At 68.6% G+C, this 55078-nt stretch carries 60 protein-coding genes and 2 tRNA genes (1 of these 62 cut by a window edge); 24 read left to right on the top strand and 38 right to left on the bottom strand.

Features of this window, described 5'->3' with window-relative positions; genetic code table 11:
* The 14 genes from H5411_RS20390 to H5411_RS20325 form a co-directional block, all read right to left on the bottom strand.
* Positions 1–499: hypothetical protein (locus H5411_RS20390; protein WP_183124669.1), on the bottom strand; the 499-nt coding region annotated here is incomplete at its 3' end.
* 281 nt (positions 500–780) lie between these two features.
* Complete coding sequence (locus tag H5411_RS20385) at positions 781–1380, bottom strand: LppA family lipoprotein (protein WP_183124668.1); 600 nt, start codon at positions 1378–1380, stop codon at positions 781–783.
* Between the two features lie 19 nt (positions 1381–1399).
* A complete protein-coding gene (locus H5411_RS20380) occupies positions 1400–2749 on the bottom strand; it encodes an alpha/beta hydrolase (RefSeq protein ID WP_183124667.1) in 1350 nt (449 codons plus the stop codon).
* Positions 2750–2752: 3 nt separating this feature from the next.
* Entirely contained in the window at positions 2753–3181 is a 429-nt protein-coding gene (locus tag H5411_RS20375; RefSeq protein WP_183124666.1) for a hypothetical protein, read from the bottom strand.
* On the bottom strand, positions 3181–3576 hold the full coding sequence (locus tag H5411_RS20370) for a hypothetical protein (RefSeq protein WP_183124665.1): 396 nt from the start codon (positions 3574–3576) through the stop codon (positions 3181–3183). The genes H5411_RS20375 and H5411_RS20370 overlap by 1 nt, the downstream gene beginning before the upstream one ends.
* A 266-nt stretch (positions 3577–3842) precedes the next feature.
* Positions 3843–4622: an ESX secretion-associated protein EspG gene (locus H5411_RS20365; RefSeq protein WP_246369097.1), complete on the bottom strand. Its 780-nt coding sequence runs from the start codon at positions 4620–4622 to the stop codon at positions 3843–3845.
* 33 nt (positions 4623–4655) lie between these two features.
* On the bottom strand, positions 4656–5951 hold the full coding sequence (locus H5411_RS20360) for a hypothetical protein (protein WP_101437564.1): 1296 nt from the start codon (positions 5949–5951) through the stop codon (positions 4656–4658).
* Between the two features lie 2 nt (positions 5952–5953).
* Complete coding sequence (locus tag H5411_RS20355; RefSeq protein WP_101437563.1) at positions 5954–6565, bottom strand: DUF3558 domain-containing protein; 612 nt, start codon at positions 6563–6565, stop codon at positions 5954–5956.
* Positions 6565–6999 (bottom strand): PE domain-containing protein, encoded by a 435-nt coding sequence (locus H5411_RS20350; protein ID WP_183124663.1) that lies wholly within the window; start codon positions 6997–6999, stop codon positions 6565–6567. The genes H5411_RS20355 and H5411_RS20350 overlap by 1 nt, the downstream gene beginning before the upstream one ends.
* A gap of 396 nt (positions 7000–7395) precedes the next feature.
* Positions 7396–7468 (bottom strand) — tRNA-Ala (locus H5411_RS20345).
* A 73-nt stretch (positions 7469–7541) separates the two neighbouring features.
* Positions 7542–8357 carry a divisome protein SepX/GlpR gene (sepX, locus tag H5411_RS20340; RefSeq protein WP_183124662.1) on the bottom strand — a complete coding sequence of 272 codons (816 nt, stop codon included), beginning with the start codon at positions 8355–8357 and terminating at the stop codon, positions 7542–7544.
* Positions 8358–8518: 161 nt separating this feature from the next.
* On the bottom strand, positions 8519–9178 hold the full coding sequence (locus H5411_RS20335; protein WP_101437535.1) for a GNAT family N-acetyltransferase: 660 nt from the start codon (positions 9176–9178) through the stop codon (positions 8519–8521).
* 3 nt (positions 9179–9181) lie between these two features.
* Entirely contained in the window at positions 9182–10441 is a 1260-nt protein-coding gene (gene glp / locus H5411_RS20330; RefSeq protein ID WP_101441032.1) for a molybdotransferase-like divisome protein Glp, read from the bottom strand.
* A gap of 98 nt (positions 10442–10539) precedes the next feature.
* Positions 10540–11445 carry a UTP--glucose-1-phosphate uridylyltransferase gene (locus H5411_RS20325; RefSeq protein ID WP_101437534.1) on the bottom strand — a complete coding sequence of 302 codons (906 nt, stop codon included), beginning with the start codon at positions 11443–11445 and terminating at the stop codon, positions 10540–10542.
* A 24-nt stretch (positions 11446–11469) separates the two neighbouring features.
* Here H5411_RS20325 and H5411_RS20320 point away from each other — a divergent pair, with 24 nt between their 5' ends.
* From H5411_RS20320 to mscL, 4 genes are all read left to right on the top strand, one after another.
* Entirely contained in the window at positions 11470–12069 is a 600-nt protein-coding gene (locus tag H5411_RS20320; RefSeq protein ID WP_183124661.1) for a 5-formyltetrahydrofolate cyclo-ligase, read from the top strand.
* A gap of 737 nt (positions 12070–12806) precedes the next feature.
* Positions 12807–13136: an FmdB family zinc ribbon protein gene (locus tag H5411_RS20315; protein WP_183124660.1), complete on the top strand. Its 330-nt coding sequence runs from the start codon at positions 12807–12809 to the stop codon at positions 13134–13136.
* Positions 13137–13265: 129 nt separating this feature from the next.
* Entirely contained in the window at positions 13266–13925 is a 660-nt protein-coding gene (locus H5411_RS20310; protein ID WP_312878471.1) for an SAF domain-containing protein, read from the top strand.
* A gap of 74 nt (positions 13926–13999) precedes the next feature.
* On the top strand, positions 14000–14425 hold the full coding sequence (mscL, locus tag H5411_RS20305) for a large-conductance mechanosensitive channel protein MscL (protein ID WP_101437531.1): 426 nt from the start codon (positions 14000–14002) through the stop codon (positions 14423–14425).
* Between the two features lie 6 nt (positions 14426–14431).
* Here the strand turns inward: mscL and H5411_RS20300 are convergent, their stop codons facing one another.
* Together H5411_RS20300 and H5411_RS20295 are read right to left on the bottom strand one after the other, a co-directional pair.
* A complete protein-coding gene (locus tag H5411_RS20300) occupies positions 14432–14605 on the bottom strand; it encodes a hypothetical protein (protein ID WP_167441989.1) in 174 nt (57 codons plus the stop codon).
* Positions 14606–14670: 65 nt separating this feature from the next.
* Positions 14671–15171 carry a MogA/MoaB family molybdenum cofactor biosynthesis protein gene (locus H5411_RS20295; RefSeq protein ID WP_037369357.1) on the bottom strand — a complete coding sequence of 167 codons (501 nt, stop codon included), beginning with the start codon at positions 15169–15171 and terminating at the stop codon, positions 14671–14673.
* Positions 15172–15294: 123 nt separating this feature from the next.
* On the opposite strand from H5411_RS20295, the gene H5411_RS20290 reads away from it, so the two are divergent.
* A complete protein-coding gene (locus H5411_RS20290) occupies positions 15295–16353 on the top strand; it encodes an NAD-dependent epimerase/dehydratase family protein (RefSeq protein WP_183124659.1) in 1059 nt (352 codons plus the stop codon).
* Positions 16354–16409: 56 nt separating this feature from the next.
* Positions 16410–17258 carry an MBL fold metallo-hydrolase gene (locus tag H5411_RS20285; RefSeq protein WP_246369085.1) on the top strand — a complete coding sequence of 283 codons (849 nt, stop codon included), beginning with the start codon at positions 16410–16412 and terminating at the stop codon, positions 17256–17258.
* Between the two features lie 18 nt (positions 17259–17276).
* Here the strand turns inward: H5411_RS20285 and H5411_RS20280 are convergent, their stop codons facing one another.
* The 3 genes from H5411_RS20280 to H5411_RS20270 are packed head-to-tail and all read right to left on the bottom strand — an operon-like array spanning position 17277 to position 20436.
* Positions 17277–18326: a sensor histidine kinase gene (locus H5411_RS20280; protein WP_101437528.1), complete on the bottom strand. Its 1050-nt coding sequence runs from the start codon at positions 18324–18326 to the stop codon at positions 17277–17279.
* Positions 18323–19024, bottom strand: coding sequence for a response regulator transcription factor (locus tag H5411_RS20275; RefSeq protein ID WP_101437527.1), 702 nt, complete (start codon positions 19022–19024; stop codon positions 18323–18325). Before H5411_RS20275 ends, H5411_RS20280 begins: the two co-directional genes overlap by 4 nt.
* Positions 19025–19032: 8 nt before the next feature.
* Positions 19033–20436, bottom strand: a complete 1404-nt coding sequence (locus tag H5411_RS20270; RefSeq protein ID WP_183124657.1) for a hypothetical protein — start codon at positions 20434–20436, stop codon at positions 19033–19035.
* 159 nt (positions 20437–20595) lie between these two features.
* Between H5411_RS20270 and H5411_RS20265 the strand changes: the two genes are divergently transcribed.
* Genes H5411_RS20265 through H5411_RS20245 form a run of 5 tightly spaced genes read left to right on the top strand, consistent with a single transcriptional unit; the run spans position 20596 to position 24197 of the window.
* Complete coding sequence (locus H5411_RS20265) at positions 20596–21240, top strand: glycosyltransferase family 2 protein (protein WP_101441030.1); 645 nt, start codon at positions 20596–20598, stop codon at positions 21238–21240.
* On the top strand, positions 21237–21908 hold the full coding sequence (locus H5411_RS20260; RefSeq protein WP_183124656.1) for a TIGR04282 family arsenosugar biosynthesis glycosyltransferase: 672 nt from the start codon (positions 21237–21239) through the stop codon (positions 21906–21908). Before H5411_RS20265 ends, H5411_RS20260 begins: the two co-directional genes overlap by 4 nt.
* On the top strand, positions 21905–22534 hold the full coding sequence (locus tag H5411_RS20255; RefSeq protein ID WP_183124655.1) for a methyltransferase domain-containing protein: 630 nt from the start codon (positions 21905–21907) through the stop codon (positions 22532–22534). The genes H5411_RS20260 and H5411_RS20255 overlap by 4 nt, the downstream gene beginning before the upstream one ends.
* Positions 22531–23748 carry a molybdopterin-dependent oxidoreductase gene (locus H5411_RS20250; protein WP_246369084.1) on the top strand — a complete coding sequence of 406 codons (1218 nt, stop codon included), beginning with the start codon at positions 22531–22533 and terminating at the stop codon, positions 23746–23748. The genes H5411_RS20255 and H5411_RS20250 overlap by 4 nt, the downstream gene beginning before the upstream one ends.
* Entirely contained in the window at positions 23745–24197 is a 453-nt protein-coding gene (locus H5411_RS20245) for a hypothetical protein (RefSeq protein ID WP_183124654.1), read from the top strand. Before H5411_RS20250 ends, H5411_RS20245 begins: the two co-directional genes overlap by 4 nt.
* A gap of 293 nt (positions 24198–24490) precedes the next feature.
* Here the strand turns inward: H5411_RS20245 and H5411_RS20240 are convergent, their stop codons facing one another.
* The 7 genes from H5411_RS20240 to H5411_RS20210 all read right to left on the bottom strand — a co-directional run bounded on the left by H5411_RS20240 (position 24491) and on the right by H5411_RS20210 (position 31716).
* Positions 24491–26107 (bottom strand): trypsin-like peptidase domain-containing protein, encoded by a 1617-nt coding sequence (locus tag H5411_RS20240; protein ID WP_101437522.1) that lies wholly within the window; start codon positions 26105–26107, stop codon positions 24491–24493.
* Between the two features lie 79 nt (positions 26108–26186).
* The gene (galT, locus tag H5411_RS20235) at positions 26187–27257 is read right to left on the bottom strand and encodes a galactose-1-phosphate uridylyltransferase (protein ID WP_183124653.1); all 1071 of its coding nucleotides are present in this window, start codon (positions 27255–27257) and stop codon (positions 26187–26189) included.
* Positions 27254–28054, bottom strand: a complete 801-nt coding sequence (locus H5411_RS20230) for a DeoR/GlpR family DNA-binding transcription regulator (protein ID WP_101441028.1) — start codon at positions 28052–28054, stop codon at positions 27254–27256. The genes galT and H5411_RS20230 overlap by 4 nt, the downstream gene beginning before the upstream one ends.
* 119 nt (positions 28055–28173) lie before the next feature.
* Positions 28174–29613, bottom strand: a complete 1440-nt coding sequence (locus H5411_RS20225; protein ID WP_376772190.1) for a sensor histidine kinase — start codon at positions 29611–29613, stop codon at positions 28174–28176.
* Positions 29610–30302 carry a response regulator transcription factor gene (locus tag H5411_RS20220; protein WP_009083592.1) on the bottom strand — a complete coding sequence of 231 codons (693 nt, stop codon included), beginning with the start codon at positions 30300–30302 and terminating at the stop codon, positions 29610–29612. Before H5411_RS20220 ends, H5411_RS20225 begins: the two co-directional genes overlap by 4 nt.
* Positions 30303–30432: 130 nt before the next feature.
* Positions 30433–31053, bottom strand: coding sequence for a trimeric intracellular cation channel family protein (locus H5411_RS20215; protein ID WP_101437520.1), 621 nt, complete (start codon positions 31051–31053; stop codon positions 30433–30435).
* A 9-nt stretch (positions 31054–31062) separates the two neighbouring features.
* Positions 31063–31716 (bottom strand): response regulator, encoded by a 654-nt coding sequence (locus tag H5411_RS20210; protein WP_101437519.1) that lies wholly within the window; start codon positions 31714–31716, stop codon positions 31063–31065.
* Positions 31717–32351: 635 nt separating this feature from the next.
* Here H5411_RS20210 and H5411_RS20205 point away from each other — a divergent pair.
* The 3 genes from H5411_RS20205 to H5411_RS20195 all read left to right on the top strand — a co-directional run bounded on the left by H5411_RS20205 (position 32352) and on the right by H5411_RS20195 (position 35400).
* Positions 32352–33443: an MFS transporter gene (locus H5411_RS20205; RefSeq protein WP_208637409.1), complete on the top strand. Its 1092-nt coding sequence runs from the start codon at positions 32352–32354 to the stop codon at positions 33441–33443.
* Between the two features lie 421 nt (positions 33444–33864).
* Entirely contained in the window at positions 33865–34461 is a 597-nt protein-coding gene (locus H5411_RS20200) for a hypothetical protein (protein WP_101437516.1), read from the top strand.
* Between the two features lie 48 nt (positions 34462–34509).
* Positions 34510–35400 (top strand): hypothetical protein, encoded by an 891-nt coding sequence (locus tag H5411_RS20195; RefSeq protein ID WP_183124652.1) that lies wholly within the window; start codon positions 34510–34512, stop codon positions 35398–35400.
* Positions 35401–35565: 165 nt separating this feature from the next.
* On the opposite strand, the gene H5411_RS20190 is transcribed toward H5411_RS20195, so the two are convergent.
* Both H5411_RS20190 and H5411_RS20185 read right to left on the bottom strand, forming a co-directional pair.
* Positions 35566–35638, bottom strand: a tRNA-Arg gene (locus H5411_RS20190).
* A 16-nt stretch (positions 35639–35654) separates the two neighbouring features.
* Positions 35655–36269 (bottom strand): TetR/AcrR family transcriptional regulator, encoded by a 615-nt coding sequence (locus H5411_RS20185; RefSeq protein WP_312878468.1) that lies wholly within the window; start codon positions 36267–36269, stop codon positions 35655–35657.
* A 70-nt stretch (positions 36270–36339) separates the two neighbouring features.
* Between H5411_RS20185 and wzt the strand changes: the two genes are divergently transcribed.
* Positions 36340–37101, top strand: coding sequence for a galactan export ABC transporter ATP-binding subunit Wzt/RfbE (wzt, locus tag H5411_RS20180; protein ID WP_183124651.1), 762 nt, complete (start codon positions 36340–36342; stop codon positions 37099–37101).
* 27 nt (positions 37102–37128) lie between these two features.
* On the opposite strand, the gene H5411_RS20175 is transcribed toward wzt, so the two are convergent.
* Both H5411_RS20175 and H5411_RS20170 read right to left on the bottom strand, forming a co-directional pair.
* Entirely contained in the window at positions 37129–37998 is an 870-nt protein-coding gene (locus H5411_RS20175) for an SDR family oxidoreductase (RefSeq protein WP_183124650.1), read from the bottom strand.
* Positions 37999–38078: 80 nt separating this feature from the next.
* Positions 38079–38579: a pyridoxamine 5'-phosphate oxidase family protein gene (locus H5411_RS20170; protein WP_101437468.1), complete on the bottom strand. Its 501-nt coding sequence runs from the start codon at positions 38577–38579 to the stop codon at positions 38079–38081.
* A 373-nt stretch (positions 38580–38952) separates the two neighbouring features.
* Between H5411_RS20170 and H5411_RS20165 the strand changes: the two genes are divergently transcribed.
* The 3 genes from H5411_RS20165 to ftsW all read left to right on the top strand — a co-directional run bounded on the left by H5411_RS20165 (position 38953) and on the right by ftsW (position 43350).
* Positions 38953–40572 (top strand): NRAMP family divalent metal transporter, encoded by a 1620-nt coding sequence (locus H5411_RS20165; RefSeq protein ID WP_183124649.1) that lies wholly within the window; start codon positions 38953–38955, stop codon positions 40570–40572.
* An 86-nt stretch (positions 40573–40658) separates the two neighbouring features.
* Positions 40659–41969, top strand: coding sequence for an LCP family protein (locus H5411_RS20160; protein WP_183124648.1), 1311 nt, complete (start codon positions 40659–40661; stop codon positions 41967–41969).
* 112 nt (positions 41970–42081) lie between these two features.
* Positions 42082–43350 carry a putative lipid II flippase FtsW gene (ftsW, locus tag H5411_RS20155; protein WP_101437465.1) on the top strand — a complete coding sequence of 423 codons (1269 nt, stop codon included), beginning with the start codon at positions 42082–42084 and terminating at the stop codon, positions 43348–43350.
* Between the two features lie 56 nt (positions 43351–43406).
* Here ftsW and H5411_RS20150 read toward each other — a convergent pair whose 3' ends face one another.
* Positions 43407–44561, bottom strand: coding sequence for an AAA family ATPase (locus H5411_RS20150; RefSeq protein ID WP_183124647.1), 1155 nt, complete (start codon positions 44559–44561; stop codon positions 43407–43409).
* Positions 44555–45523, bottom strand: coding sequence for an RNA polymerase subunit sigma-70 (locus H5411_RS20145; RefSeq protein ID WP_220817178.1), 969 nt, complete (start codon positions 45521–45523; stop codon positions 44555–44557). Before H5411_RS20145 ends, H5411_RS20150 begins: the two co-directional genes overlap by 7 nt.
* A gap of 66 nt (positions 45524–45589) precedes the next feature.
* Here H5411_RS20145 and H5411_RS20140 point away from each other — a divergent pair, with 66 nt between their 5' ends.
* Positions 45590–46150, top strand: a complete 561-nt coding sequence (locus H5411_RS20140; protein WP_220817177.1) for a TIGR03086 family metal-binding protein — start codon at positions 45590–45592, stop codon at positions 46148–46150.
* On the opposite strand, the gene H5411_RS20135 is transcribed toward H5411_RS20140, so the two are convergent.
* Entirely contained in the window at positions 46147–47205 is a 1059-nt protein-coding gene (locus tag H5411_RS20135; RefSeq protein ID WP_183124645.1) for a methyltransferase, read from the bottom strand. The two genes, H5411_RS20140 and H5411_RS20135, sit on opposite strands and share 4 nt — an antisense overlap.
* A 64-nt stretch (positions 47206–47269) precedes the next feature.
* Between H5411_RS20135 and H5411_RS20130 the strand changes: the two genes are divergently transcribed.
* Together H5411_RS20130 and H5411_RS20125 are read left to right on the top strand one after the other, a co-directional pair.
* Positions 47270–47902, top strand: a complete 633-nt coding sequence (locus tag H5411_RS20130) for a TetR/AcrR family transcriptional regulator (RefSeq protein ID WP_183124644.1) — start codon at positions 47270–47272, stop codon at positions 47900–47902.
* A 55-nt stretch (positions 47903–47957) separates the two neighbouring features.
* Entirely contained in the window at positions 47958–48626 is a 669-nt protein-coding gene (locus H5411_RS20125) for a TetR/AcrR family transcriptional regulator (protein WP_183124643.1), read from the top strand.
* On the opposite strand, the gene H5411_RS20120 is transcribed toward H5411_RS20125, so the two are convergent.
* Both H5411_RS20120 and H5411_RS20115 read right to left on the bottom strand, forming a co-directional pair.
* Positions 48627–49940 (bottom strand): MFS transporter, encoded by a 1314-nt coding sequence (locus H5411_RS20120; protein WP_183124642.1) that lies wholly within the window; start codon positions 49938–49940, stop codon positions 48627–48629. It lies immediately after the preceding gene.
* 32 nt (positions 49941–49972) lie between these two features.
* Positions 49973–50992, bottom strand: a complete 1020-nt coding sequence (locus H5411_RS20115) for a hypothetical protein (RefSeq protein ID WP_183124641.1) — start codon at positions 50990–50992, stop codon at positions 49973–49975.
* A 98-nt stretch (positions 50993–51090) separates the two neighbouring features.
* Here H5411_RS20115 and H5411_RS20110 point away from each other — a divergent pair, with 98 nt between their 5' ends.
* Positions 51091–51687 carry a TetR/AcrR family transcriptional regulator gene (locus H5411_RS20110; RefSeq protein ID WP_183124640.1) on the top strand — a complete coding sequence of 199 codons (597 nt, stop codon included), beginning with the start codon at positions 51091–51093 and terminating at the stop codon, positions 51685–51687.
* Positions 51688–51691: 4 nt separating this feature from the next.
* Here the strand turns inward: H5411_RS20110 and H5411_RS20105 are convergent, their stop codons facing one another.
* Complete coding sequence (locus tag H5411_RS20105; protein ID WP_183124639.1) at positions 51692–52042, bottom strand: antibiotic biosynthesis monooxygenase family protein; 351 nt, start codon at positions 52040–52042, stop codon at positions 51692–51694.
* A gap of 206 nt (positions 52043–52248) precedes the next feature.
* Here H5411_RS20105 and H5411_RS20100 point away from each other — a divergent pair, with 206 nt between their 5' ends.
* Both H5411_RS20100 and H5411_RS20095 read left to right on the top strand, forming a co-directional pair.
* Positions 52249–53436 carry a cytochrome P450 gene (locus tag H5411_RS20100; protein ID WP_183124638.1) on the top strand — a complete coding sequence of 396 codons (1188 nt, stop codon included), beginning with the start codon at positions 52249–52251 and terminating at the stop codon, positions 53434–53436.
* 93 nt (positions 53437–53529) lie between these two features.
* Entirely contained in the window at positions 53530–53913 is a 384-nt protein-coding gene (locus H5411_RS20095) for a hypothetical protein (protein ID WP_183124672.1), read from the top strand.
* 4 nt (positions 53914–53917) lie between these two features.
* Here the strand turns inward: H5411_RS20095 and H5411_RS20090 are convergent, their stop codons facing one another.
* Positions 53918–54868 (bottom strand): MBL fold metallo-hydrolase, encoded by a 951-nt coding sequence (locus tag H5411_RS20090; protein ID WP_183124637.1) that lies wholly within the window; start codon positions 54866–54868, stop codon positions 53918–53920.
* 9 nt (positions 54869–54877) lie between these two features.
* On the bottom strand, positions 54878–55078 hold the 3' portion of the coding sequence (locus H5411_RS20085; protein ID WP_183124636.1) for a fumarylacetoacetate hydrolase family protein. It continues 792 nt past the right edge of the window; only the last 201 of its 993 coding nucleotides appear in the window; the start codon falls outside the window, past its right edge; it ends in the stop codon at positions 54878–54880.

Here is a 55078-nt window from a genome sequence, read left to right as displayed (position 1 = left end):
ACCCCGTCAAGGACGCCGCCGCAAGGAGTCCGGACACGAGCACAGTCGCGCCCCACATGGGAGGTCGCTCGATGCGACGGCGCGCGAGGACGACCGTCACGAACACCGTGGCCAACACCAGGCCGCCGGCCAGCCCGGTGATCATGGTGGCGGGGATCGTGGAGTACTTGACGTAGGCGAGTGTCGCCGCGATCAGAACGACCCCGATCGCGATGTGGGTGTTCCGCAGTTGCTCTTCGGTGGGCAGTGGTTTCGGCGTTCGGCGGGGTCGATCGGGTTCCGGGGAATCGTTCCCTTGGCCGCAATCTGGTGCGGTCGTTTTGATGATCTGCGTATTCCCGTTACCGATGATGGTCTGCTGGTAGTTCGAGATCGTCTCGCCGTTACGGCGGTCAGGTTTCATCGCGCGTTGCAGCGGCCTGGACAGCAACGGCGCCAACAGTCCGAACACTGCGCTGATCACCACTGCTGCCCACGGGTTGCGCAACCAGTCGGTCACTTGATGCCACACTTAATACCCCCTCGCCCGCCTTGCGGCTGCGACTCCTCCCGTTGTTAGTGAAGCACCGACACGCAGCAGTGCGGCGCAGATCAACCGCAGCCCGAAGCACCTCGAAGCCGAGTGGGAGGCGCAGGCATCCCGGCGAGGAACCCGGCCCGTCAGTCGGCGCGCATGCAAGGCATCCCGTGGGCGCCAGCGGCCCGGCATGAAGCCCGCCGGCCCGAAGAACGAGCTGGCCCGGCACGGCGCGCCGGGAACAGCTCTTGTGTGTTCAGCCGCTAGTACGTCGGCCTCGGCGCCGGTGCGCCGCGTTTCTTGGCTGCGGCGGTGAGATGGCAGCCAGTGCGCAGCAGGACGGTGGTGTTCGCCGCGGTGCCGACGTTGAGTTCGGCCTGGTATTTGTCGTGGAAGACGACTTCGTGATCGCCGGGCCGATCGACCGTGACTTGACTGGTGTCGAAGCCGTACTCGGCGGCGATCGAGCGGACTGCGTCTACTGTGTGCGGCCACTTGTCGTCGGGGATGTTGCCTTCGGCCGTCCAGTTGGGCAGGCCCTTGACCACTGCGTCGTCTGTGCCCAAGTCGGCGTTGACGGCGGCGAAATCGTTGCCGCATGACGACCCGCCCGCCTGATTCGTGATCTGCCACGGCTTCAGGCCCGGGGCTGCCGTGGCGATGACGTCGCGGACACGGCGGTACATCTGTTCGTAGCGCGTGGTGGCCTGGTCGATGTCGGGGCGCTGGAGGAGCTGGTTGAACTGTTGGGTCGTCTGGTCCACGGTCGTGTTCTCCGGTGGCGTGTCCGGTCCGGTGCACCCGGCCAGCACCAGCAAGGCCAGTGCCAGTCCGGTGGCTGTCGGGCCGTGTTTGCGTGTCATGGGATGTCGCGGTTCCTTGTCATCGCGGGGGCGGCTGGGGGTCCCTGCCGGGCGGTGCGGGAATCGGGTCGCCCGGCACTGGCGGCGGGACCGGCATCTCCCACGGTTGCACGTGCCGGACGGCGAGGTCGGGACGTCCCGCGACGACACTGGCCATGTTGTACTGGCTGGTGGAGTTCTCGTCGAGATATTGGCCGTGTTCGTGGGTGATGTGATGGGGTCCGTCCGCGCCGGTGGCGTCTCCTGTGGACAGTTGTTGAATGTCGTTGAGTACTCCGCCTGAGATGCCTTGGTAGGGGGAGGTGCCGAAGTTGTGGGCGATGTCCAGGCGGGGAACCGGGTCCTGGTCCGACCATTCGGAGAACATGTGCCCTTCCGGCACCTTGAGGTCGTTGCGGTTGCTGATGTCAAGCCCGGGCGACCCGAACACCACTGCGTCTTTGACGGGCGTGTCGTGCTGCAAGGCGATGCCGGTGGTCAGGCTTCCGTACGAATGCCCGAGGGCGGTGAGGTGGAGCGGCTGCCCGGATGCGTTGTGCGCGGCCCCGACTCCGTTGAGGAAGCCGTCCAGCTTTTGCGCGCCGATCTTCGCCAGTCCGTCGGAGGCCACCGACTTGTCGGGGTTGAGCACGTCAGCGGTCTGCGGGGTCTCGTAGCCGATCCACGTCACCGTGGCGACCTGGCCGTGGTCGCCGTATCGGGAAGCGAGGTTCTGGCTGTGCTGCTGCAGGTTGTTCATGTCCTGGTCGTAGCCGTGGAGGCTGCGGTCCACCGTCGAGGTGAAGCCCGGGGTGAATACCGCGACGTGTTCGGCGGTATCGATGTTGCCCACGCCGACGGCGGCTTTCACTCGCTCCCCAGATGTGTCGAGGGTCAGCAGCTGCCGTCCGCCGTGAGCCACGGCAGCGTCGATCGCGTCCAGCGAGCGCAGCTTCCGGTCGATCTGATCGAGATTGCGCAGAGCGTTGGCCACGAGATTGCCGCTGGGGTCGTAGACGGACTTCGTCTGGTCGACAACGGCTTGCGCGGCGGTGTGCAGCCGTTCCAGCGCGGCCCGTTCGGCGGGCAAGCGCGCGACATTGGCCTGGGACCGGACTGCTCCCGGGAGGCCGTCGCGGTTTCCCAGCCAGTCGGGGTGGTCGCGCAACAGAATCGATTGCCCGGCAGAAGAAAGGCTCGCCCACCAGGCGGCGTTCTGCGACGGGGACGCGTTCGGCGGAGGTTCGGGCAGAGTGAGGCCGGGGTTGCCGGACTCCGCTGCTGCGGCTGCCGCGGCGACGGTGGCCTCATCGCCGGTGCCGAACTCGCCTTGCGCCGCGCGGCGCAGCACCGACGTGAGATCGTTGTCGATGTCGTCGGCCGTCCGCAATGCCTACGCCACGTCGTCGATGATCTGCTGTTGCGCTCGTGCCCTGTCTTCGGGATGCATGTCCTGAGGCAGAGCCTTTCCCGCCCAGGCATCGGTGAGCTGACCGCCGTCGCCGACCTTGAACCCGTACTTCTCGGCGAGGTTTTCCGCAGCGTGGATAGCGTTCTGCACCGCCGGAATCGCGTCGGAGGCTTGCATCAAGGCTTTGTGGACCACGCTGGCTCCGGCGGCCATCTTGTCGATCCGGAAGTGGAGAAGCCGATGAGCGGACCCGGCGTCGTCGGCAGCTCCGCCTGTCCAGCCGTCGACCGGCATGATCTTGCCGAAATCGTCGCCGGAGTTGATCAGCACTTGTTCGCGCTGCTGCATGGTCGTGGCGATCTCGTTGAGAGCCGCGGCGTTCCACCGCTTGACCTCGCTGACCGTCACCATCAGCGAGGTCCGTGCATTTTGTGCTCGCCCGGCAAGGCGTCGCGGGCGTGGTCGTCGCCCGCGATGTAGGTGTCCGCGGCCTTGCCGAGCGCCGCGGCGTGTTCGCCGGCATCGTTGCACCAAGTGGTCAACGTCGCCGCCCACGAACTCGCGAACTCTCCCGCCGCGCCCGCGGCTTTCGCTCCGGGCAGAGCAGTGGTGGCGCCGTTGACGGGTGTTCCGCAGTCCGCAGCGCGGATCTCGCCGATCGCCGTCTGCCCGGCCCGGCCTGCGGAGCGGAGCGCGTCCGGCACCGTCGCGAACCCCATCAAGTCCTCCCCAGGCCCGGTGTTCGGTTCGGCCATGGCCGCGTCCAGATCGGCGATCAGTGGATCGTAGCCTGCGGGGTCGGGCATTCTGGAGAACGGCTCGACCATCGACTCGATGAATGCGTAGTGCCGTTTGAACGGCTCAAGGGGCGCGAAACCACGCCTGATTGGGTCGTGCCCCTCCGATCGCGCTCCTTGGTTGCCAGCTAGGCAGGCTTGTCCCTGGCTCGTGCGTGTTGCATAGCTGATCGAGTGTCACAGCGTGCTGGCCAGGGCCGGGTCGAGTCGCGCGCGCGCGCGGCGATGCAGTTCGTCGCTCGCGGATTGGTCAGTTTTCGCGTGGCATGAGCGTGTCAGCCGCGAAGCAGGCGGAGCGTGTTGTCGAGGGTCCCGGCGATGTACCCGGGGTGGCCGGCGCCACAGACGATGTCGACGTCACCGTGGGGGGTGTCGCGGAGGTAGGTGAGGGTCCGGCCGTGGTCGAGGCTGTCCACGGCGGTGAGCGGCATGCTCGCGACCCGGCGGCCTCCGGTGCGGGCGGCGACGAACAGCTGATGGCTGGCTTCCCGCCGCGACCCCATGATCGTCCGGAGCTGGTCGGCGGGCGTGGTGACGGTGTAGTCGCTCCTGGTGTCCAATGTGTACGAGTCGCTGCTGCGGGCCCGGTCGTACTCGGCTTGCGGGACGGTGATCTCGTTGATGTTCGCGGCCGGGAAATCGGGCAGCTCGTTCACGACGGCGCGGACGAGTTGGTCCGCGCCGATCGCCTTGAGGGTGAGCTGCTCGTCCGCGACGGTGGCCAGCACGGCGTCGCGGCCGCGGCCGGTCAGGACGGCGAGCAGGGCGCGGTCGCGGCCGTGCCGGTCGGCCGACCAGCCGTAGCATTCTGCGTCGGAGTTCGCGACCGCCAGCAGCAGGTCGCGGAATTCTCCGGTGACCCGGTTGGTGCGCAGGTTGTAGAACCCCGGCTCGGCCAGTACCTGCCGGGTGAGGTCGTCCAGGCGCGCGGCGGCGTCATCTTCGACCCAGAGGTCGACGACACCGATGACCGGGTGCGCCGGGCCGATTCGTTCCCATTCCCAGGCTTTCGCGACCGCCAGGCGCGGCAGCGTCACGGGTTCGTCGAGCAGCATCACGTTGTTTCCCCTCGATACAGCTGATGCTGCTTACTTGCCGATGACGGGCGGAGTCGCTTTGCCGTCGTAGCCGAACAACGCGTTCGGGTCGGCTTCCTGGAGGTAGGACGCGGATTTCTTTTCCTGGTCCTCCTCGCCTTTCCCGCCCTTGCCCGCGCCGCCGGCCATCGGCATCCCGTTCGCGCCCTTGGCGCCGGGCGCACCGGTGCCAGCTGCTCCGCCGCGCATCCCGGGTTCCGGTTCACCGAACCGGCCAGCGCCGGACGACCCACCCGCGCTGGCCGCGCCTCCCGGGCCGCCGCGCATGGCAGAACCAGAGCCGCCCGCTCCGCTGCCGCCGGACCCGGGTGTTCCGGTGCCGCCGACGGGTCCGAACGCCCCGGGCATGCTGCCGAGGTATCCGGGGGGCTGGTAGCTGCTGGAGCCGCCGGGCCCGGTGGCGGGCACATAGCCGGAGCCGGTGGGCCCGAACTGGAGGGGTGTGTTGCCTGTGCCGGTGGATCCGGGCGGGACGTAGCCGGATGTGCGGGTGCTGTCGTCGCCGTGCGCGGCCGCCGGCACGGAGGGCGGAGGCTGCTGTTGGCTGCCGGAGACCCCGCTGTGCCCCGGCTGCGGTGAGAACGATCCGGGCGGGGGCGCGGTCCCCGGGCCGCCCTGGTCAGGCGGGCCGTAGGAATGGCTGGGCGGGTACGGGGTGAAGCTTTCCTTCTTGCGTGGCTCAGGCGGATGCTCGACCGGTCCCTGCTGCGGAACGAGCCCGTAGGTGCCGTCCGAGGAATCGGGTACCTGCCCGTAGTCGACGGGCATCTTCTGCGCGTGGCCGTCGCTGGTGTCGGTGAAGCTTTGATAGGTGGCGTTGTTCTGCTGGACGGCGGCGTTGCGCGCGTTGATGTTCTTCTCGTTGTCGGTGTCCCACGGGGTCGCCGTGTCCCAGGCGGACTTCGACGGCGGGTCGTCGGACACGTCGTGCAGCGAATCCCGGGTCGAGGTGAACGCGTGCCCTTGGTCGGCGAGGGTGTTCTGGCTGTCGTGCAAGGCCATCGACGCCGAGGTCGCGACGTCCGCGAGCGGTTTCAGCGATCCTCTCGCCGCGTCGCCGCTCGGTCCCGACCAGGCGCTTTCCAGCCGACCGACCGTCGTCAAGGTGTCGGACTCGATGCCCTGCTGCTCCTGTGATTGCTGCCATGCGGCGTGCTGCGCCTGCCCGAGACTGTCCGGGCCGGGTCCGGCTTTCACCCGTCGCACCAGCTCGCCCGGCAGGATGATCTTCCCCTCGTCCTGCATCTGCTTCAGGAACGCGTTGAACCTGTCCGCGATGAAACTCATCGTCACGCACCGGCCTTCAACGTAGTGACGACGGCGTCGCCGATACGGCGCGCGGCCTCGCACGGGTCGGATCCCGGTTTTCCGACGTTCGACCGCGAGATGGTCGCGTCCGCTTCGAACGCCATCGTGTCCGAGATACCTATGGCGACACCGCAGCGGCCTGTGGAACTGTCGTCGCTCGGCCCGTACGCGACGGTCGGGTATCCCTGGACGGGTTCGAGCTCTTTGAAGAACCCCTCGTTTTTCTTGGCGTAGACGTGCCCGAGGCCGTCTTTCCACGCGTAGACGAGCTGCACACTGATGCCGGAGCCGCGGTCGAGGTTCGCCCAGTGGCACATCTTGGCGACCCCGGTGTCTTGGGGTTCGCCCGTCGCTGAGGCTCCCAGCAAGGCGTTGACCTGGGCGGCGGTGAGGGTGCTGCACGGGTCGCGATCAAGCGTCCCAGCGGGAAGGGGGTTCGCGACCTTCGGCGCTCCGGACCCTGCTGTTGATGTGGTCGGCGAAGGACCGGCGGTCGGCGGGGTCTGCGCAGTGCCCGGCGTGCTGGAGCATGCGCTCAAGGCCAGTGCGGAAGCAGCGAGTCCGAGTACGGCTCGACGAATGCGGGTGGTCATCAGATCGGTTCCTGGCCTGCCTGCTTGATGTCTTTGCCTGCCTGCTCGTCGTGCGCCTCGTGGATGCCGAGAGCGTCTTTCATTTTCTGAATGATCGAGTCGAGGTAGGCGCTCTGCCGCTGAAGGTGGCCGCGGTAGTGGTTCCCGGAGTTGTTGCTGGCGTCGGTGTTCCGCAGCGAGGCCGGGTCCTGGCCGGGCGGCACGATTGACCACATCGGCCTTGCCGCGTCGATTTGCTTGTCGATGCGCTTTTGCAGGTTCTGGAGGTTCGCGAGTTCGGCGGCCATGGCGTCTTTGCTCAGGTAGAAGCCGGGTGCACCGCCGCCCCCGGACGCGCCTCCGCCGCCGGCCGGGCCGTCGGCGACGAAAAAGCTTGCCCCGGTGAGCATTCCGATCGCACCGGTATCGCCTGGCGGTGTCGCCTGCCCAGCCATCTGCATCCTCCCCTTGCGGCTAGCCGTGCCTACAGCTTCGCTAAGCCGAACCGATGGTAGCCAACCCGCAACGGTGTGTCTCGCGAACGGCGCAGGTCACCGTGCGGCCCGTTCGTGAGTCGAAGGGGCGTCTCCGAAGCCGGGCCGGTCATTGTCGCCGGGCCTCCAGGCAGCTAGCCGGATCAGCACGCCCCTTCGCACGCCCGGCATCACAGCATCGAAGCCCGCGATCACCCCTGCCCGAGAATCAGCCGAGGACGCCACCGAACTCGCCTCCACGCCGATCCCCGACCGGCAGACCAATCACCCAGCTACGTGGACCGATGAACCAGCCCTCAAAAGCACCAATCCCCGTTCGGCGTTCGCCGAACGGGGACTATGTGAACGAATCTGATGTGGAGCTGAGGGGAATCGAACCCCTGACCTTCTCGATGCGAACGAGACGCGCTACCAACTGCGCTACAGCCCCTAGGAGCGTGAGCCCCTGTCGATCAGTGCTTGGAAAGCTTAGCAGCGCCCTCCAGGCACCGAACAGCGGGGGGTCACTCTCCGACTGCCCGGCGGTACGGGCTCGTGCTGGGCTCGGCGAGTTCCTCGAACGCGGGGTCCTCGTCGTCCAGGTCGACGACGACTGCCTGCCTGCGGATGCGGGACATCGGGGACGGTTTGCGCTCCACGATGTCGCGCGGCACCTCGGGTGCGACGACCTCGACGTCCTCCTCTTCCTCCTCGAAGGAGTCGTACGTCTCATGCGAAGGAGCAGCAGGGGCCGTCGCCGCGTAGCGGGCCATCCGGCGCTGCCGGATCTCTTCCTCGATGCGGACCTGACGGCGGAGGTACACGAGGTAGCCGACGAGGGCGAGGTCGACCGCGGCGTGCACCCACCACGCGAGAGACAACGCGAATCCGGCGATCGCGGCCGTGACGACGGCGGCGATCAGCAGGATCACGACCACCCGCTGACGGAACGCGTACTTGGCCCGGGCCGCGATCTCCGCTGCCTCCGGGTCGAAGCCGCCCCGGCCGGGCCGGTAGCTGCGGCGTGCGCGGCGCGGTTCGGCGGCGCGTTCCGCGCGCGAGGGCTGCGGGAGCGGCTCCGGTTCGGGTTCGGGCTCGTCCAGGTCAGCGTCGAGCTCCGCTTCGAGTTCGGCGAGGTCATCCTCCACCGAAGGATTCGCATGGTCGGACACGGCGTCGTCCTCCTGTCCCTCGTTGCGAGCACTGCCCCTTCGCACTACCCGGGCGGCCAGCGCGGAGGTTGGCGTCCGCGCGACTTGCTGGCGTTTGCGAGCCACCATGGGCACGAGAACGACGAGCCATGCCGCGGCGAGCGCGACGATGATCACCGAGCTGGGCATCTCCCGTCACCTCCCCCGATCCTCTGCTGTAGTCACGCTAGCCACAACAGTCACACAGGAGGCGCAGACTCGCCGGGTTCGATCACGAAAATGCATCACCGTATTAGGTGAATCTCACAGGATGTGGTAACGCGTGATCGAAGCAGAACGCGTAGTCACGGTCAGACCAGGTCGGCGCGTCCGGACGCCACCAGGCGGGACACCAGGCCGTCGCCGGTCTCCTCTTTCGTCACGGCGAAACACAGGTGGTCCCGCCACGCTCCGGCGACATCGAGGTACCGCTCGAACAGCCCTTCCTGCCGATATCCAGCCTTGGTGAGCACGCGGATGCTGGCGTTGTTCTCCGGGCGCACGGTCGCTTCCAGCCGGTGCAGCCCGGCGGCATCGAAAGCGTGATCTGTCACGAGCGCGACGGCAGCGGTGGCCACACCTCCCCGGACGATCTCGGACGACACCCAGTACCCGATCCAGGCCGACCGGAGTGCGGCACGGATCACATTACCGACAGTGATCTGGCCCGCGAACTTTCCGTCCACCGTGATCGTGAACGGCAGGCACTGGCCCCGCCGCGCCAGCCCGCGCAGCGCCGCCCACTGCGACGGCCACGACCAGAACGCGTTGCGGTCGGCCCACGTCCCGATCCCGGTCGGCTCCCACTCCTCGAGGTGCTCGCGGTCGCGCAGCCGCACGCGGCTCCACTCGCCGGCGTCGCGCAACCGCACCGGACGCACGGCGAGCACGCCTGCCGGGATCCGCAGCGGGCCGAGCGTGGCGGGCCAGCCGGGGTGCCGGTTTTCGACCGAGTCGGCGAGTGCGGCCACGGATCAGGCGCGCTGCGCGAGGAAGGTGACCTTGACCTGGTCGCCCGCGGCTACCTCGGTGAGATCCTCTTCGACGATGATGAGGCAGTTGGCCTCGGCCAGCGACGCCAGCAAGTGCGCGCCCGACGTGCCGAGCGGCTGCACCAGGTACTCGCCGTTCGCCTCGTCGCGCAGCAGCTGGCCGCGCAGGTAGCCGCGGCGCCCCTTCGTCGAGGTGATCGACGACAGCAGCCGCGCCCCGACCACCCGGCGGTGCGGATTGCGGGTTCCGCGCGCGGTGCGGATCAGCGGCCGCACCAGCACCTCGAACACCACGAGCGCGCTCATCGGGTTGCCCGGGATGAGGAACGTCGGCACCGAGTCCGGACCGAGCCGGCCGAAGCCCTGCACCGATCCGGGATGCATCGCGACCCGGGTCAGGTCGATGTGCCCGAGATCAGACAGCGCGGCGTGCACCTCGTCACCGGAGGACCCGCCGGCCCCGCCAGCGACGACCACGATCTCGGACATCAGCAGCCGTCCTTCGACGACCTCGCGCAGCCGCTTCGGGTCGCCCGGCACGATCCCGACCCGGCTCACCTCGGCGCCGGCGTCGCGCGCGGCCGCGGCCAGCGCGTACGAGTTGACGTCGTAGACCTGGCCGACCGACGGGGTGCGGTCGATGTCCACCAGCTCGTCGCCGACTGACACGATCGACACCCGCGGCCGGGGGTAGACCAGCACCTTCGCGCGGCCGACCGCGGCCAGCAGCCCGACCTGCGCGGAGCCGATGGTGTCGCCCTTGCGCACCGCGACGTCGCCGATCTGCACGTCCTCGCCGGCCCGGCGCACGTAGCCGGCGGACGGCACGGACCGGTTGATGGTGACCTTGGCCTGGTGGCCGTCGGTGTAAGCGGTCGGGACCACGGCGTCCGCAAGCGTGGGCAGCGGTGCGCCGGTGTCGACCCGCACAGCCTGGCCCGGCTGCAGCCGTCGCGGCTGCCGCGAGCCGGCCGGGATTTCCCCGACGACCGGCAGCTGGACCGGTTCCTGTCCGGCGGTCTGCACATCGACGCTCCGGACCGCGTATCCGTCCACCGCCGCCTGGTCGAACCCGGGCAGCGCGTGCTCGGCGACCACTTCCTCCGCGCAGAGCAGGCCCTGCGCTTCGGAGATCGCGACGCGAACCGGCCGCGGGCGCACGGCGGCGTCGAGGGTCAGCGCGATCTGCTGGTCGACCGAGCGGAAATCTCCGGACTGGGCGGATTCCTCCGTCGGAACCATGATGTCCGTTGATTCCGCCTCGGCGACGGCCTGAACCGCCGGTTCGGTCGCGGTGGCGTCTTCGGCCGGGGTGACTGGGGTGGAACCGAGGGAGTCCGTCATGGGCGATCGTTTCCGATCCGTTCGGTCAGCCAGGTGCGCAGCGACGGCCCGTAGTCCGGGTCCTCGAGCGCGAAATCGACAGCGGCGCGCAGGAATCCGCCCGGGTTGCCCAGGTCGTGCCGCCCGCCGCGGTGGACGACGATGTGTACGGGGTGCCCCTCCTGGATCAGCAGCGCGACGGCGTCGGTGAGCTGCAGCTCGCCGCCAGCGCCTGGCTCGATCCGGCGGAGCGCGTCGAAAATCGCCCGGTCGAGCAGGTACCGCCCGGCCGCGGCGTAGGTCGACGGCGCGTCCTCCGGCTTGGGCTTCTCGACCATGCCGTGGACCTGTTTGACGTCGGGGTCGTCGGTGTCGGTGACATCGAAGACGCCGTACGGGGAGATCTGCTCCTTCGGGATGTCGAAGGCACAGAGCACGCTTCCGCCGTGCTGGGCGCGGACGGCCGACATCCGGTCGAGGACCCCGGCGGGCAACACGAGGTCGTCAGGCAGAAGGACGGCGACAGCGGTGTCCTCGTCGGTGAGGTTCGGCTCGGCCTGCGCGACGGCGTGCCCGAGCCCGAGCGCCTGTTCCTGGATCGCGATCTCGACGTCCAGCAGCTCCGGCCCGCGGCGGACCTTCGCCAGCAGATCGGTCTTGCCCTTGTCCTCGAGCGTCTTCTCCAGGTCCGGCTTCGCCTCGAAATACCGGACGACGGCTTCCTTGTCCGGCGAGGTGACGATCACCAGCCGCTTCGCGCCCGCACTCGCCGCCTCGCTCGCGACGATCTCGATCCCCGGCGTGTCGACCACCGGCAGCAGCTCTTTGGGCACCGCTTTCGTCGTCGGCAGGAATCGCGTGCCGAGGCCTGCGGCAGGCACGATGGCGGTTCTGAAGGTCTGGGTGGTTGAGGCGCCCGTCATGGGCGCAAAGCCTAACCTGGTCTCATGCACGAGCCGGGCAATGAGACCCCGAGCAAGGCGGAGTGGCGGACACGAATCCTTCGCGCCCGCGCCGAACTGCCCCCCGAAGCCCACGCCCGCGAGGCAGCCGCCCTGGCGACCGCCGCGTCGTCGATCCAGGCGGAAACAGTGTGCGCGTACCTCCCATTCGGCACTGAGCCTGGCCAAATCTCCCTGGTGAACGCCGTGGCCGCGACGGGCGCTCGCGTCCTGCTGCCAGTCATCCCGGACACTCCCGGCCCGCTCGACTGGGCCGAGTACACCGGCCCGGACGCCCTGATCCCCGGACGCCTTCGCGGCGTCCTCGAGCCCTCCGGCCCACGCCTGGGCACCACCGCGGCGGCCTCGGCACAGGTGATGCTGATCCCAGCCCTGGCCGTCGACCGCCACGGCACCCGCCTCGGCCGCGGAGCCGGCTACTACGACCGCACCCTGACCGCCGCGGCCGGCATCGCCCGCGTGGCTGTGGTGCGCGCGCAGGAGGTACTCGACCGTCTCCCGGCCGAACCCCACGATGTGCCCATGACCGCCGTCCTGACGCCCTCCGGCCTCATCCAGCTGCCGACCACCGCTGCCGCTCGGTGAGGAGTGGTCAAGACCACTCGATCGGCTCGCCGGGTTCGGCGCGCCGCCCGTCGCCGACTCCATGACCGCCGTCATGGCCCGCCGCCCTGCCGAACTCCAAGCTGCTGAATGCCGCCCGGCCGACGGCCAGGCTGGTGAGCGCCATCCGGCTGAACGCCCAACCTGCTGAGCGCCCTCCGGCCGGATGCCCCAGTCGATGCCCGCCGTCCGAACCCACGGCCCCGGCGGCCTGACCAAGGCCCAAACCGAAGGCCACGGCTGCGGACGCTCCGCGACGAGCACGCCGCCAGCCTCACCCAGCGCCCGGCACCCACAGCCGCCCGACCTCGCCAGCCGCCGGCTCACGCCACAGCGCTCACAGGCCCGTTGCGCACGGATCAGGGCACATCACCAGCTCGCCCACTCCACCGTGCAGCCGCGAACCGCCCAAACCACGCATCTGCGCACAACCCACGCGAGCACCCGCAACCACGGCCGCCCAAAACCTGCGCGTCCGAGCCCGCCCACAGGCACCGCCAGGCCCGCCAACCCGCCTAGCAACCGACCGACCAACCGGACCAGCCGCAGTCCAGCCACCCAGCCGCCCGCACCCACAGTGGCCTGACCAGCGCTAACCCGTTCGCCGCCCTTGCCACCGCCGCACTGTGAGCAAGGGGTAATTGCGCTGAGGGAATGCTGTCCAGCACAATTGGGTTAGCACTCTTGTAGGTCGAGTGCCAGTGCATGAAGGAGCTTCAGTGCCCACGTACCAGTACGCCTGCAAGGAATGTGACCACCGCTTCGAGGCGGTGCAGTCCTTCTCCGACCCCAGCCTGACCGTCTGCCCGCAGTGCTCCGGTGTCCTGCGCAAGGTCTTCAGTTCGGTCGGCGTGGTCTTCAAGGGCAGCGGGTTCTACCGCACGGATTCGCGTGATTCGAGCAAGTCGAGCGCCTCCGCGACCCCGGCCAAGACCGAGAGCGCCAAGTCCGACTCGTCGTCCACCACCTCCTCTTCGTCGACGTCTTCTTCGTCCTCGAACGCATCGTCCACGACGAGCACGACGAAAACGGCTTCCGCGTCCTCCTGACCCCCGAGTTATCCACAAGGGGCCAGTTGTCCACAGGTTCGCGAATCGGCCCTTCCGGCCGGTTCGCGACGTCCTTAACGTCGGATTCGTGCGGTATCCCGCCGCACCGGAACCGACGAGGGGACAACCGTGAACACCTTGCTCAGCCGCCTTTCCGCGCTGCCTGACATCCGTCTGCCGCGCGGTCGGCGAGCCCGGATGCTCCGCCGGTGTCTCGCGGCGGCGTTGTTTCTGGCCGGCCTGCTCGTCCTGTTCCTTCCGCCCTCTGCGCGGGGCGCACCCGCCACCTCGACAGTGGTCTCGGCACGCGACCTGCCCGCGGGTTCTGTGTTGCGCGCTGCTGACGTGCGGACCGTGGCCCTGCCCGATGATCTCCGCCCATCCGGCGCGCTCTCGGCGTCGGACGCGGTGGTGGGCCGCCTTCTGTCCGGGGCGGCCCGGGCCGGCGAGCCCATCACCGACGTCCGGATCCTGGGCAACAGCCTCCCCGTAACGGGTGAACCCGGCGCGGTTACTGTCGCCGTCCGGCTCGCGGACGCGGCCGTCGCTGAGTTGCTTCAGCCGGGCCAGCGCGTCGATGTTGTCGCGGGCGCGGATACCACAAATTCCGCATCTGTGCTGGCCAGAGGGGCCACCGTGGTCACTGTCCGGCGCTCCGACGACTCCGGCAACCGCACGCTGGGCCCACCGCAGAAGGGTCCGCTGGTCCTGCTGGCGGTGCCCACGCAGGTTGCCACGCAGGTCGCTGCTTCCTCGCTCGAACGACCGGTAACGGTTACTCTCCGCTAACCCGACCCTGTCCCGACGGGCGACGGCTGTCTTAGGACGGCCAGATGCCCGTCCTTAATCCTCTGGGAGCAGCAGTGCTGAAAGGTTTCAAGGACTTCCTGATGCGCGGCAACGTCGTCGACCTCGCGGTCGCCGTCGTGGTGGGAGCCGCGTTCACCGCGATCGTCACCGCCTTCACCAACGGCTTGATCAAGCCGCTGATCAACGCCCTCGGCGGTTCGAACGCGGGGAAGGGCCTCGGCTTCAACGTCCTGCGGAGCAACGACTCGACCTTCATGGACTTCGGCAGTGTGATCAACGCGGCGATCAACTTCGTGATCGTCGCCGCGATCGTCTACTTCTTGATCGTCCTGCCGGTCAAGCACCTGCAGGAGCGGCGCAAGCGCGGCGAGGAGAAGGGCCCGGCCGAGCCGACGGACGTCGAGCTGCTCACCGAAATCCGCGACCTGCTGCGCTCGCAGCAGGGCAACGGCGAAGGCCCCTCGCGCCACAGCAGCTGAGAGGGGTCACCGATCGTGATGCGGGGGCCGGTTCTCGAGATACCACGAATCCGGAGTGGTTTCCGGGCCCCGGCCCCGCTCATCGGACGTGGTCTCCGGCAGTACGTCGCCGAAGACCTCGTCGACCCGGCGGCGGCGCTGGGCCTCGGTCTCGCGGGGACGTCGTTCCTCGTGCGGCATGGGTCCATCGTCCCACCTGCTGTTTGACAAGTGCAGAGAGACATCCGCCGCGAAAACGGCCGGGCTCAGACCTCTTCGAGGCCGGAGAGCTCGTCGATCACGTGCGGGACCAGCGAAGAGAGGGTCGCCATGCCGTCGCGCACCGCCGCACGCGAACCGGCAAGGTTGACCACGAGCGTGCTGCCCGACACCCCGGCCAGGCCGCGGGAGATCCCGGCGTCGACCGCACCCGCGGCCAGCCCCGAGGCGCGCAGGGCCTCGCCGATGCCCGGGATCGGGCGGTCGAGCACCCCGGCGGTCGCGTCCGGCGTGCGGTCGCGCGGCGACACTCCGGTGCCGCCGACCGTGATCACCAGGTCCGCCCCGCCGATCACCGCCGTGTTGAGCGCGTTGCGGATCGCCGCGGTCTCGGCCTCGACCACCACGACGCCGTCGACGATGAACCCGGCTTCCTCGAGCAGCTCGGTGACGAGCGGCCCGGAGGTGTCCTCGTGCTCCCCGTGCGCGACCCGGTCGTCCACAATCACCACGAGTGCCCGGCCCAGCCGCTGTGCGCTCCGTTCCATGCCGACACCGTATCCGGTTCCGGGCCCGCTCCGCCGCCACGGGCCCGGTGATTTCTGACGATTCGGTGACGTGGTCCGCGCAGGCCGCGCGCATCCCGGGCGATCCGGCCTAACGTCGGCGAGGTGCGAGTGCTCCTCACCGGCGGCGCCGGGTTCATCGGATCCCGGATCGCCGATCAGCTGGCTGACGACGGTGACGAGGTCGTCGTGCTGGACAACCTGCTGTCCACCGCGCACGGCTCCACCACGCCACCCGAATACACCCGGCGACACCGCTTCCTGCGCGGTGACGTCACCGACACCGAGATCGTCACAGAGCTGCTCGACGGCGTCGATGCGGTCTGCCACCAGGCCGCGGTGGTCGGCCATGGCGTGGATCCGTCCGACGCGCCCTCGTACGCGCTGAACAACGACTACGGCACCGCCGTGCTGCTGGCCGCAATGCACGCGGCGAAGGTGCTCAAGCTCGTGCTGGCCTCGTCAATGGTGGTCTACGGCGAGGGGCGTTACGCGTGCGCGCACCACGGCGTCGTCCCGCCGTCACCCCGCCGGCAGTCCGATGTGGACGCTGGACGATTCGAACCCGCTTGCCCGCACTGCGGTGCCGAGTTGGGTTGGCAACTCGTGCCGGAAAGCGCTCCACTGTTGCCTCGAAGCACCTATGCGGCAACAAAACTGGCGCAAGAACATCTCGCGGGCGCATGGGCGCGCCAGACCGGCGGCACGGTCTGGGCGTTGCGCTACCACAACGTCTACGGCCCGAGGATGCCGCAAAACACGCCGTACGCGGGCGTCGCGTCGCTGTTCCGTTCCGCGTTGGAGCGCGGCGAAGCGCCGACCGTGCTGGAGGACGGGCGGCAGCAGCGCGATTTCGTGCACGTGGACGACGTGGCCCGAGCGAACGTCCTCGCACTCCGGAGCGAAGGCCCGGAGGCTGACCTCACGCCGCTGAACATCTGTTCCGGACAGCCGCAGAGCGTCGGCGACCTGGCCCGGGAACTGGCCCGAGCCTGCGGCGGGCCGGAGCCGCGGATCGTCGGCGGTGCGCGGCCAGCCGATGTCCGGCACGTGGTCGCCGATCCGGCCCGAGCACGGGAGCTGCTCGGTTTCCAGGCGGAAACGTCCTTCTCGGACGGCATCGCCGCGTTCGGCACCGCGGAACTGCGCGCCCCTGTCACCTGACGAGGTGAAGATCACGTTCCGGAATGAATCCGCCGTACTGGATCTTGATGGTGGGCATGCGTTCCATCGTGGTGGGGGACATCGAAATCCACGCACTGAGCGACGGGCGGCTGCAGCTGCCGTCGTCGTTCTTCCCGGGGCTCCACGGCAAGCGCTCGGCACCGAGCGCGGTTCCGGTGGTCGTCGGCGCGTTCCTGATCCGAACGGCCGGCTCCGCGGTGCTGGTCGACGCCGGTTTCGGTCCGCGCCCGTCCGGTGAGCCGCATCTGCCGCAGCACTCCAAAGAGCAGCTGCACCCGGTGGTCAGCTCCGCCGAGCCCGAGCACACCGGAGGGTTGCCCGCAGCGCTTGCCGAAGCTGGGGTCGGCCGCGAAGACATCGACACCGTGGTGCTGACTCATCTGCACGCCGACCACCTCGGCTGGGTCGCGCCGAACGGTGAGCCGTACTTCCCGGATGCCGAAGTGCGGTACGGCGCGCCTGACTGGGCGGCGTTCGTCGAACCGGCGGGGCGGCATGACCGAGGCCGCGTAGCGCTGGAAGCCCTTCGCGCTCAGGGCAAACTGCATCCGCTGAGTGACGGCGAAACGGTCGCGCCCGGCGTCACCGTCCGGCATGCGCCCGGGCACACCCCGGGACATTACGTGCTGGAAGTCGCGGACCAGGACCGTCGCGCCGTCCTGCTCGGCGACGTCTTCCAGATTCCGGAGCAGTTGGCTGATCCGACGATCGGCGCGGCGTCCGACGTCGATCGCGGACAGGCGGAGCTGACCCGCCGCCGCTGGCTCGGCGAGGTGGTCGGCACCGGCACGATCGTCGCGGCAGCGCATTTCCCGGACGAGCCGTTCTTCCGGATCGCGGCCGATCACACCGTGGAACCAGTCTCGGCAGTCGCCGCGTCCTGACCGTCCACACTAGACAGATCAGGACGCCGCCAACGGCAGCCGCACCTCGAAGCGGCATCCCGGGCCGTGGTTCTGCACGCCGATCCGTCCCCGGTGTGCCTCCACCAAGCCCTTCGCGATCGCCAGGCCCAGCCCGCCGCCGCTGGTGGTGCCGCTGCGGTCGGGGGTGCGGGCTTGCGTGCCGCGGAACGCGACGTCGAAGACCCGGCTGATCTCGTCGTCCGGAATCCCGCCGCAGCCGTCGTCCACGGCCAGCAGCGCTTGGTCGCCGTCGATGCCGATCTGCACGGCGACCGTGCCGTCCGGCGGAGTGTGCCGGATGGCATTCGACACGAGGTTCCGCACGATCCGCGCCAGCTCCGGATCGCTGCCGGACACCACCGGCCACGCCGACGCGTTTTCCAGCACCCGCACGCGTTTGCGGTCAGCCACGGGTGCCTGCGCGGCGACCGCGTCGCTCACCACGTCGCGCAGCGGCACCGCCGACATGCTCAGTTCGAGCGCTCCCGCTGTGATCCGGGACAGCTCGAACAGGTCGCCCACCATGCCGGACAGCCGGGTCGTTTCCCCGCTGATGCGCTGGGCGTAGTCGGCCACCTCGGCGCGTTCCGAAACCACGCCGTCGGCCAGAGCCTCCGCCATCGCCTGGATCCCGGCGAGCGGACTGCGAAGGTCGTGGCTGATCCACGCGACCAGTTCGCGACGCGATTTCTCCGCCGCGCGTTCGCGTTCCCGCGCCTCGCGTTCCCACACACTGCGCCGCGCGATGACCCGTCCCAGCACCATCGCCGCGGGCACCGCCACTAGTGCCACGAGCAGGCACACGAGCAGTTCGGTGGTCAGGGCCTCGGTGAACATGAAGCCGCTCACGCCGAGGATCCCGACCAGCATCGCGGCGACCGGGGTCAGCACGAGCGTGGTCATCGTGGTGGCCAGCGACCGGTGCCGCAGCAGGTAAAGCGCGAGGCCGCCCAGCGCCGCCACCGGCAAGGCGAACAGCAAGGCGAGCGGGAGGATGTGCAGGACGTGGACGAACATGTCCCACGCCGACTCGCCCGAGCCGATCATGGCTGCGTCCGGTCGTAGCGGTAGCCGACGCCCCACACCGTGGCGACGCGGACCGGTTTGGCTGGGTCACGTTCGATTTTCTCGCGCAACCGTCGCACGTGGACAGTCACCGTGGACTGGTCGCCGAAGTCCCAGCCCCACACCTTCTCCAGCAGGTCCGCCCGGCTGAACGCGACGCCGGGATGGGAGAGGAAGAACGCGAGGAGGTCGAACTCGCGGGTGGTCAGCGGCAGCACCGCGCCGTCGAGCGTGGCCTGGCGGGCGGTCATCTGGAGCCGGAGGTTGCCGTCCGTCAGTTCAGCCGTGGGCGGCTCGGGCCGCGGCATCCGAGCCCGGCGCAGCACGGATGCCACACGCAGCGTGAGTTCCTTAGGGCTGAACGGTTTGGTGACGTAATCGTCCGCCCCCAGCTGCAGTCCGGCGATGCGGTTTTCCTCCTCGCCGAGCGCGGTGAGCATGACGATCGGCACCTGGCTCGTCTGCCGCAACCTCCGGCACACCTCCAGGCCGTTCAGACCGGGCATCATCACGTCGAGCACCACCAGGTCCGGCACGCGCTCGGCGAACTGGGCGAGCGCCGCCGTGCCGTCGCCAGCCAGGTCGACGGCGAAACCCGCGGTTTCGAGGTAGCGGCGGACGACATCGCGCACCGTCTCGTCGTCGTCGACCACGAGCACGCGACCCGCTTGGTCTTCCATGCCTCACCTCACCAGTTCGTCAACAGCAGGTGGTTGACCGCGAGCGCGACCACCGCCTGTCCGGCCAGCCACCAGCGGCGGTGGCCCGCCGGAAGCAGCGCCGTGGCCGGGATCAGCCACGCGCCGAACGGTAGCCAGATCCGTTCTACCTCAGCCTTCGACAGGCCGGACGAATCGGCGAACACAATCGTGAGCACGGCGGCGACCACGATCAGGAGCACCGGATCGCGCAGGAGCGTCCGGCGAGAAGGCAAGAAGACCGCCGAAGCCACCCCGCGGCGGGCGGCCGCGATCACTGCTGGTCCGCACGCGACCGCCACCGCGGCCAGGTCAGCCCACACCCAGTAGGAATACGGACGCACCACCGCGACGCCTTGGTAGTAGCGCTCGACCACGAGGTGGTACCCGTCTAACCACCAAAAACCGGCGAGGGCGAACGCGGCGACCACTGCCGACGCACCGAGGACGGCGGCTGCCGCAGCACGCCATTGCCTGCCGAGCACGGCGACGGCCAGCGCGACCAAGCCGAGCAGGACGAGGCCGTAGGAGAGGAAGATGCCGAACCCGAGCAGAATCCCGGCTGCCAATGCCGTGGGCCAAGCGTAAGCACGGCGCTCTCGGAAGCCCACCGACGCGAGGGCGAGCAGCGCGATACCGGTGGCGGTCACACCGGCGAAGAGCCCGTCCGCGGACACGCCCAGCCACACCGCGCCTGGACTGAGCACCGCGAAGGGCAGCGCGGCGCGGGCGGCGTCGGGACGGCCGAGCAGGGCGATCGTCGCTGGTACCGCGACCGCGACCAGTGCGGCGACCAGCACCACAGCGGTCGACGCCCAGGCACCGCCGTGGAGGCCGAGGCGGTCGAGCCAGACGAAGGCGAGGGTCGCGCCGGGCGGATGGCCGGACACGTGGGTGGTCCACGAGTTCGGCTGGAAATCGAGGATGCGCGAGGAGAATTCGCGGAGGAACCGCGGGATGTTCGTGATGCCGGGGACTTCGTGCAGGTACTCCTGCGGAGTGGCGAGCCGGCCGGCGAAGCCGCGCGTCCAGCCGTCGACCATGGCGAGCGAGAAGATCCAGGCGAGGGAAGCCAGGTAGCCCGCGAGCAGGGCGCGCCGCCAGCGCAGCCGGGCGGCCAGGGTCGGGCCGTAGAGGACGACACCGGCGGCGATCACCACGGCGAACACTGAGCCGGGGCCGGCGTGCGGCAGCCAATGCGCGAACAACGGTGGCGCGAACGCGTAGATCACCACGCCCGACCCTGGCCGGTTGTAGTACACGCCTACGGCCGTCGCGGCGGCGATCACCACGAGAGTGACGCCGACCGTCACGAGGTCAGCACGGAACCGGGGACGGACGGGAACCGGGGGCGGCGGCTCGACGAGCCGGGCAGCCTTGGTCGACTCGCTCATCGCCGGTCACGATAACCCCGCGGACGGCGTTCCGGCGGGTTTCCCGCGGATCCGTGAGAAGTCGGTAAGATCTTGGCGGGCGTCAGGATTTGGTAAGCACAGCAAGGGTTCTGCACTGTCCTTTCCAGACTTACCGTACGCCTCGTGAACGAATTCGGAGTGGACGTCGTCCTCCCCTGCCTCGACGAGGCGGCCGCGCTGCCCGGCGTGCTCGCCGGTCTGCCGCCGGGGTATCGCGCGATCGTCGTGGACAACGGGTCGCACGACGGGTCTCCTGGTGTCGCGGCCGCGCACGGCGCGAAAGTCGTCGACGAGCCGCGGCGCGGTTACGGAGCCGCAGTCCACACCGGGCTGGAGAACGCCACCGCCGACCTCGTCTGTTTCGCGGACGCCGACGGGTCGCTCGATTTGGCCGAGTTGCCGCGTCTGGTCGCCGCGGTCCTGGATGGTGCTGACCTCGCGGTCGGGCGACGCGTGCCGGTCTCTCGGGCGGCTTGGCCATGGCATGCCAGAGCAGGAAATGCCGTCCTCTCACTGCTCTTGCGGTCCCGTGGACTGTCAGTGCGGGACATCGCGCCGCTTCGGGCGGTGCGTCGCCGGGAGCTGCTGGCTCTAGGCGTTGCGGACCGGGCGTTCGGCTATCCGCTTGAGCTGCTCGTGAAGGCTCAGCGCGCGGGCTGGGCAGTCCAGGAGTTCGACGTCACTTACCGGGAACGGGCACAGGGCACGAAATCGAAGGTGTCCGGCTCGGTGCGCGGCACATTGCGGGCGGTGCGGGACTTCGGGCGGGTGCTGACCCGATGACGTTCTGCCTGCTTGTGGTTGCGAAAGCCCCGGTGCCGGGGTTCGCGAAGACTCGGTTGTGCCCACCGGCGACACCAGAACAGGCAGCAGAGATCGCCGCTTCCGCGCTGCTGGACACGCTGGACGCTGCGTTCGCCACTGACGGCGCGCTCACGGTGGTGGCGATGACGGGCGACCTCGCCGAGGCAGCGCGAGGGAGCGAAATCGGTCGGGCGCTGCGGAAGGCGACCGTAATCGCGCAGCGAGGCTGGGATTTCGGTACCCGGCTGGCCAACGCGCACGCCGACACTGCCGCGGTGCACGCCGGTTTGCCTGTGCTGCAGATCGGAATGGACACGCCGCAGGTCTCCCCCGCCCTGCTGACTTCGGCGATCGAGCCGGTCATCGCCAAAGCCAGCCATGCAGTGTTGGGCAGCGCGGAAGACGGTGGCTGGTGGGGGCTTGGGCTCGCTAATCCGCGGCAGGCGCAAGTGCTCGCTGGAGTTCCGATGTCACGTGCGGACACCGGATTCCGCACCCGAGCGGCACTGGCAGGTACAGGGCTCCGGGTTGGCGAGCTGCCGATTTTGTCCGATGTGGACACCATGGAGGACGCGCTGCGGGTGGCCGCGATTCGGCCGGACAGCAGGTTCGCGACCGCGGTCGACGCGGTGGGAGTGGTGGCATGAAGCTCGCGACTGGCCGGGAATTCGACCGCGGACTGCTTGGCCATCACTGCTGGCTGGAGCTCGCGAACGGGGACCGGATCGAGCTTCCGGTCGGTCGTTGGGCAGACGGTTGCGACGCAGGCGACGCCGTGCTGTTGGACGCGTGCACGGGCCCGACACTCGACGTCGGCTGCGGGCCCGGTCGGCTTACTGCCGCTTTGACGCGCCGAGGCGTGGTGGCTCTCGGCGTGGACAGTTCGCCAGTCGCGGTACGACTGACTCGGCGACGCGGGGCAAGTGCGTTGCAGCGCAATGTTTTCGCTCGCTTGCCCGGCGAGGGACGGTGGAATCACGTGTTGCTGGCCGACGGCAACATCGGAATCGGCGGCGATCCCGATGCACTGCTGCGGCGGCTGCACGAGTTGCTCACGCCGGACGGCGACGTGCTGGCGGAGCTCGAGGCACCCGGCCACGGGGTGCGCCAAGACCACGTCCGTCTGCGGCCGGATCCCGCTGACGGACGGTGGTTCACCTGGGCGTGGGTTGGAGTCGACGCCATTGCGGAGATCGCTGCGCGAACTGGCTTTCGCGTGGTGTGGACGACCAGTCGCGGGCACCGCTGGTTCGCGAAGCTGGCACGAGCATGAAGCGCGGACGGCTGGCGGCCGCATGGCGCGGGCTCGACGCTCGGGTCGCCGCAGCGCAAGCCAAGATCGGCGAGCAGGCCCGCGCTGTCGATCGCCGGGTCCCGAAGGCGGAGCAGTTCAAGGGCGGCGCGCACGGCGAGCGCGTGACGGCTCGGGTCGGCAGCCTGCTCGGGCTCGCGTTCCTGATCTGCTTCGTCACCGGACTGTTGAGCCACTTGATCCAGCATCCGCCGGAGTGGTTCTTCTGGCCCAGCCGGCCGGTGTGGCTGTACCGGGTGACGCAGGGCGCGCACGTGCTGTCCGGGATCGCGGCGATTCCATTGCTGCTGGCCAAACTGTGGAGTGTCTACCCGAAGTTGTTCGAACGGCCGCTGGTGCGCTCGGTGCCGCACGCGGTGGAGAGGCTGTCGATCCTCGTCCTATCCGGGGCGGCCTTCTTCGAGCTGAGTTCGGGATTGCTGAACGTCGCGCAGAATTACCCGTGGAATTTCTACTTTCCGCAGGTCCACTACGCGGTGGCGTGGGTCGCGATCGGATCGATCCTCGTGCATGTCGCGGTGAAACTGCCGGTGATCCGGCGGTCGCTCACGCGCGAACGTGCGCCTGCCCAGCCGCCTGGCCCTGGATTGTCGCGCCGAGGATTCCTGGCCACCACGGGGATCGCGACGGGGGTCGCCGTGCTGGCCACCGCAGGAGCGACCGTTCCTGCGCTGCGGAGCGTCTCCGGGTTGTCGTGGCGATCGGACAAGGGCACGCAGAAGCTGCCGGTGAACCGCACGGCCGTGGCAGCACAGGTAACGCGGGCCGCTCAGGACGCCGGATGGCGACTCTCGGTGGCGACGCCGGCAGGGACACGGCAGTTCACGCTGGCCGAGTTGCGGACGTTGCCGCAGACCACTGTGGACTTGCCGATCGCGTGCGTCGAAGGGTGGAGCCAGACGGCGACGTGGCGCGGCATCTCGTTCCCGGACCTGTTGCGCGCTGCGGGCAGCGAGCCCGGGGTGAACGTGCGCGTGTCGTCGCTGGAGAAAACCGGCCTGTACGGCGTCAGTGTGCTGCCCGGCGAGCACACGGCCGACCCGCTCACGTTGCTGGCACTGGAATTGAACGACGAGGTGCTGAATCTCGACCACGGCTATCCGTGCCGCGTGATCGCGCCCAGCCGGCCGGGCGTGCTGCAGACGAAGTGGGTCGCCAAGCTGGAGGTGCTGTGAAGACCGCGCGGATTGTGCTGGCGCTGCCCGGATTGGCGGCGTTGGCGTACGGGATCGTGCTGTTCCTCGACTATGCGGCACCGGCATGGCCGGACAGCTTCACGACGTTGCTGTGGATCGGCGGCGGTCCGATCGTCAACGACGCGGTGTTCGCTCCGGTCGCCGGGGCGATCGGCCTGTTGCTCGCTCGGGTCCTGCCGCGGCCTTGGCGGGGGCCAGTGCAGATCAGCGCGGTACTGACCGCGGTGTTGGGTTTCGTGGCGTTCCCGCTGTTGTGGCGCACTCATGGCGTGCCGCCGAAGCCTGGTCTGCATGACGGGAACGCGTGGCTGGGGCTGATGGCGACGCTCGCGGTGGTGTGGAGTGCGGTCCTGGTCGTGTCGGTCGTCCGGATTGTCCAGTTCCGGCGTAGTGCGGCACGGAAAATTCGGTCGCTCGCACGTAGTTGACCTGGGTTTTCTTCCGCTACCGGAATTTTCCCGCGGATTCGGCGTTTGGGACAGCGTGCGCGTGGGCACCTCACCGCACGCGGAGAGGCTCTCCGTGCCGAGTCGGAGGCGGCACGGAGAGCCTCTTCGTGTTTTCGTGCGCAAGCCGGTTTTCGGGCGCGGGCCGTTAAAAACGGCCACGCGCGACCGGCTCGGATGCTCCGGTCGCGCGTGGCCTGCAAAGGTTCGGCCCCAAGCGCGGACAGGGGGTCGAGCCATGGCTGGTCTCGGCCGCGCCACGGCGGCCGAGCGATCTAGTTGGCCGGTACCGGCTGTCCGCCGAGGGTGACCTGCACCGTGCGCCCGTCGGCGAGCGTGAAGGTCGCCTGGTCGTTCGGGGCGCGCGTGCGGATCGCGGCGACGAGGGTGTTGGCGCTGTCGATGACGCGGTTGTCGATCTTGGTCACCACGTCGCCGGACTTCAGGCCCGCTTTCTCCGCCGGGCTGCCCGGCGTGATATCACCGAGCTGGGCGCCGCCCTGGGGCGCGTCGGTGACCTTCGCGCCGATGAACGTCTGGGTCGCGTGCCCGGTCTTGATGATGTCCTGCGCGGTGCGGCGTGCCTGGTCGATCGGGATGGCGAAGCCGATGCCGACGTTGCCGCCCTCGGACCCGCTGCCCTGGCCGCGGCTCGAATTCGGGCTGTAGATGGCCGAGTTGATGCCGATGACCTGGCCGCTCATGTTCGCCAGCGGACCGCCCGAGTTGCCGGGGTTGATCGCGGCGTCGGTCTGGATCGCGTCCATCACCGTGGTCTGGTCGGTCTCGTCACCGCCTGCCTGCACCGGGCGGTGCAGTGAGCTGACGATGCCCGAGGTGACCGTGCCGGTCAGCTCGTACGGCGAGCCGATGGCCACGACCTGCTGCCCGACCCGCAGGTCGTCGGACCGGCCCAGCTCGACCGGCGTGAGGTTGCCGACGCCGGACACCTTCACCACGGCGATGTCCGTGGTCGGGTCCCGGCCGACGACCTGCGCCGCGGCTTTCTTGCCGTCCTGGAACACGGCCTGGATCTGGCCGCCGTTCGCGGCGACCTGGACGACGTGGTTGTTGGTGAGGATGTAGCCGTCGCTGCTGATCACGAAACCGGAGCCCTCGCCCGCCGCGGTCCGGCCGGACACCTGCAGCTCGACCACGCTCGGCGACAGCTTCTGCGCCACCGACTCGACCGAGCCGGCGGGCACGTTGCCCGTCTGCTGCGCGGGTTTCGGCGCGTCGAGCGCGCTCACCGACGAACCGGACCCGCCGGTGAGGTACCCGACGGTCCCGCCCGCCACGCCGCCGATCACGAGCGAGATCGCGGCGACGCCCGCGAGGAGCTTGCCCGCCGAACCCTTCTTCTCGCGCTGCGCGGGGACGCCGTAAACCGAGGTTCCCGGTGCGCCGTAAGGATTGGCCTGGGCTCCGGCGGGCGGAGTGTGCGGTCCGCCGGGGTATTGGCTGCCGTACGGCTGACCCGCCGTCGGCTGCTGCTGGGTGCCGGGTCCGTGCTGCGGCGCGGCCGCGCCTTGGGCCGACCACGGATTCGGCGTGCCTCCAGTCGGAGCACCGCCAGACTGAGCAGTCCCGTACACAGGAGCGGCACCGTACTGCCCCGCAGGCGCTCCGTACGCGCCGGAAGCGTCTCCGCTTGTCGCACCAGGGCCCGACGTCCCTGCCGAGCCCTCAGCGGCCGATCCGTACGCGGCAGTCGAACCAGTCGCGCTGGAAGCCGACTGTCCCGCGTCGCCGCCGGCCGAGCCGGCGGAAGAGGGTTGGTCCGGCTGAGCCGGGGTCTGCTGCCAGGCCGCCTGGCCTTCGGTGCCCGGCTGGGCACCCGGGTCCTGGCGACCCGCCGCGGAGTCGGGCACGTGGGGGTCGTTCTCGGTCATGTCCTCACCTAAGCGGCTGGGCCTGAGAGGTTCCTGAGTCGAACCTGTGTTTCGTAGATGAGTATGCCGTGAGTTCCGGTCAGCCTGCCGAGCGAAGCCGCTCCGCGATCTGTTCCGGGGTGGCGTCGTTGATCCAGACCGCCATGCCCGACTCGGATCCGGCCAGGTACTTCAGCTTGTCCTTGGCCCGCAGCACGGAGAACAGCTCGAGGTGCAGCCACGACAGCTCCCGGTCCCGCCGCACCGGTGCCTGGTGCCAGCCCGCGATGTAGGGCAGCGGCCGGTCGTACAGCGCGTCGCACCGGCGCAGCACGTCCAGGTACACACGGGAAAAGTCGTCGCGCTCGGCGTCGGTGAGCGACGGGAGGTCCGGCACCTGCCGGTGCGGCACGATCTGGATGTGCACCGGCCAGCGCGCGGCCGGCGGCACGAAAGCCGTCCAGTGCTCGCCGGCGGCGATCACGCGCTCGCCCGATTTCTGTTCCGCGGCCAGCACGTCGCCGAGCACCGACCCGCCGTGTTCGCGCGCGACCGCCAGCATCCTTTCGGTCTTCGGCGTGACGAACGGATAGCCGTAGATCTGGCCGTGCGGATGCGAGAGAGTGACGCCGATTTCTTCGCCGCGGTTCTCGAACGGGAAGACCTGTTCGACACCAGGCGTCTGGGCGAGCGCCGCGGTGCGATCGGCCCAGGCGTCGACCACGAGGCGCACCTGTTCCGGGGTCAGCCGGGAGAACGCGCCGTCGTGGTCGCTGGTGAAGCACACGACCTCGCAGCGGCCGAGACCCGGCGCGGTCGGCACCAGACCCAATCCGTCCACAGTGGACGGATCACCGGTCGCCTGCTGCGAGAAAGACGGGAACCGGTTCTCGAACACGACCACGTCGTAGTCGGCTTCGGGGATTTCGCTCGGCTTGCCCGGCCGCGTCGGGCAGAGCGGGCAGAGGTCGGCCGGGGGCTTGTACGTGCGCGTCTGGCGGTGCGCCGCCATCGCGACCCACTCGCCGGTCAGCGGGTCACGGCGGATCTCCGAGGCCGCCGCGACCGGCGGGAGGTCCCGGGTGTCGGCGGCGAGCCGGTCATGGGCGTCGGTGTGGTCGAAATAGATGATCTCCCGGCCGTCCGCCAGGTGCCGCACAGTGCGTTTCACGCTTCTTCTGCCTCGAGGTTCTCCGCCGTTTCGGCGATCATGAGTTCTCCGACCCGCTCCGCGAGCTCTTCTCGCGCACGGTGGTCCAGGCCGTCGTCAGTCACCACGACCTGCGCTTCTTCCAGATCCGCGATCGTGGAAATGCCGACGGTGCCCCACTTTGTGTGGTCGGCGAGCACCACCAGCCGCCGCCCGGCCTCCACCAGCGCGCGGTCGGTCTCGCTTTCGGTGAGGTTCGGGGTGGTGAACCCAGGCCCCACCGCCATCCCGTGCACACCGAGGAAGACCAGGTCGAGATGCAGCGTCCGCAGGCTTTGCACGGCGACCGGACCGACGAGCGCGTCCGACGGGGTGCGCACGCCACCGGTGAGGACCACCGTGCGGTCCGGCTGGCCCGCGTTGCGCAGCACGTCGGCGACCTGGATCGAGTTGGTGACGATGGTGAGGCCCTCGACGCCGTCGAGCGCGTGCGCGAGCGTCCAAGTGGTGGTTCCCGCGGACAGGCCGATCGCGGTGCCCGGTTTGACGAGCGTGGCAGCCAGTTCGGCGATGGCTTCCTTCTGCGCGCGCTGGCGCACTGATTTCGCCTCGAACCCTGGCTCGTCGGTGCTCTTCCCGACCAGCGACGTCGCGCCGCCGTAGACCTTCTCGACCAGGCCCCGGCCCGCGAGCACGTCGAGGTCGCGGCGGACCGTCATGTCGGACACGCCGAGCCTCGCGACGAGGTCACTGACCCGGACCGCACCGGTCCGGCGTGCCTCCTCGAGGATCACCGCCTGTCGCTGCCGCGCGAGCACCGCCACTCCCCAAGCACACCCATCAACTGCACAAAATCCTACACGATTCAACATCAGGTGCGCGCGACGTGCGGTTGAAGCGTCCCCCGGTCGGACGACAGCCAAGCCTGGCGACCGGCTCAGGCGACGGGCGCCCCCGGCAGCCGGATGGTGAGCAGAGCCCCGCCTTCCGGTGCCCGGTTGGCGTAAACCGTGCCTCCGTGCCGTTCGGCGGCGTGCTTCACGATCGCCAGCCCGAGGCCGGATCCGGGCAGGGTGCGCGCCTCCGACGAGCGGTAGAACCGGTCGAACACCTTGGGCAGGTCCTCCTCTGCGATGCCGGGCCCGGAGTCCGCGACCTCGACCACCGCGGTGCCGTCGCCGAGCGGACGGAGCGTGACCCGCACCCGCGAACCCTGCGGCGAGAACTTCACCGCGTTGTCCAGCAGGTTCAGCACCGCCCCTTCGAGCGAGCTGTTGTCGCCGGTGAGCACCCACGGCTGCAGCGCGACCTCGAACTCGATCTCGCCCGCCCGGCGGCGCGCCCGGTCGAGCGCGCGCTCGACCACGTCCATCAGGTCGACGCGCTCGGCCTGCTCGCGCGGTTCGTCCTGCCGCGCCAGCTCCACCAGGTCGCCGATGAGCTGGGTGAGCTCGTCGAGCTGGCCCCGGATGTCGGCCTCGATGTCGGCTCGGTCCTCGTCCGGCAGCGACGGTGCGCCCGGACGACTGGCCGACAGCAGCAGTTCCAGGTTGGTGCGCATGGAAGTCAGCGGGGTGCGCAGCTCGTGCCCAGCGTCGGCGACGAGCTGCCGCTGCCGTTCCTGCGAGTCCGCGACCGTGCCGAGCATGATGTTGAAGCTGTGCGTGAGCCGCGCGAGTTCGTCGTCGCCACTCACCGGGATCGGACGCAGGTCGCCGGTCGCGGCCACCCGTTCCGCGGCCGACGTCAGCCGGTCGACCGGGCGCAACCCAGCCCGCGCGACTGCCGTGCCCGCACCCGCGGCCACTACGATCCCGGCGCCGCCGACCAGGAACAGCACCACGGACAACTGGTTCAGCGCCCGCATCGTCGGAGCCATCGACTGCGCCAGCACGATCGCCTGCCCGTGCCCGAGCGGCACCGCGACCACGCGCATGCCGGTGGCCGCGTCGGTGCGCAGTGACTGCGGCAGCACGCCGGTCGCGACGCGCACCTCGGCCGGGCCCACCGGCGGCCGAGTACCTGGCTGCGGATAGATGAGGTCGCCGGTGAAGCCGTTGAGCTGGCCGATCTGCAGGTCAGCGCTGGCCAGCAGGGCACCAGGGACCTCGCGCAGCTGGTCGGTCGGCACCTGCGGCGAGTTCGCCGCGGCTTGTGCCCGGGCGAGCAGGTTGTCGTCGAGCTGGGTGAGGAGGTTGTTGCGCACCACCAGATACGCGCACAGGGAAACGAGCGCCACGGCACCCGCTACGCACGCGGCTGCCAGCAGCGTGACGCGGCCGCGCAGCGAGAACCGGCGGGTGCTCCACCGGGTGCCGCGCGGATCGGGCACCTCCCCCGCCGGCGCGGCCTGCTCGCCCGCCGGGGGATCGGTCACGGCGGGGTCTCGCGCAGGACGTACCCCACTCCACGCACCGTGTGGATCAGCCTCGGTTCGCCCTCCGCCTCCGTCTTGCGGCGCAAATAACCGACGTAGACCTCCAGCGCGTTGCCCGACGTCGGGAAGTCGTAACCCCATACTTCCTCCAGGATCCTTCCGCGGGTCAGCACGTGCTTGGGGTACGAGAGGAACAGCTCGAGCAGCGCGAACTCGGTGCGGGTGAGACTGATCTCGCGACCGCCGCGGCGGACCTCGCGAGTGCCCGGGTCCAGCGTGAGGTCGGCGAACGACAGCACCTCCGACGTCTCGCCCTGCTGAGCGTCCGGCGCGGCGCGGCGCAGCAGGGCGCGCAGGCGGGCGAGCAGTTCCTCCAGAGCGAACGGCTTGGGCAGGTAGTCGTCGGCGCCGGCGTCGAGGCCGGAGACCCGGTCGGAGACGGTGTCTCGGGCGGTCAGCACGAGAATGGGCAGGTCGTCGCCGGTGCTGCGGAGCCGGCGGGCCACTTCGAGCCCGTCGAGGCGCGGCATCATCACGTCGAGCACCATCGCGTCCGGACGGTTGGCGAGGATCGTCTCCAACGCCTGCGCACCATCGCTCGCGAGCTCCACGGTGTAGCCGTTGAACTCCAAAGACCGCCTGAGCGATTCACGGACGGCACGGTCGTCGTCCACTACGAGGATGCGCATGCCGCCAGTCTTACGCAGAGTGCTGAGACCCGCCTAAGAACACACACAGAACACACAAAGAGCATTTCCGGACGACCGCGGACAGGAGGCACTTTCGCACTGGCCTCGCCGGGGTTCGCGGAAGCGAAAATCACAACGAGCGTTCTTCCGGCGGCCGTGCGACCGGAGCGTTCCAGTGTCGCCAGAGCGTGAGCACGCGGATCGCGACGACGACCGCCGCGGAGACGGTCGTGACCGCACCCGCCGGGAGACTCAGCGCGTGCCCCACCCAGACGCAGACCGCGCCGGTCAGCGCGGCCATCGCGTAGATCTCCTTGCGCAGCACGAGCGGGATCTCCCGCAGGAGCAGGTCGCGGAGCGCACCGCCGCCGATGCCGCTGGTCATGCCGATCAGGCAGGCGGCGTACCCGGTCGCGCCCGCGTTGAGTGCCAGTGTCGTCCCGGCGGTGGCGAACACGCCGAGCCCGACCGCGTCCGCGAGCAGCACCGCGTGCCGCAGCCGGGCGACCTGTGGGTGGAAGGCGAACACGACCAGCGCCGTCACCGCGCAGACGGCCAGGTACGGCCAGTTCCGCAGGGAGGTCGGCGGATGAATGCCGAGAAGCACGTCGCGGATGATGCCGCCGCCGAGCGCCGTGGTCAGGCCGACCACGACGACACCGAACACGTCGAGCCGCGCCCGGACCGCGGCCAGCGCCCCGGACGCCGCGAACGCCACCAGCCCGGCGAACTCGAGCGCGGTCAGCAGCATCTGCTGGTTCTACTGGTCGAGGAGCCCGCCGCGGTAGGCCAGGAGCGCGGCCTGCACCCGGTTGGCCGCGCCGATCTTCGACAGCACCGCCGAGACGTATCCCTTCACCGTCGCCTCCGACAGGTGCAGCCGTCCGCCGATCTCGGCGTTCGACAGCCCCTGCCCGATCAGCGCGACGACCTCGCGTTCGCGTTCGGACAGCGACGCCAGCAGCTTGCGCGCCGGCTGCGCGGCCCGCTGCTCGTCGCGATGGCTCTGCACCATGCGCACGGCCACGCCCGGATCAAGGACAGCACCGCCCTTGGCCAGGTCGCGCACGGCCCGCAGCAACGCCGACGGATCGATGTCCTTAAGCAGGAAGCCGTTGGCGCCGAGCCGCAGCGCGAGGCTGACGTACTCGTCGATGTCGAAGGTGGTGAGCATGGCGACGGTCGGCGGATCGGGCAGCGCGAGAATGGCCCGAAGCGCGCGAATGCCGTCGTCAGGGGCGCGCATCTTGATGTCGAGCAGCGCGACGTCAGGGTGATAGCGGCGGGCGACCTCGACCGCCGATCTGCCGTCGCTTGCCTCGCCCACGATCTCGATGTCCGACGCCCCGGACATCATGGCGCGCAGCCCCGACCGAACTAGTTCCTCGTCGTCGGCGAACATGAGCTTGATCAACGAAGCCCTCCGGCAGACCGTGGGTTGGAGGCGGCTCCCCGCACCCGTTACGGAAGATTACCTACTGTTGTTCATGGTTTCGAAACCAGACACGACCAGGTGACTCGGCTGGTCCACCGGAGCGGCTGATACCAGCAGTCGACCCTCGTGCAGGTCACCCACATGAGTCAGTTCTTCGGTGGGGAACCGCCGAGTTGCGTAACCGATCAAGAACGGGCGGATGTTCATCGCTGGTTCGTCGCGAGAGTTCCCGGCGGCGCGTCCGGAGACGGCTCAGCGACCGGTCCGCGGTACCTCGGTGAGCTACCAGACCTTGACCGCAGCCACCGGCGCACTGATCGAAAAGGCGACCGCCGAACGCGCCGCCCCTGATACCGTCGCGCCGATGTTCCAGTTCATCGTCCTCTTCAGCTGACGGTCCTGCGGCCCGCCCCTCGCAGATCCAGCACCGACCCGGGCGGGTCTCAGCGCGCCGTTTTTCGGCGCAGGAACCCGTTGGCCGCGCGCGCCTCAATCCGCGCTGTGCACTGGAGAACGACGTGTCAACTGAACAATTTTCCTACTGGGCTGCGCTGCGCCAACCCCACGTAGTGCGCTCTTTCCTGCCAAGCATCCTGGGCCGGTCGTCGCTGGCGATGTCCGGGCTCGCGCTCGTGTTGCTTCTGGAGTCCGGCAGGGGGTCGTTCGCCGCGGCAGGAGCCGTCACGGCCGTGCTGGGAACTGCCAATGTCGTTGCGACGCCCTGGCGAGCGCGCGCGGTCGACCGGTTCGGGCAGACAGCCATCTTGTCCGTGCTGGGTGCGCTCCACACGATCGCGCTCATCGTGTTCGCCGCGAATCCGGACGCACCGTTGCTTTTCTTGCTGTGCCTTGGCACCGTTGCGGGGCTGTCAATCCCGCCGTTCGGCTCGACGATGCGCGTCGTCTGGTCGGCGGCGCTCGCCAGCGGGCCGCTGCGTACTCGCGGTTTGAGCCTGGACGCCGTCGCCGAAGAGTTGATTTTCGCCGTCGGCCCCTTGACCTCCGCGATCCTCACCGCACTCGCGGATCCGACGCTGGCGCTTTATGTCTCAGCTGGGTCTGTCGCCGCAGGCAGCGGCCTTTTCGTGCTCAGTCCCCTGTCCAGGCAGCAGCGGGGACACCGCGCCAAGACCCTTGCGAAAACTTCGAAACCTTTGCGGTCGCCCGGCTTTCTCCCTGTGCTGATCGCGATCCTCGCGCCGGGAATCATCCTCGGCGCGGTCGAGATCGTGGCACCAGCCATGGGGGCAGCCGAGGGCTCCGCGGTTCTCCCGGGCGTCGTCTTGGCCCTGTTCGCGGGTACCAGCGCACTTGGCGGTCTGCTGTACGGCCGGCTTAATCCGCGGTGGTCGGCTGAACGGCAGCTGCTCATTCTCGGCGCCGCGTTGGTCGGCATCAGCGCGACCGCCGGGCTCATTGGGTCGACACCGGTGCTCGTCATCGGCATCGGCGCAGCTGGCGGCTTCATCGCACCCCTGCTCATCGTCGGCTACCTCGCGGCAGACGCCCGCACCGATCCCAGCGCGCGGACGGAAGCGAGCAGTTGGATCAACACCGCGGTCAACCTCGGCGCCGCCGCTGGCTCCGGCCTCTTGGGCGCGGCGACAGAAACCACGGCACCCGGCACCGCACTCGCGATCTGTACGGCAGCCGCGGCGTTCGTCCTGCTCGTCAGTGTGCCCCGGCACCGTCACGCAGTGCGGTGAACGGTCAGTCGCGAGCCGCGTTCCTTCGCCACGACGAGATCCCGCGCGCCTTCGGACCGGGCGCAGGACTTGATCGACCGCGGCGGGCAACGGGTCGCAACCATGCCGTCAGATCATCACCGGATAGCGAATCAGTCTTGGACGCCGGGTTGCGCGAAGCGGCAAGGCTTGAGAGATGGTCTCCGCTATTCGTCTCCCTGTTCCCGGTTCCGATACCCGCCGAGCAACAGCTTCGTAGTCAGCTTGAGGTGCGCGCCCAGCAGCGATGGACCTCGGCGGATTCACGCAGCGATCTGTTACGACGGCAGCCCATCGCTCGGCCGCCCGGATGCTATCGACCGCGTTTCGGCGATCACCCACGGCCGATCGGACGCGACGCTGAATCGACACGGCAGGCGCGAAAGAGGTTCTCAATGGCGGCTTGTCGGACCTGACGGGCAAGAAGTATGTGCACGCAGCCGAGTTCCTCAATGAGAACGCGGGCCGCCTGGTCGAGAAGCACGTCAGCGCCGTAAAGGGCGAAGCGTCTCGGCTCAAGGAAGAGGCCGACCTCGCCAAGGAGCGCTACCTGAAAGCACCGCCCGGCAGCGACGAGGCCAAGTTCCAGACTGAAACGGAAATGGCGAAACGCGCCGCGGCCGAGGACCTGGAGACGGACGCGGCCTCGGTGGCTCGACGGGTTGGCAGCAAGATCCCCGTGGTCGGACTGGGCATCACGGCAGCCGGGATCGGGTGGGACATCCACGAGGGCAAGCCGCCCGCTAAGGCGATCATTTCCGGCCTCGCGGGCGCTGGTGCGGCCGCGCTGGTTGCCGGTCCGGTCGGCTGGGGTGCCCTCGCCGCTGTCGGCGTGGGTATCGGTGCCGGCGCTCTGGTTGATTACGGCTGGGACCACTGGGTTCCCGAGGGAGCCAAACACGCGATCAACGAAGGCGCGGAGGCCGTGGGGCATGCGGTCGGCAATGCTGCGAGCGCGGTGGGCCACACGGCCACGAAGATCTGGAATTCGATCTTCTAGCGTCCTGGTCAGCCAGACTCGGGATAGGCGAACGGAGAACGGAGCAAGATGACGGACACGCCGGGCACGGTGACGGGCCGCGTGCCCCAGCCCAGCGAGTGGGCCGGAGCCAGGAAGACGCGGTACGTGCTGATCGCGTTCGTGTTCGCGCTGTTGACCCTCGGTGGTATCGCGGTCGCCGTCTCGACGTTCGGCAGCGGGCCGTCAGACCCTCGCAGCGGTGTCATCATCCTCGCCACACCCCTGTTTCTCGGCGTCGCCCTCGATGTCCTGCTCACTCGTCTGCTGACGTCCGCGCGCGGTGCACGCGGTGTGCGGACGGGTCAGGTCCCCGAGGTCGGGGAACCCGGGCTGCTCGTGCCGTACTCGGCCACGCTCACCACCATCCACGTCGCCGCGGCAGTAGTGTGTTTCGCCTTGTTCGCAGTGCTCGGCATCGCCGCCGCCGCGGTCGTCGCCAGCCAGGGGGCGCATGGCAACGCCGCTGCCGCCGTGATCGCGATCGTGTGCCTGGTGTGCGTGATCTCGCTGATCGTCAGCGGGGTGCTGGTGCTGCGGGGCAAGCTCCGGCGCGGCGTGCTCGTGCTGACTCCCCGCGGCGTCTACCACTGCTCCTGGTCGTTCTCGACGTATGCCGACTGGGACACGATCATGTACGTCGGCGCGGCCGACGCGAACGGCCCGATCATCGAGCTCGCCACCAAGGACAGCGGCGAGCGCTGGTACCGCCGGCGCACCCGGCTACGTCGCCAACCGGAGCTGGCGTTCAACCCGCATATCGGCATCCAAGCGCGCCTGCTCTCCGCCGATCCCGCCCTGGTCTACCAGACCCTGCGCTTCTACCAGCGGAATCCTCAGGCCCGCACCGAACTCGGAACCGAGGCTGCCGTGCAACGCGTCCGCACACGAGCAGTCGTCGTCGCTGATACCGCGCGATAACTTCGTCGACCGCTTGGTGTAGCTGAATCAGTGGCTTGACCGGGTGCGCCATGAGCACACCCCGCGCTAGGAAATCAGCCACGGGCCGGGATGCCCAAAAGTGACGATTCAGTGTGAGCTCGGGCGTCGCAGGTTCAAAGCTCACAGCGCTGACCAGCGGTTATGTGCCCCCGGCAGGATTCGAACCTGCGACACCGGCTTTAGGAGAGCCGTGCTCTATCCCCTGAGCTACGAGGGCAGTCGCGTGCTGCTGGCTACATCCTAGCGGGGGGTGCGGCTGGAGAAGTCAGGTACGTCAGCGCCATCTCCGTCGCCTCCTCTGCCCAGGTCTTCCAGGACCGGTCGTCTGGCCAGAATCGGCAGGTCGCGGCGCGGTGGACGCAGGCGCCGATGATCGTTCGGGCCGCCATTTTCACGTCGGAGACATCGGCCGGAGACAGGGCTTCCAGCAGGGCGTCTTGGATCGCGGACAGTGCGGCCAGACCGCGGTCTCGGGCGTCGGAGCGTTGGGCGTCCAGGAGTTCCGGGAAGATCCGGTCGTGGTCGGCAAACGTCTGCGCCAGGGCAGCCACGAAGGCGGCGAAGAGGGAGCGGAGGTCTGGCGACGCTGAGCGGAGGGCGTCTCGGACGTTCGTTTCCAGCTGGGTCAACAGCCGGTCCTTGACGGCGTGCAGCAGCTGTTCCTTGCCGTCGAAGCGGCGGTAGATCGTGCCAACCGACATCCCCGCTTGCGAAGCCACTGCGGCGACGGTGAAGGACTCCAAGCCTTGCTCGGCCAGGACGTGTTCGGCGGCGGTCAGCACTTTCTGCAGCGAAGCACGGCTGCGCGCTTGTTGCGGCGGGCGGAAGCCCTCGCTGGTCTGGCTCACTCGCGGCACGCTACCGGTAGCGTCAGATAGATGCGAATGGTAATTTCCGTTCGCATCTAGCGGAGGGGCCATGGTCAGCATCGAGGTGCGCAACGCCTACGTCGACTTTCCGATCTTCGACGCCAAGACGCGGTCGTTGAAGAAGCGTGTGCTCGGGAAGGTCGGAGGCAGGATCGCCAGCGGAGCCAGGGTGCCGGTGATCGAGGCGTTGCGGGACGTGTCGTTCCGGCTCGACGAGGGCGACCGGGTTGGGTTGGTGGGGCATAACGAGGCTGGGAAGTCCACGTTGTTGCGCTTGCTGTCCGGGATCTATGAGCCGACGCGCGGCGTCCGGAGAGTCGCGGGGCGGGTCGCGCCGGTGTTCGATCTTGGGGTCGGGCTCGATCCGGAGCTGTCCGGGCGCGAGAACATCCTGGTCCAGGGCTTGTTTCTCGGGATGAGCCGCCGGCAGATGGCGAAGCGCGTCGAGGATATCGCGGAGTTCACTGAGCTGGGCGACTATCTGCAGCTGCCGTTGCGCACGTACTCGGCCGGCATGCGGGTGCGGCTCGCGCTCGGAGTCGTCACGACGATCGATCCGGAGATTCTGCTGCTCGACGAAGGGCTCGGCACGGTCGATGCGACGTTTCTCGCCAAGGCGCGCGATCGGCTCAAGGACCTGGTGAAACGGTCGGGGATTCTGGTGTTCGCGAATCACTCCGACGAATTGCTCGCGGAGCTGTGCGACACCGCGCTGTGGATGGACGAGGGCCAGGTTCGGCAGCACGGCTCGTTGTCCGCCGTTCTTACTGCCTACAGCGGGAGGCCGGCGGTTTTAGAGCGGGAGCAGTGATCCGCTGCGTTTCAGTGGGCACAGTGGTTAGTTGCCTTGTGCTTGCTCGAAACAATGCCGGTGCGCCGTCGCGAACTCGCGGAAGCTCCGCGGCCGTTGGCCGGTGACGTCCTCGACTGCGGACGTCACGGTTTCCGCGCCGCCGTCCAGGTACGTGTTGCATACCTCGACCAGCGCTTTGGCGTGGAATGCGGACATTCCGGCTTCGGCCAATGCGGAAAGTGCTTGCTCGTTCGACATTCCGCGGTACGTGATCGGCCGGCCGAGCACCTCGGACAGCACTGCCGCGGCTTCGTCGTACGTCAGCGCCTCGGGGCCGGTCAGTGCGTACGCCTTGCCTGCGTGACCGTCCTCGGTCAGGACCCGAAACGCTACGCGGGCAATGTCTTCGGCGTCCACGAAGGCAATCGGACCGCGGATCAGCGGGCTGGCGAAGAAGTTCCCGGACCGGATGGTTCCGGCCCAGTTTCCCGAAAAGGCTTGGAGGTAGAAGTTCGCCCGGAGGAACGTCCAGGACAGCGGCGACGTCTCCAGCATCCGCTCGATCGGGCGGTGCAGCCGGGCGATCGGCGTGAGTTCCTCGTCCGCCCGCCACAGCGACTGTTTCACCACGTGCGAGACCCCGGCGGACACGGCAGCTTCGACCACATTGGACTCGTTGCCGGTCTGTCCGGGGCTCGTCGCACCCAGCAGGAACACCTTCGACACTCCGGCCAACGCCGGTTGCAGGCTGGCCGGATCGGACATTTCGACGGTGACCGCGTCGATTCCCTCAGCGGCGGCTTTCTCTGTCTTCTCCGGGGAATGGTAAGCGGCACGGAAGGGCACCTCGGCCGCGCGCAACTGGTCGACCAGCGCTGATCCCACGTTGCCGCTCGCACCCGTCACCAGGATCATGCGCTCCGCCTTCGCGCGTCGAGGAAACTACGCAGACGAGCGAGTGTAGTGGATCAGCGGATGGCGACGGGGTTTTCGAGTCACGCGCCCGCGGCTTGTGCCCGGCGCTGCGCCAGTTCCTCGACCGCCGACGGCAGCGTGGTTTCGAAGTCGATGAGCTTCGCCCAGGTCGGAGTCACGACGATACGGACCATGCCGTCGACGTACAGGGAGCGGACCTCGGCTTCCCATTCGACGCGCTGTTCCGGCGTCATCTCGTAGGTGCCGTTCATCTCGAGGAACTCCTCCGGGATGTGGTCGACGTAGTCGAGCTCGGCGCGACCGCGCAGGAGCAGGATCTTCGGCGGGTGCGACTCGGTGTCAATGGTCAGCGCGACCATCGGGTTCGCCCGCAGCGCGGGCAGTTTCGGGGCGTTCTTGGTGGTGCACAAGACGATCTCGGTACCGTTCCAGCTGAACGCGATCGGGACGCTGCGCGGCGTGCCGTCCTTCGCGACATAGGCCAGCCGGGTGATGTCGCGGGCGAGCAGTTCGCGGCTGAGCGGGCGGTTCAGGACCTCGGCGATTTCCTGCGGTTCCATGACGGTCTCCTTCTCGGTCTGCGGCCTCGTGGTCGGCCAGGTGCTGCGGGGACGGAGCCGGGACGGCGTTCTCGACATTACCTCGACAGTGACCTGAGTCACATTGATGACTACAACACTTGTACAAGCGCTTGACAGTTCTCCGGAGGATGGCGTTGAGTACTTCAGGAGCCGGAAAAGCGGGGAGGTGAGGGCGATGCGCGACACGAGCCCAGGGCGAAGTACGCCCTCGGACCCCGACTTGTCCCCGTCTTCCGGCATCCCCGGTTGATCCCGCTTCCCCGCCCGTCTGGCCCGCGCCGGACGGGTCTTCGGAGTGCGCGGAACCCGGGTGCCCCGATCGGCCCGCCAGAGGCCGAAGGGAGTGCTCGTCATGACCACTGACGCAAGCGTGCACATCGACCGGCGCACCACCGCGGTCCTCGACGACCACCACGTCGGCGACATCCGCGGCGCGCTCGGCACCATCAAAGCGGGCGACTCCGCGCCGCGGACCGGCCTCAGCGCCAAGCTCAAGACCCTGCTCGCGATCGTCGGGCCGGGGTTGATCGTGCTGGTCGGCGACAACGACGCCGGCGCGTTCGCCACCTACAGCCAGGCCGGGCAAAACTACGGCCCGAAGCTGCTGTGGACCCTGCTGCTTCTGGTGCCCGTGCTGTACGTGAACCAGGAAATGGTGCTCCGCCTCGGCGCGGTCACCGGCGTCGGGCACGCCCGGCTGATCCTCGAACGCTTCGGCAAGTTCTGGGGCGCGTTCTCGGTGCTCGACCTGTTCCTGCTCAACGCGTTGACGCTGGTCACCGAGTTCATCGGCATCACGATGGCGACCCGCTACCTCGGCCTGCCGACGGTTCCGTCGGTCGTGCTGGCCGCGGCCGTCATCGTCGGAGCCGCGTTCACCGGCAGCTTCCGGCGGTTCGAGCGGATCGCGATCTTCTTCTGCCTCGGTTCGCTGACGCTGATCCCGGTGTACGTTTTCGCGCACCCGGCGCCAGCGGAAATGCTCGGCGGCCTCGTGCCGACGATGCCAGCCGGACCTGGCGGGACGGCTGAGCTGATGCTGCTGATCATCGCGATCGTCGGCACCACGGTCGCGCCGTGGCAGCTGTTCTTACAGCAGTCCTACGTGATCGACAAGCGCATCACGCCGCGGTTCATGCGCTACGAGAAGGCGGATCTGTGGATCGGCCTGGCCGTGGTGATGGTCGGCGCGGCCGCGATCATGGGAATCGCGGCGACGGCCTTCGCGGGCACCGGCACACCGTTCTCCGACACAGCTGCTGTCACGAACGGCATCGAGGCTTACGCGGGACGTACGGCGGGCGCGCTGTTCGCCGTCGCGTTGCTGGACGCGTCGATCGTCGGGGCGTTCGCAGTGTCGCTGTCGAGCGCGTACGCGATCGGTGACGTCTTCGGGATGAAGCACTCGCTGCATCGCGGGGCACGGCACGCGAAGGGCTTCTACGCGGTGTACGCCGGTCTCGTCGCACTGTCGGCCACCATCGTGCTCATCCCGGGCTCGCCGCTGGGCCTGCTCACCACCGGGGTGCAGACGCTGGCGGGAGTGCTGCTGCCATCGGCGACAGTGTTCCTCTTGCTGCTGTGCAACGACAAGGCGGTGCTCGGGCCGTGGGTCAACGGACGGCTCACCAACCTGTTCACCTCCGTGGTCGTCGGTGTGCTGGTGGTGCTGTCGGTGATCCTCACCGCGGCGGTGCTGTTCCCGGACATCAGCGCGGACCAGATCTTCCTGATCATGGCGGTCAGCGGCGGAATCGGCGTGCTGACCGCCGGGTACGCGCTTCTTCGCCGCCGCAGCGCCGCGCCGATCGATCGCACCGGACGCGCGGAGTGGCGGATGCCGCCGCTGCAGTACTTGCCGCCGCCGGAGCTGTCGATCGGGCGCAAGATCGGGTTGACCGCACTGCGCACATATCTGTTCCTGGCGATGGCCCTTGTCATCGTGAAGCTCGTCCAGCTGGCTATGGGTTAACTCTGTGTCAGCTTCCTTCTCAGCGTGTACACAGCGAGTGTCCAGAACAGTGAGGTCACCATGACGTCCCGGCACCGGAAGGCCCGATGACCGACCCCCACGACAGACGTGTCGCCGCGTCCCGCGGGGCGGCGGCACGCGGTGTCGCCGCCCGTGCCGCGGCCCGGCGCAGGCGGCTCACCGGCCGGGTCGCGCTGGCCCTCGCGGCCGCGTTGACGCTCGCGCTGACCGGTTACGGCTGGGCCGCCTACAACGGCGTGGTGTCGGGCCTGCAGGTTTCCGACGTGCTCGACGGGCAGTCGACCTCCAGCGGCGGCGACACCAACATCCTGATCATGGGCCTCGATTCGCGGCTCGACGAGAACGGCAACCCGCTGCCGAAGGACATCTACAACTCGCTGCACGCCGGGGACCAGCAGGACGGCGGCTACAACGCCAATGTGCTGATGCTCCTGCACGTCCCCGGCGACGGCAGCAAGGCGACGTCGATCTCGATTCCGCGCGACGATTACGTTCCGCTGGCGGGCTGTCCGGACAACGTGTGCAAGGGCAAGATCAAACAGGCCTACGGGCTGGCGTTCGACGAGAAGGCCAAACAGCTCATCTCGCAGAACGTCACCGACAAATCGCAGCGCGAGCAGCAGGCACGCGACGCGGGCCGCCGGGCGGAAATCGACACCGTGCGGAGATTCCTCGGCGACGTCCCGATCGACCATTTCGTCGAGGTCACCCTCGTGGCGTTCTTCGAGATCGCCCAGGTCGTCCAGCCGATCACGGTGTGCCTCAACGAGGACACCCAGGACAGCTATTCGGGCGCGAACTTCCACGCCGGCCAGCAGGAGATCAGCGCCGAGCAGGCCGTCGAGTTCGTCCGGCAGCGCCGCGACAACGTGCATCCCGCGCTCAACTTCACCGACCTCGACCGCGAACGCAGGCAGCAGGCGTTCATCGCTTCGCTGGCCTATCAGCTCAAACAGGGCGGCACCTTCACGAATCCGGCGAAGCTCCAAGGGATTATGGACGTCGCGAAGCAGAACACCGCGGTCGACAGTTCGCTGGACCTGCTCGCGCTCGCGAAGCAGGCGTCCAGCCTGACCGGCGGGAATGTCAGCTTCGTGACGCTTCCGGTCGATCATTTCGGCAAGAGCCCGTCCGGCGAGGACGTCAACTTCGTCAATACCGCGCAAATCCAGTCCTTGGTCGCGCAACTGCTCAGCGGCGCTCCGATGCCGAGCCCTGCCGCCTACGCGACGCCGACCACGGAACCGACACACAAGCACCGAAGCAGCAGTAGCAGTAGCAGCAGCAGCGACCCGAGCACCACGTCGGCCGCGCCCGCGGCACAGCAAGCGCCGCCGTCGGTGCTGAGCGGAGGCGGAATCCCTTGTGTGAAATAACTTCGACGACGGAAGCTCCGCGCGTCTTAATGTCCTATCAGGACGGTTAAGGCATAATCGGCCCGGCGCGGTCCTTCCCCGCGCCGGAAGTTCGGCGGACGGCGGTGCGCGAGTGGCTACGACACGGAACAGACGAAGCCGGGGTCCGGTCGCGATCGTCGGCTGGCTGTCCCGGCCGCTGGCGTCGTTCCACCTCGTGCTCGCGCTGTGCGGTCTGCTCACGCTGCTCGGCGTCATCATGGTGCTGTCAGCGTCGTCGGCGCAGCCGGGCGGCGTGTACAGCACGTTCCAGAAGCACATCATTTTCGTCCTCATCGGCCTGGTCGCGCTGTGGGCCGGGCTGCGGGTTCCGTTGCGGCGGATCAGGTCCCTCTCGCCGATGCTGATGCTCGTGACGCTGGTGCTGCTCGCGCTGGTGCTCACCCCGCTCGGCGCGAAGGTGAACGGGGCGCAGCGGTGGTTCACGCTCGGCCCGCTGACGTTGCAGCCGGTCGAGCTCGCGAAAGTGGCGTTGACCTTGTGGGGCGCGCACATTCTCGTGGTGAAAGCCCGGCTGCTGCACCATTGGCGGCATTTGCTGGTGCCGCTGGTGCCGGTCGCGCTGCTGATGTTCGCCCTGGTGATGGCGCAGCCGAACCTCAGCGGGACGATCTCGCTCGGCATCGTGCTGCTGTCGCTGCTGTGGTTCTCCGGCGCGCCAGGACGGTTGTTCGCCGCGCTGCTGGCCGGCGGCGTGGGCGGGTTCGTGGTGCTCGCGCTGGTCGCGGACTACCGGCTCGCGCGCGTGCTGTCGTTCCTCTCCCCCGACGCGGACACCTCCGGTGCCGGGTACCAGGCCGTGCAGGCGCAGTACGCACTCGCCGAGGGCGGGCTGTTCGGCGTCGGGCTCGGACAGGGCGCGTCGAAGTGGAAGTACCTGCCGAACGTGCAGAACGACTTCATCTTCGCGTTGATCGGCGAGGAACTCGGGTTCCTCGGCTGCGCGGTGGTGCTGCTGCTGTTCGGCGGGCTCGCGCTGGTCGGCCTGCGGATCGCGACGCGCAACCTGGACCCGTGGATCCGCGTCGTCGCGGCGACGATCACCGTGCTGCTCGTGGCGCAGGCCGCGGTCAACATCGGGTACGTGGTGAACGCGCTGCCGGTCACCGGGGTGACGCTGCCGTTGGTGTCGTACGGCGGGACGTCGCTGATCGTGACGATGTTCCTGTTCGGCGTGCTCGCCAGCTGTGCCCGGCACGAGCCCGCCGCGGTAGCGGATTTGAACCATCTCGGGCCGGGGAAGATCGGTCGGCTTCTGCGGTTGCCGGTGCCGGAGCCGTACCGGCCGGTTCGGACGCCGACGAAGACGACTCGCGTACGACGTCCGGTGCGGCCTCGCTGACGCTTATGGCTAGTTCCGCGTGAGAGTTCGCGCGGGTCCGTTCGCGCTCCCGGACTTCACCGTTTCGGCCAATGCCACGACGGCTGGTCCAGCCTCCCCTGCCCAGCCACCACCGTCGCGCCGAAGTCCTTTTCCAGTTCCAGTACCGAGGCGTCCTCGAGAAACCGCACCAGCAGCTGGGAGTGCGACACCACCAGCAATTGCGTCTTCTTCGCCGCGGCGGTGATCAACGCGGCCAGCGCTGGCAGCAGGTCCGGGTGCAGGCTGGTTTCCGGTTCGTTCAAGACCAGCAGCTCCGGTGGGCGCGGGCTGAGCAACGCCGCGGCCCACAGCAGGTAACGCAGGGTGCCGTCGGAGAGTTCGGCGGCGCTCAGGGGGCGCAGCAGACCGTGCTGGTGAAAGCGGAGGTCGAACCTGCCGTCGGCAGCGGTCACTTCGATGGACGAGCCGGGGAAGGCGTCGTCGATCGCGGTGGCCAGGGCGTCGGCGTCGGTGGATTCCTGGATGGTGCGCAAGGCCGCGGCCAGGTCGCCGCCGTCGTGGTCCAGGGCCCAGGTTCGGGTGCCGATGCGGCTTTGTCTCGCCGGGGCGTCGGCGTCGGTGCGGAAGTGGTCGTAGAACCGCCAGCCGCGGACTCGGTCGCGGACGATCAGGAGTTCCGGGCACAAGCGCGGGTCGGCGAATTCGCCCAGCATGCTGTCGGTGAGAGCGATCGAGTGGCCGCTCTCGATCCAGGAGCCTGCCTCGTCGCGGATGCGGACTCTCGTGCCGGAGCGGTCGGCCAGCAACGCGGACGGGCGCAGTACTGGGCCGTGCCAGACGCACTCGCGTTTGTATTCCGGGTCCAGGTTGAAGGCCGTCTCGCTGGGGATCGGGAGGCCGAAGTCGAGTGCGTAACCGAACTCGTCACCGGAGTAGCCGAGTCGCAAACCCACCGATTTGGTTCGCCGCAACGGTTGCACCGGGGCACGGCCTTCCCGCACCGCTCGGCTGATGGTCTCCGGGCCTGCCCACAGCGTCGACGGCAAGCCGCCTTCTCCGGCGAGGGCCGCGACCGCGCCGTTGCGGCCTGCGTCGGCGAGCAGGCGCAGCGCGCGGTACAGGCTGGACTTGCCGGTGCCGTTCGCGCCGACGATCACGGTGAGCTGCGACAACGGCAGCACCAGGTCACGCAGCGAGCGGTAGTTCTGGATCGCGAGGGTGGTCAGCACGCCGAAACCTCCGCGGGCAGGCTGAAGCGGGGGAATAACTCGGGTTCGAGGAACCAGGTGACAGTGCGGATTCGGTCGCCCCACGGGGCGAGGACGAGGATTCCGGCGGGACGCCCCGCGGTTCCGCCGGGTTCGGTGAGATAGCAGGCGAAGGCCGGGTGGGTGTTGGCGCGCGTCGGAAGAAGGCAGAACCTCCGGGTGCCGCGCCACTGGCCGAACCTGGTCAGGAATGCGGTGACGGACTCCCGGCCGACGTATTCGTGCGGCGCGGGCGGCATGGCGAGCCAGCCGTCATCGGTCAGGAGCGCGACCACGCCTTCGACGTCTCCCTCGCTGAAGGCGTCGGCGAATCGTTGCGCGATCTCGCGTTCGCGAGGTGCTGGCGGGGCGGGTTCGACGGTCTGCCGCAGCTGGGCCCGGGCGCGTTGCAGAGCGCCTTTGACCGCGGTGGAGCTGGTGTCGAGCAGGTCCGCGACCTCGTCGGTGGAGTAGTCGAGGACGTCCCGGAGCACGAGGACGGCGGCCTGGCGCGGCGGGATTCTCTGCAGGGCCGCGACGAACGCCAGCTCGAAGGTTTCCTTGGCGCTGTACCGCGCGGCGGGGTCGTCCGGTGCGGGCTGCAGCCACGTCACTTCGGTGCGGCGGGTCGGCTCGGTCGGGGTGAACGGCGGCGACGGTGCCGCCGGGACGCGACGGCCGGCGTCGCGGCGGGCGTTGAGGCAGCGGTTGGTGGCGATGCGGTACAGCCAGGAGCGGACCGAGGCTCGACCGGCGTAACCGTCCAGTCCGCGCCAGGCGGCGAGGAGCGTCTCTTGCAGCAGGTCCTCGGCGTCGGTGAGCGAGCCGAGGAGGCGGTAACAGTGCGCCTGCAGCTCGTGCCGATAGGGCTCGACCAGCTCACGGAAGGCGTGCGCGTCTCCGGCGCGTGCCCGATCGAGGATGTCCTGGCCCACCTGTCGCATCCTGCCACCGTTCCGTTTCCGGGGCGGGCGGTGTCTGTACTGGTGCCCCCTGAGAAAGGCGAAACGATGAACCCTGTCGACGATCTGGCCGCGGTCCTCGATTCCACCAGCGCGCTGGTCGCTGGCGTGTCTCGCTGGGACGCGCCGACGCCGTGCCCGGAGTGGACTGTCCGCGAACTGGTGAACCATCTGGTCCTCGGGCATCGGCTGTTCACCGCCGTCCTGCACGGCGAGGAGTGCGGCTCGCTCGACCCTCGTACGTTCGATGCGCTGGGCGACGACCCGGTCGCTGCCTATCGGGACGCGGTGCGCGGTCTGGTCTCCGCCTTCCGTCAGCCGACGGCGCTGGAGCGGGTTTTCGAGGTCCCGGCCGGGACGGTTCCGGGGATCGCCGCGGTGCATCTGCGGATCGTCGAGGAACTCGTGCACGGCTGGGACCTCGCTCGCGCCACTGGTCAGGAGCCGAAGTTCGAGGACGCGCTCGTGGAACGGGAAATCGCCTTCAGTACGGCGAAACTCGCTGATCTTCCGGCGGAGCGGAATCCGTTCGCGCCGCCGGTGCCGGTCGCCGAGGACGCGCCGCCGTTGGACCGGCTGGTCGCACTGCTCGGCCGGTCGCCGAGTTAAGCGACGCGGAATTCCAGAAGGCCACGCTGGTCGGTCAAGGGCACTGCTGATTCCAAGACTAGCCCCGCGGAATCGGCGAGGGTGCGGAATTCTTCCAAGCGCCGTTCGCGACCGCCGAAATGGACCAGCATGACCAGGTCCATTTCGGTGCTCGCGTGAATTCCGCTGACCGCTTCGATGGCGAGAATCCGTCCGGACCGGCCTGCTGCTTCCGCACACCGTTCCAGAATGCGGCGCGCGTTCTCGTCATCCCAGTTGTGCAGGATGTCCACCAGGACATAGGCATCCGCTTTTGCTGGGAGCGGATCGAAGAAGCTGCCGCCGTGCACCTCGATTCGGTCGGCGAGGCCGCGGGCGGCGAAGGCGGCACGGGCCTCGCTGGCGGTCGGCTCGAGGTCGATCAGGCGGGCACACAGTTTTGGATTCGCTTCGAGAATTGCGGCGAGCAAATCTCCTCGGCCGCCGCCTACGTCGACTATCGTGCTGAACAAAGACCAGTCGATTCCGGCGACCACCTGGGGAATCTCGGTGCGGAATCGGTGCGTCATCTGCTCGTCGAAGGATTGCCGTAAGTGCGGCTGTTCGGCCAAATCGGTCCAGAAATCCTTGCCATAGCGGCGGCAGTAGGCGGCCTCGCCGGTCCGGATGCTGTGCGCCAGCTCAACGAAAGCGAGTTCGGCGCGGCCTGCCGCACGGTCCAGGTGCAGGAGGTTGGCCACGCCGTTTTCCTTGTCCTGGCGGAGATTCTCACCATAGGCGGTGGTCAGGTAGCCCTTGTCGGTGCGTTCGACCACGCCGAGCGTGACCAGGTGGCCGAGCAGGACGTCGAGCGCGATCGGCGAGAGGTCCAGTTCCGCGGCGACGTCCTCGACAGTGCCGGGCGCGCGCAGCCGGTCGGGCAGGCCCAGCGTTACCGCGACCCGCAACGCCATGGGGGTCGCCAGACTGGCGGCACGGAGGAGGTGGTTCGCGTCATCACTCACGTGGCTCAATGTTGCCAGCCTGGTCAACCGGCTTTCCACAGTCCTTAATGGACAGCGCAAGGCGGCGGACATTCCGTCCGCTTATGCGGACTATCCTGGGCTGGCGGACAGTGTCCAGGCACCGCGAGGAGAACCGATGTCCCGCCCGCGCAAGGTTCGCAAGGACGCGGAGGCCAACCGCGAACGACTGCTCGCCGCGGCTGCCTCGGCGGTGCTCCGCGAAGGTCGGCACGTCCCGCTGGCCACTATCGCCGCCGAGGCTGGCCTCGGGATCGGCACGCTCTATCGCAGCTACGCCGACCGCGACGCGTTGCTGCAGGCTCTGGAGTACCGCGCATACGGCCTGCTCAACAACCTGCTCGACCAGATCGACGACGACAGCACTGGCCTCGACCAGGTCCGTCGCTACCTCGAAGGCACCGTGGAGCTGGCCGACCAGCTCGTCCTCCCGCTGCACGGCGCGCGCCCGCTCGTCACGCCGGAAGCGGTAGCGGCGCGGAAGTCGATCTACCGACGGCTCGATTTCTTCCTCGCGAACGGCCGCGAAGACGGCAGCATCCGCGGTCCGGTCAACGCCACTGATCTCATCGCGTTCAGCATCCTGCTCACCCAGCCGAAGGCCTCGGCCCTCGACTGGACCCATCTGGCGAGACGGCAGATCGCGCATTTCCTCAACGGCCTCGCGACCGAGGGACCGATCGAAGTGCCTGGCCCCGCCGTCGGACGCGACGACGTCGAGCAGGCCTTCGAGACTCAGGCGAGCAGTTAGAAGGTCTTCCGAACAATCGGCCGTGTTACCGTCGGGCGTCGTCAAGGAGGTGGGGATGCCCTCAGCAGGCACCCGCAAACCGATGCGCGAACGGTTCCGCGAGCAAGTGCGCGAGGAGGTCAAACTCGTCGCACTCGACCAGCTCGCGGCCGGGGGCCCGCAGGCGATCTCCGTCAACGCCATCGCCAAGCAACTCGGCGTGTCCGGGCCGGCGTTGTACCGCTACTTCTCCAGCCGCGACGAACTGCTGAACGTCCTGGTCATCGACGCCTACCACGACCTCCGCGCGGCCATGGCGAACGCGCTCGACGCCGACGCGCCCGGCGCGGAAGCGCGGATCCGGCTGCTGGCCGCCGCGTACCGGGCGTGGGCGCGGAAAGAGCCGCACCGGTACGAATTGCTGTTCAAGGCACCGTTCCCCGGCTACGACGCCCATGCCCAACCGCTCGCCGAAGCGGCCCGGTCGCTGATGGGCGTGGTGCTGGGGGTGCTGCACCACGCCGAAACCACGGAAAAGCCGACTGTGTACGACAACGAGGAAGTGCTCGGCGCCCGGCGCGCGAACACCGAGAACCACCAGCTGGCGGTCTCGTTGTGGTCGCGACTGCATGGCTTTGTCAGCCTCGAAATCGGCGGCGGCTTCACCGCGATGGGCCTCGACACCGACGCGTTGTTCGAGACCGAAGTACAAGTGCTGACGGACCGGGTCCGCCGCGCCGCCTGATCACCGGCGAGACGCGCGCGGCTTCGCCCCCAACGCCACCGCCAGCACGGCTCCCGCGATCATGCACGCGCCGACCACCCACAAACCGGTCCGCTGTGTACCGGTCAGGTCGCGCAGCCAGCCCGTCACATACGGCGCGACGAATCCGCTCAGGTTGCCCAGCGCGTTGATCAGCGCGATCCCGCCGGCCGCTGCCGCGCCGGACAGGAAGTTCGACGGCAGCGCCCAGAACGTCGGCAGCGCCGCGCACACGCCCACCGCGCAGATCGTCACCGCGGTCATGGTGGCGTAAGGATTTCCGAGGTACAGCGCGACCGGGATCGCCGCGCCGCCGACGAGCATCGGCAGCGCGACATGCCACTTCCGTTCCCCGGTCCGGTCGCCGTGGCGCGCCCACGGAACCATCACCAGCGCGCCCGCGACGTACGGGATCGCGTTCACCAAACCCGCCTGCAGCACGCTGAGTTTGGTGCCGAACTCCTCGCCGAACCCGGCGATGATCGTCGGCAGGAAGAAGCCCAGCGCGTACAGGCCGTAGACGACCGCGAAGTACACGAACGCCAGCCCGAGGATCCGCGGGTGCGTGAGCGCTTTCCGCAGCGGCCAGTGGTGTTCGGCTTCGGTGGCGCGGCGTTCGGCGTCGAGTTCGCTGGTGAGCCAGTCGCGCTCCTCGGCCGACAGCCATTTCGCGGTTTCCGGCCGGTCGCTCAGGCAGAACCACGTGACGACCGCGAGCAGGATCGCCGGAATGCCCTCCACGAGGAACATGAACCGCCAGCCGGACAGGCCGAACACGCCGTGCCCGCCGCTGATCAGCAGGCTGGAGACGGTCGAGCCGATCGCGCTCGACACCGGCACCGCGCACATGAACAGCGCGACCGCCTTCGCCCGCTGCGCCGCCGGAAACCAGTACGTCAGATACAGAATGATGCCGGGGAAGAACCCCGCTTCGGCGACGCCGAGCACGAACCGCAGCACCACCAGCGTCGCGGCGTTCGGCACGAACGCCATCGCGACGGCCACCGCGCCCCAGGTGATCATGATCCGCGCGATCCAGCGGCGCGCGCCGAACCGGTGCAGCGCGAGATTGCTCGGCACCTCGAGGATCAGGTAGCCGATGAAGAAGATCCCCGACGCGAGCCCGAACGCGGTCGCGGTGAGGCCGAGTTCTTTGTTCATCCCGTTCGGACCGGCGAACCCGATGTTGACCCGGTCCAGGTAGTTGACGAAGTACAGCAGCATCAACAGCGGCATGACCCGCACCGCCGCCTTGGCCATGACCCGGTTGCCCAGTGCGCTCGTCTTCGTCGACATGTCCGGATCTCACCTGCCCGGACCCCGCCGAGTCAAGGCTTCGCGTAAAGCTCGGCGACCGCGGCGAACGCCTCCTTCGGCTCCCAGTTCAGTCCCGGGTACGCCGTGCCCGAGCGGTCCTCCAGGGTCTTCACCAGGCCGAAGCTGGCGAGATCAAGATCGTCGCGGCCGGACCGGTGCGGATGGCTGTAGAGCGCGAAAAGGAAGACGAACGCGCTGTCCACTCCCTCCGCGTCGAAGATCTCCAGCAGCTCGCGCAGATACGCGGCCTGCCCGGCTTCGTCCCGCTCGTACTCGCCGTCGAGGCGGAGCGGGTCGCCGGTTTTCTTGTCGTACTCGACGATCTCCATGCTCCGCGTCGCGACGTCGCCGGACCCGCGCCAGGTCGCCGTGCCGAATCCGGTGATCGCGACCGGTTTGCCTTGCGCCACCAGGGTTCGCACGCCCTCCTGGAAGATGTCGGCGACCTCGGCGGAGCGGATCAGCTCCACCGTGACGAAGTCGAACCGGCTCCAGTCCACCTGCTCGAACTGGATGCACGCGTAGGTGACCGGGCCGTGGAACCGTTCCCGCACGGTCTTGACGGCGGCGTCGAGGAACGTGTCGATCCGTGTGGCGACCTCGGCGAGTCGCTCGGCCCGGCGCTCGGGCTCGGCGAACAGCAGGCCGACTCGTTCCGCCGTGTCGTTGCCGGGCAAGAAGCCATGGTTCATCACGCTCAGCTCGACGCCGGTCACGAACACGACGTTCGCCCCGGTCGCGCGCAGCCGTTCCGCACGAGTCGCGCAGTCGGCGAAAAGAGCGAGCATCTCGTCCTGGGTCTGCTCCAGCGGATACGGCGAGTACCAGACCTCCAGCCCCAGGTCAGCCGCCCACTGCGCGGCCTGCTCCAGCCGGTCCGGATCGCCGCCGACGACATGCACCGCGGTGCAGTGCAGGTCGTCGCGGATGATCGCCAGTTCGCGCTTCACCACCTCCGGCTCGAAGCTCTCCCGCGACGACCGTCCATTGCGGACGAACCCGGTGTCGTACGTCATTCCCTTGCCGCGCATGGCGGTTTCCTCTCGCTCGGGGACGCCGCCCACCTTACGCAGCAAACTTGCGTGTACGCAAGTTTGCGTAGGCGCATGATCCCTGGAAGACTGGATCCGTGACCGGATTGCGCGAACGGAAGAAGCAGGCCACCCGCGTCGCCTTGCGTGAAGCGGCCCTGCGGCTGGCGATCGAACACGGGCCGGCGAACGTGCGCGTTGACGACATCGCCGAGGCGGCCGGCGTCTCGCCGCGGACCTACAACAACTACTTCTCCAGCCGCGAGGAAGCGATCGTCGCCGCGGTCACCGCGGACCGCGAAAACCGGATCGCCGTCGCTGTCGCCGAACGCTCGCCGGACACCCGCCTGGCCGAGGCGATCATCGACGCGATCACCGAGCAGTACACCGATCCCGACGAGCAGAGCCGCGACGCACTGCTGCTGATCACCACGAATCCCGGCCTGCGCACAGCGTTTCTCGACGCCCCAGCCGCACTGGAAGACCCGCTTCAGGAAGTGATCGCGACCCGGGTCGGCGACCAGCAGACCGCGCGTGTGCTGGCCGCCTCGGTCGCGGCGGCGGTGCGGGTCGCACTGGAGCGGTGGACGCAACCGGCGGGCAACGGCCTGGTCGTGGTGTCCGGCTCACTGCCCGACCTGTTGCGGCGAACGCTCGAACCGCTGACCCCCGCTCTCGACGCCGCGGAGGCCTGAGGACTCAGACGTCGATCTGCTCGAAGATGTGCGGATACGACTCGATGTCGTCGGAAGTCTCCGCCGCCAGCCGCTGGAACTCCGGACTGCCGAACGCGGTGGCGAGCGCCTCGGTCGACTCCCAGACCGCGACGTTCATCAGCAGCTGACTGCCCGCCGTTCCCCGGTGCATCCGCATTGAGGCGAACCCGGGCTGGGCCTTCATGTACTCGGCCTGCCTCCGGAAGGTGGCCAGGAACGCTTCGGTCTCCCCCTCCGGGACGACGAAGGTATTCGCCAGGACGATCGGTCCGGTTTTCTGCTTGAACTGAGCGAACATCGGCGTGCGGGGATCAAGACTCTGCAGCTTGGCCATTTCGGATTTCTCCTTGCGGTCGACTGAATCTAGCGTTGCTAGATAGTGATTCAACGCTAGCAGTATCACCGCTCGGTTGTCTAGCAACGCTAGAAACAAGCCAAGCCGGTGAATCCTCGCCCGCCTCACGTTCAGCTCTGACATTCTCTTCACAACTTTGTGAATTCTGTGTACCTTCTGAACCATTCAGAGGGGAAGGAGCGACGATGACCCGTCAGGCAGGACTCCCGCTCGAAAGGGGCGCGTGTCCGTTCGATCCGGTGCCGGCCCAGCGCACACCGGCTCCGGTCGAGCCGATGACGTATCCGGACGGCACGCAGGGCTGGCTCGTCACCGGATACCAGGAGGTGCGGGCAGTCCTCTCGGACGAGCGGATGTCCGCGCGAGCGGAACTGACGAAGATTCCGCTCGACTTCGGTCCGCTGCCGCCGCCGAAACCGGCTGATCCGGGGGTGTTCAGCGGGATGGACGACCCGGATCACCACCGCTACCGCAAGCTGCTGACCGGGGCGTTCACCGTGCACCGGATGCACACGCTGGAGGACCGGGTCGCGGAGATCGTCGACGACCACCTCGACGCGATGGCCGCGGCGGGCGGTCCGGTCGACCTGGTGGAAGCGTTTGCGCGACCGGTGCCGTCGCTGGTGATCTGCGAACTGCTCGGCGCTCCCTACGAACGCCGCGCCGAGTTCGACGGCTACACCACCACCATGTTCTCCAAGGACGTTCCGATCGCCGAGCGGATCAACGCCACGCAGGGGGTCGTCGCGTTCATCGCCGGGCAGATCAAGGAGAAGCGGTCGAACCCGGGCGACGATCTGCTGTCCGATCTGGTCCGCGGCGGCGAGCTGACCGACGAGGAACTCGCCAACATCGGCATGATGCTGCTGGTCGCCGGATTCGAGACGACGCGCAACATGATCGCGCTCGGCACGCTGGCGCTGCTGGAGAACCCGGAGCAGCTGGCGAAGTTCAAATCCGACCCGGAGCTCACCGCGGGCACGGTCGAGGAACTCATGCGCTATCTCAGCGTGATCCACATCGGACCGATCCGCACCGCGCTCGAGGACGTCGAGCTCGGCGGCGTGCCGATCAAGGCGGGCGACCCGATCGTCATGTCGCTGCCGGTCGCCAACCGGGATCCGGAGAGATTCCCGGACCCGGACGTGCTGGACGTCACGCGCAAGGCGAGCGGGCAGCTCGGTTTCGGCCACGGCGTGCACCAGTGCCTCGGGCAGCAGCTGGCGAGGGTCGAGATGCGGATCGCGTTGTTCCGGCTGTTCGCGCGGTTCCCGGACCTGCGGCTCGCGGTTCCGTTCGCTGAAGTGGAGCTGCCGCACGACGCGTCGATCTACGGTCCGGTGCGGCTGCCGGTGACCTGGCAGCGGGAGTAGCCTGGCAGCGGCGGATCGAATACCGGAATCGAGGTTTTCCGCGCTGTGCACGAGATCGCTCTGATTGGCGCCTTCACGTTCGTCTGGTTCGGGATGGTGTTCGCCATCTCGTTCCTGGAAGCCCCGCTGAAGTTTCGCGCGCCGGGCGTCACCATCCCGATCGGCCTCGGCATCGGCCGGATCGTGTTCCGGGCCTTGAACATCGCCGAAATCCTGCTCGCGATCGGGGTAGTGGTCACCGTCGTGGTCGGGCGGCCGAGCACCGCGGTGACGGTGCTGGCAGCGGTGGCGGCAGCAGTGCTGATCGTGCAACTGGGGGCGGTCCGCCCGGCGTTGAACCGGCGGACGGACCGCGTCCTCGCCGCTCCGGAAGGCACGGAGTTGCCGCGTTCCCGGGCGCATTTCGTTTACCTCGCCGCGGAAACCGTGAAGGTGCTCGTGTTGCTGGCGCTCGGGATCCTGACTGTGGCGGGTTAGCGGCTCACGCGAACCCTTCCAGTTCCGCGATGCGGCGGAAGACCTCCCGGGTGTCCACGCGCTCCATCTCCGGGTCGAGTTCGTAGTACACCGCAAGCACGTTCTGCGCGAGGCGGCCGCGTTCGTCGAGGTCCGCGAACCGGCCCAGCGAGATGTCCCGCATCGCCTCCTCCGACGTCATTCCCCGGCGATGCCGGTCGGCGGCCTCGGCTTGCACCCACTGCAGGTAGTCGAGAACCGAGCGGATGCCGTCAGCGTCGGTGACCGGACCGTGGCCGGGAACGACGAAGTCGGCGTCCATCGCCAGCATCGCGTCGCAGGCGGCGATCCAGTTCGACACCGGGCCCGCCCAGGTAATCGGGGTGCCTCCGATGAACAGCAGGTCGCCTGCGTACAGCACGCCTTCGTCGGGGACCAGCACGACGCTGTCGCCTTCGGTGTGCGCGGGGCCGAGGCAGCGGATTTCCACTGCTACGCCACCGATGTCGAGCTTCAGCTGTTCGGCGAACGTCCGGTTCGCCGGCGTCGCGGTGATGGAGTCGAAGTCGAACGGGTGGAGGATGTGCTGGGCGAAGCGGCCTACCGGACCTTCCTGACGCACCAGCCCGCGCATGAGGTCGGGGCCGTTGGTGCGCATCTCTTCCGCGGTGGCTTCGGAGGCGATGATGGAAGCGTCGGCGACCAGTTCGTTGCCGAACCAGTGGTCTCCGTTCGCGTGGGTGTTCACGACTGTCTTGATTGGACTGTCTACTGTGGTGTCTCGGAGGCCACCGAGCATTTCCCGCGTCATCGGCACGTCGAAGAGCGTGTCGACCAGGAGGGATTCTCCGGTGCCGGCGATCAGTCCGGCGTTGCTCCAGCCCCACGTGCCGTCCGGGACCAGCCAGGCCGAGCAGTGTTCGGTGAGCCGGTGGTGCCCTTTGGTGTAGGGAACGTCTTTGGGCGTGCGCGGCATACCTACCTCCTAAGAGACGTGCACCTCGGGTGCACCTTGATACGAAGCCAATCCCGCGCCGTCCGGCGCGATCTGCCGTTGCCCCACCGGGTTTCGCAGCACCCCGACGCCTGACGCGGCGAGTTCCACCACGTCGCCCGGCTGGAGCCAGCGGTCCAGCTCCAGCCCGCATCCGCCGCCGACCGTGCCGAGCCCGAAAAACTCGCCTGG

It is taken from the genome of Amycolatopsis echigonensis, from assembly GCF_014174495.1.
Lineage (GTDB): Bacteria > Actinomycetota > Actinomycetes > Mycobacteriales > Pseudonocardiaceae > Amycolatopsis > Amycolatopsis echigonensis.
This window is presented reverse-complemented; position numbering and strand designations above follow the sequence as displayed.

Coding starts and splice junctions, on each gene's coding strand:
- H5411_RS20375 (WP_183124666.1), bottom strand. CDS start 3,181: ATGGTGACGGTCAGCGAGGTCAAGCGGTGGAACGCCGCGGCTCTCAAC.
- H5411_RS20160 (WP_183124648.1), top strand. CDS start 40,659: ATGACCGACCCCCACGACAGACGTGTCGCCGCGTCCCGCGGGGCGGCG.
- H5411_RS20325 (WP_101437534.1), bottom strand. CDS start 11,445: ATGACGGGCGCCTCAACCACCCAGACCTTCAGAACCGCCATCGTGCCT.
- H5411_RS20205 (WP_208637409.1), top strand. CDS start 32,352: ATGTCCGGGCTCGCGCTCGTGTTGCTTCTGGAGTCCGGCAGGGGGTCG.
- H5411_RS20100 (WP_183124638.1), top strand. CDS start 52,249: ATGACCCGTCAGGCAGGACTCCCGCTCGAAAGGGGCGCGTGTCCGTTC.
- H5411_RS20365 (WP_246369097.1), bottom strand. CDS start 4,622: ATGCTGCTCGACGAACCCGTGACGCTGCCGCGCCTGGCGGTCGCGAAA.
- H5411_RS20120 (WP_183124642.1), bottom strand. CDS start 49,940: ATGTCGACGAAGACGAGCGCACTGGGCAACCGGGTCATGGCCAAGGCG.
- glp (WP_101441032.1), bottom strand. CDS start 10,441: ATGGTTCCGACGGAGGAATCCGCCCAGTCCGGAGATTTCCGCTCGGTC.
- H5411_RS20165 (WP_183124649.1), top strand. CDS start 38,953: ATGACCACTGACGCAAGCGTGCACATCGACCGGCGCACCACCGCGGTC.
- H5411_RS20355 (WP_101437563.1), bottom strand. CDS start 6,565: ATGACCACCCGCATTCGTCGAGCCGTACTCGGACTCGCTGCTTCCGCA.
- H5411_RS20175 (WP_183124650.1), bottom strand. CDS start 37,998: ATGATCCTGGTGACGGGTGCGAGCGGCAACGTGGGATCAGCGCTGGTC.
- H5411_RS20140 (WP_220817177.1), top strand. CDS start 45,590: ATGAACCCTGTCGACGATCTGGCCGCGGTCCTCGATTCCACCAGCGCG.
- H5411_RS20115 (WP_183124641.1), bottom strand. CDS start 50,992: ATGCGCGGCAAGGGAATGACGTACGACACCGGGTTCGTCCGCAATGGA.
- H5411_RS20195 (WP_183124652.1), top strand. CDS start 34,510: ATGACGGACACGCCGGGCACGGTGACGGGCCGCGTGCCCCAGCCCAGC.
- H5411_RS20090 (WP_183124637.1), bottom strand. CDS start 54,868: ATGCCGCGCACGCCCAAAGACGTTCCCTACACCAAAGGGCACCACCGG.
- H5411_RS20145 (WP_220817178.1), bottom strand. CDS start 45,523: ATGCGACAGGTGGGCCAGGACATCCTCGATCGGGCACGCGCCGGAGAC.
- H5411_RS20360 (WP_101437564.1), bottom strand. CDS start 5,951: ATGAGTTTCATCGCGGACAGGTTCAACGCGTTCCTGAAGCAGATGCAG.
- H5411_RS20220 (WP_009083592.1), bottom strand. CDS start 30,302: ATGCGCATCCTCGTAGTGGACGACGACCGTGCCGTCCGTGAATCGCTC.
- H5411_RS20320 (WP_183124661.1), top strand. CDS start 11,470: ATGCACGAGCCGGGCAATGAGACCCCGAGCAAGGCGGAGTGGCGGACA.
- H5411_RS20285 (WP_246369085.1), top strand. CDS start 16,410: ATGCGTTCCATCGTGGTGGGGGACATCGAAATCCACGCACTGAGCGAC.
- H5411_RS20300 (WP_167441989.1), bottom strand. CDS start 14,605: ATGCCGCACGAGGAACGACGTCCCCGCGAGACCGAGGCCCAGCGCCGC.
- H5411_RS20295 (WP_037369357.1), bottom strand. CDS start 15,171: ATGGAACGGAGCGCACAGCGGCTGGGCCGGGCACTCGTGGTGATTGTG.
- H5411_RS20370 (WP_183124665.1), bottom strand. CDS start 3,576: ATGCCCGACCCCGCAGGCTACGATCCACTGATCGCCGATCTGGACGCG.
- H5411_RS20105 (WP_183124639.1), bottom strand. CDS start 52,042: ATGGCCAAGCTGCAGAGTCTTGATCCCCGCACGCCGATGTTCGCTCAG.
- H5411_RS20260 (WP_183124656.1), top strand. CDS start 21,237: ATGACGTTCTGCCTGCTTGTGGTTGCGAAAGCCCCGGTGCCGGGGTTC.
- H5411_RS20095 (WP_183124672.1), top strand. CDS start 53,530: ATGGTGTTCGCCATCTCGTTCCTGGAAGCCCCGCTGAAGTTTCGCGCG.
- H5411_RS20130 (WP_183124644.1), top strand. CDS start 47,270: ATGTCCCGCCCGCGCAAGGTTCGCAAGGACGCGGAGGCCAACCGCGAA.
- H5411_RS20255 (WP_183124655.1), top strand. CDS start 21,905: ATGAAGCTCGCGACTGGCCGGGAATTCGACCGCGGACTGCTTGGCCAT.
- H5411_RS20350 (WP_183124663.1), bottom strand. CDS start 6,999: ATGGCTGGGCAGGCGACACCGCCAGGCGATACCGGTGCGATCGGAATG.
- H5411_RS20240 (WP_101437522.1), bottom strand. CDS start 26,107: ATGACCGAGAACGACCCCCACGTGCCCGACTCCGCGGCGGGTCGCCAG.
- wzt (WP_183124651.1), top strand. CDS start 36,340: ATGGTCAGCATCGAGGTGCGCAACGCCTACGTCGACTTTCCGATCTTC.
- H5411_RS20275 (WP_101437527.1), bottom strand. CDS start 19,024: ATGGAAGACCAAGCGGGTCGCGTGCTCGTGGTCGACGACGACGAGACG.
- H5411_RS20250 (WP_246369084.1), top strand. CDS start 22,531: ATGAAGCGCGGACGGCTGGCGGCCGCATGGCGCGGGCTCGACGCTCGG.
- H5411_RS20125 (WP_183124643.1), top strand. CDS start 47,958: ATGCCCTCAGCAGGCACCCGCAAACCGATGCGCGAACGGTTCCGCGAG.
- H5411_RS20135 (WP_183124645.1), bottom strand. CDS start 47,205: ATGTCCGCCGCCTTGCGCTGTCCATTAAGGACTGTGGAAAGCCGGTTG.
- H5411_RS20215 (WP_101437520.1), bottom strand. CDS start 31,053: ATGCTGCTGACCGCGCTCGAGTTCGCCGGGCTGGTGGCGTTCGCGGCG.
- sepX (WP_183124662.1), bottom strand. CDS start 8,357: ATGCCCAGCTCGGTGATCATCGTCGCGCTCGCCGCGGCATGGCTCGTC.
- H5411_RS20270 (WP_183124657.1), bottom strand. CDS start 20,436: ATGAGCGAGTCGACCAAGGCTGCCCGGCTCGTCGAGCCGCCGCCCCCG.
- H5411_RS20170 (WP_101437468.1), bottom strand. CDS start 38,579: ATGGAACCGCAGGAAATCGCCGAGGTCCTGAACCGCCCGCTCAGCCGC.
- H5411_RS20385 (WP_183124668.1), bottom strand. CDS start 1,380: ATGACACGCAAACACGGCCCGACAGCCACCGGACTGGCACTGGCCTTG.
- H5411_RS20280 (WP_101437528.1), bottom strand. CDS start 18,326: ATGATCGGCTCGGGCGAGTCGGCGTGGGACATGTTCGTCCACGTCCTG.